At 42.0% G+C, this 57,671-nt stretch carries 56 protein-coding genes, 1 other RNA gene and 1 pseudogene (1 of these 58 running past the window's edge); 33 read left to right on the top strand and 25 right to left on the bottom strand.

Going from position 1 to position 57,671, the window contains the following annotated elements:
- Window positions 1-168: 168 nt before the first annotated feature.
- The 3 genes from gmhB to syd form a co-directional block, all read right to left on the bottom strand.
- Window positions 169-717, bottom strand: coding sequence for a D-glycero-beta-D-manno-heptose 1,7-bisphosphate 7-phosphatase (gmhB, locus tag ACXJY6_RS18450; protein ID WP_458769220.1), 549 nt, complete (start codon window positions 715-717; stop codon window positions 169-171).
- 86 nt (window positions 718-803) lie between these two features.
- A complete protein-coding gene (locus tag ACXJY6_RS18455; RefSeq protein ID WP_456052362.1) occupies window positions 804-1,580 on the bottom strand; it encodes a Zn-ribbon-containing protein in 777 nt (258 codons plus the stop codon).
- 4 nt (window positions 1,581-1,584) lie between these two features.
- The gene (gene syd, locus ACXJY6_RS18460) at window positions 1,585-2,130 is read right to left on the bottom strand and encodes a SecY-interacting protein (protein WP_458769221.1); all 546 of its coding nucleotides are present in this window, start codon (window positions 2,128-2,130) and stop codon (window positions 1,585-1,587) included.
- 92 nt (window positions 2,131-2,222) lie between these two features.
- Here syd and queF point away from each other — a divergent pair, with 92 nt between their 5' ends.
- The 5 genes from queF (at window position 2,223) to xni (ending at window position 9,600) form a co-directional block, all read left to right on the top strand.
- Entirely contained in the window at window positions 2,223-3,068 is an 846-nt protein-coding gene (gene queF / locus ACXJY6_RS18465; protein ID WP_456052364.1) for an NADPH-dependent 7-cyano-7-deazaguanine reductase QueF, read from the top strand.
- Window positions 3,065-5,392, top strand: coding sequence for a tetratricopeptide repeat protein (locus ACXJY6_RS18470; protein WP_456052365.1), 2,328 nt, complete (start codon window positions 3,065-3,067; stop codon window positions 5,390-5,392). Before queF ends, ACXJY6_RS18470 begins: the two co-directional genes overlap by 4 nt.
- A gap of 114 nt (window positions 5,393-5,506) precedes the next feature.
- Window positions 5,507-7,087, top strand: a complete 1,581-nt coding sequence (locus ACXJY6_RS18475; protein WP_458769222.1) for a GGDEF domain-containing protein — start codon at window positions 5,507-5,509, stop codon at window positions 7,085-7,087.
- Window positions 7,088-7,378: 291 nt separating this feature from the next.
- Entirely contained in the window at window positions 7,379-8,746 is a 1,368-nt protein-coding gene (gene ppnN / locus ACXJY6_RS18480) for a nucleotide 5'-monophosphate nucleosidase PpnN (RefSeq protein ID WP_458769223.1), read from the top strand.
- Window positions 8,747-8,817: 71 nt separating this feature from the next.
- On the top strand, window positions 8,818-9,600 hold the full coding sequence (gene xni, locus ACXJY6_RS18485) for a flap endonuclease Xni (RefSeq protein WP_456052368.1): 783 nt from the start codon (window positions 8,818-8,820) through the stop codon (window positions 9,598-9,600).
- A gap of 29 nt (window positions 9,601-9,629) precedes the next feature.
- Here the strand turns inward: xni and rlmM are convergent, their stop codons facing one another.
- From rlmM to pomA, 6 genes are all read right to left on the bottom strand, one after another.
- A complete protein-coding gene (gene rlmM / locus ACXJY6_RS18490) occupies window positions 9,630-10,721 on the bottom strand; it encodes a 23S rRNA (cytidine(2498)-2'-O)-methyltransferase RlmM (protein WP_456052369.1) in 1,092 nt (363 codons plus the stop codon).
- Window positions 10,718-11,116 (bottom strand): DUF423 domain-containing protein, encoded by a 399-nt coding sequence (locus tag ACXJY6_RS18495; RefSeq protein WP_458769224.1) that lies wholly within the window; start codon window positions 11,114-11,116, stop codon window positions 10,718-10,720. Before ACXJY6_RS18495 ends, rlmM begins: the two co-directional genes overlap by 4 nt.
- On the bottom strand, window positions 11,106-11,732 hold the full coding sequence (locus ACXJY6_RS18500; protein WP_458769225.1) for an alpha/beta family hydrolase: 627 nt from the start codon (window positions 11,730-11,732) through the stop codon (window positions 11,106-11,108). The genes ACXJY6_RS18495 and ACXJY6_RS18500 overlap by 11 nt, the downstream gene beginning before the upstream one ends.
- A gap of 171 nt (window positions 11,733-11,903) precedes the next feature.
- Window positions 11,904-13,352, bottom strand: a complete 1,449-nt coding sequence (gene thiI / locus ACXJY6_RS18505; protein ID WP_458769226.1) for a tRNA uracil 4-sulfurtransferase ThiI — start codon at window positions 13,350-13,352, stop codon at window positions 11,904-11,906.
- A 160-nt stretch (window positions 13,353-13,512) separates the two neighbouring features.
- Window positions 13,513-14,466, bottom strand: coding sequence for a flagellar motor protein MotB (locus ACXJY6_RS18510; RefSeq protein ID WP_456052373.1), 954 nt, complete (start codon window positions 14,464-14,466; stop codon window positions 13,513-13,515).
- A 41-nt stretch (window positions 14,467-14,507) separates the two neighbouring features.
- Window positions 14,508-15,272: a flagellar motor protein PomA gene (gene pomA / locus ACXJY6_RS18515; RefSeq protein ID WP_456052374.1), complete on the bottom strand. Its 765-nt coding sequence runs from the start codon at window positions 15,270-15,272 to the stop codon at window positions 14,508-14,510.
- Between the two features lie 313 nt (window positions 15,273-15,585).
- On the opposite strand from pomA, the gene xseB reads away from it, so the two are divergent.
- From xseB to dxs, 3 genes are read left to right on the top strand one after another with little or no spacing between them, the layout of a single operon-like run.
- Complete coding sequence (gene xseB, locus ACXJY6_RS18520) at window positions 15,586-15,840, top strand: exodeoxyribonuclease VII small subunit (RefSeq protein WP_456052375.1); 255 nt, start codon at window positions 15,586-15,588, stop codon at window positions 15,838-15,840.
- A gap of 7 nt (window positions 15,841-15,847) precedes the next feature.
- The gene (ispA, locus tag ACXJY6_RS18525) at window positions 15,848-16,732 is read left to right on the top strand and encodes a (2E,6E)-farnesyl diphosphate synthase (protein ID WP_458769227.1); all 885 of its coding nucleotides are present in this window, start codon (window positions 15,848-15,850) and stop codon (window positions 16,730-16,732) included.
- Between the two features lie 23 nt (window positions 16,733-16,755).
- Window positions 16,756-18,621, top strand: a complete 1,866-nt coding sequence (dxs, locus tag ACXJY6_RS18530; protein WP_456052377.1) for a 1-deoxy-D-xylulose-5-phosphate synthase — start codon at window positions 16,756-16,758, stop codon at window positions 18,619-18,621.
- A 106-nt stretch (window positions 18,622-18,727) separates the two neighbouring features.
- On the opposite strand, the gene truC is transcribed toward dxs, so the two are convergent.
- Complete coding sequence (gene truC, locus ACXJY6_RS18535; RefSeq protein WP_458769228.1) at window positions 18,728-19,456, bottom strand: tRNA pseudouridine(65) synthase TruC; 729 nt, start codon at window positions 19,454-19,456, stop codon at window positions 18,728-18,730.
- Window positions 19,456-19,767, bottom strand: a complete 312-nt coding sequence (locus tag ACXJY6_RS18540) for a YqcC family protein (RefSeq protein ID WP_458769229.1) — start codon at window positions 19,765-19,767, stop codon at window positions 19,456-19,458. The genes truC and ACXJY6_RS18540 overlap by 1 nt, the downstream gene beginning before the upstream one ends.
- Before the next feature lie 168 nt (window positions 19,768-19,935).
- Here ACXJY6_RS18540 and ACXJY6_RS18545 point away from each other — a divergent pair, with 168 nt between their 5' ends.
- The 8 genes from ACXJY6_RS18545 to ACXJY6_RS18580 all read left to right on the top strand — a co-directional run bounded on the left by ACXJY6_RS18545 (window position 19,936) and on the right by ACXJY6_RS18580 (window position 26,441).
- On the top strand, window positions 19,936-20,982 hold the full coding sequence (locus tag ACXJY6_RS18545) for a DUF3549 family protein (protein WP_456052380.1): 1,047 nt from the start codon (window positions 19,936-19,938) through the stop codon (window positions 20,980-20,982).
- Complete coding sequence (locus tag ACXJY6_RS18550) at window positions 20,979-21,290, top strand: DUF3301 domain-containing protein (RefSeq protein ID WP_456052381.1); 312 nt, start codon at window positions 20,979-20,981, stop codon at window positions 21,288-21,290. Before ACXJY6_RS18545 ends, ACXJY6_RS18550 begins: the two co-directional genes overlap by 4 nt.
- A 95-nt stretch (window positions 21,291-21,385) precedes the next feature.
- On the top strand, window positions 21,386-21,679 hold the full coding sequence (locus ACXJY6_RS18555; RefSeq protein WP_456052382.1) for a hypothetical protein: 294 nt from the start codon (window positions 21,386-21,388) through the stop codon (window positions 21,677-21,679).
- Window positions 21,679-22,128, top strand: coding sequence for a YaiI/YqxD family protein (locus ACXJY6_RS18560; protein ID WP_458769230.1), 450 nt, complete (start codon window positions 21,679-21,681; stop codon window positions 22,126-22,128). The genes ACXJY6_RS18555 and ACXJY6_RS18560 overlap by 1 nt, the downstream gene beginning before the upstream one ends.
- A gap of 3 nt (window positions 22,129-22,131) precedes the next feature.
- Window positions 22,132-22,830, top strand: coding sequence for a tRNA (N6-threonylcarbamoyladenosine(37)-N6)-methyltransferase TrmO (tsaA, locus tag ACXJY6_RS18565; RefSeq protein WP_456052384.1), 699 nt, complete (start codon window positions 22,132-22,134; stop codon window positions 22,828-22,830).
- A gap of 109 nt (window positions 22,831-22,939) precedes the next feature.
- Entirely contained in the window at window positions 22,940-24,655 is a 1,716-nt protein-coding gene (locus ACXJY6_RS18570; RefSeq protein ID WP_456052385.1) for a proline--tRNA ligase, read from the top strand.
- A 97-nt stretch (window positions 24,656-24,752) separates the two neighbouring features.
- Window positions 24,753-25,694, top strand: coding sequence for a glycosyltransferase family 2 protein (locus ACXJY6_RS18575; protein ID WP_458769231.1), 942 nt, complete (start codon window positions 24,753-24,755; stop codon window positions 25,692-25,694).
- Window positions 25,695-26,441, top strand: coding sequence for a class I SAM-dependent methyltransferase (locus tag ACXJY6_RS18580; protein ID WP_458769232.1), 747 nt, complete (start codon window positions 25,695-25,697; stop codon window positions 26,439-26,441). It abuts the gene before it with no gap.
- Here the strand turns inward: ACXJY6_RS18580 and ACXJY6_RS18585 are convergent.
- Together ACXJY6_RS18585 and ACXJY6_RS18590 are read right to left on the bottom strand one after the other, a co-directional pair.
- The gene (locus tag ACXJY6_RS18585) at window positions 26,428-27,894 is read right to left on the bottom strand and encodes a glucosyltransferase domain-containing protein (RefSeq protein WP_458769233.1); all 1,467 of its coding nucleotides are present in this window, start codon (window positions 27,892-27,894) and stop codon (window positions 26,428-26,430) included. The genes ACXJY6_RS18580 and ACXJY6_RS18585 overlap by 14 nt on opposite strands.
- The gene (locus ACXJY6_RS18590) at window positions 27,866-28,240 is read right to left on the bottom strand and encodes a GtrA family protein (RefSeq protein WP_458769234.1); all 375 of its coding nucleotides are present in this window, start codon (window positions 28,238-28,240) and stop codon (window positions 27,866-27,868) included. The genes ACXJY6_RS18585 and ACXJY6_RS18590 overlap by 29 nt, the downstream gene beginning before the upstream one ends.
- Window positions 28,241-28,356: 116 nt before the next feature.
- On the opposite strand from ACXJY6_RS18590, the gene ACXJY6_RS18595 reads away from it, so the two are divergent.
- Both ACXJY6_RS18595 and ACXJY6_RS18600 read left to right on the top strand, forming a co-directional pair.
- Window positions 28,357-28,560: a YaeP family protein gene (locus ACXJY6_RS18595; protein ID WP_458769235.1), complete on the top strand. Its 204-nt coding sequence runs from the start codon at window positions 28,357-28,359 to the stop codon at window positions 28,558-28,560.
- Window positions 28,561-28,562: 2 nt separating this feature from the next.
- The gene (locus ACXJY6_RS18600; protein ID WP_458769265.1) at window positions 28,563-28,754 is read left to right on the top strand and encodes a DUF4250 domain-containing protein; all 192 of its coding nucleotides are present in this window, start codon (window positions 28,563-28,565) and stop codon (window positions 28,752-28,754) included.
- Between the two features lie 122 nt (window positions 28,755-28,876).
- Here the strand turns inward: ACXJY6_RS18600 and purL are convergent, their stop codons facing one another.
- A complete protein-coding gene (purL, locus tag ACXJY6_RS18605; protein WP_458769236.1) occupies window positions 28,877-32,770 on the bottom strand; it encodes a phosphoribosylformylglycinamidine synthase in 3,894 nt (1,297 codons plus the stop codon).
- Between the two features lie 285 nt (window positions 32,771-33,055).
- Between purL and mltF the strand changes: the two are divergent.
- Window positions 33,056-34,457, top strand: a pseudogene (mltF, locus tag ACXJY6_RS18610) (membrane-bound lytic murein transglycosylase MltF); the annotation flags it as partial.
- 471 nt (window positions 34,458-34,928) lie between these two features.
- Here the strand turns inward: mltF and tadA are convergent.
- The 7 genes from tadA to dnaK all read right to left on the bottom strand — a co-directional run bounded on the left by tadA (window position 34,929) and on the right by dnaK (window position 41,951).
- Window positions 34,929-35,465, bottom strand: coding sequence for a tRNA adenosine(34) deaminase TadA (gene tadA, locus ACXJY6_RS18615; RefSeq protein ID WP_456052393.1), 537 nt, complete (start codon window positions 35,463-35,465; stop codon window positions 34,929-34,931).
- A gap of 102 nt (window positions 35,466-35,567) precedes the next feature.
- Entirely contained in the window at window positions 35,568-36,002 is a 435-nt protein-coding gene (locus ACXJY6_RS18620; protein ID WP_458769237.1) for a hypothetical protein, read from the bottom strand.
- A complete protein-coding gene (locus ACXJY6_RS18625; RefSeq protein WP_458769238.1) occupies window positions 35,986-37,287 on the bottom strand; it encodes a hypothetical protein in 1,302 nt (433 codons plus the stop codon). Before ACXJY6_RS18625 ends, ACXJY6_RS18620 begins: the two co-directional genes overlap by 17 nt.
- The gene (locus ACXJY6_RS18630; RefSeq protein WP_458769239.1) at window positions 37,284-37,913 is read right to left on the bottom strand and encodes a PilW family protein; all 630 of its coding nucleotides are present in this window, start codon (window positions 37,911-37,913) and stop codon (window positions 37,284-37,286) included. Before ACXJY6_RS18630 ends, ACXJY6_RS18625 begins: the two co-directional genes overlap by 4 nt.
- Complete coding sequence (locus ACXJY6_RS18635; RefSeq protein ID WP_458769266.1) at window positions 37,894-38,433, bottom strand: prepilin-type N-terminal cleavage/methylation domain-containing protein; 540 nt, start codon at window positions 38,431-38,433, stop codon at window positions 37,894-37,896. The genes ACXJY6_RS18630 and ACXJY6_RS18635 overlap by 20 nt, the downstream gene beginning before the upstream one ends.
- 254 nt (window positions 38,434-38,687) lie before the next feature.
- Window positions 38,688-39,827 carry a molecular chaperone DnaJ gene (gene dnaJ, locus ACXJY6_RS18640; protein WP_456052397.1) on the bottom strand — a complete coding sequence of 380 codons (1,140 nt, stop codon included), beginning with the start codon at window positions 39,825-39,827 and terminating at the stop codon, window positions 38,688-38,690.
- 207 nt (window positions 39,828-40,034) lie between these two features.
- On the bottom strand, window positions 40,035-41,951 hold the full coding sequence (gene dnaK / locus ACXJY6_RS18645) for a molecular chaperone DnaK (RefSeq protein ID WP_458769240.1): 1,917 nt from the start codon (window positions 41,949-41,951) through the stop codon (window positions 40,035-40,037).
- 643 nt (window positions 41,952-42,594) lie between these two features.
- Here dnaK and ACXJY6_RS18650 point away from each other — a divergent pair.
- The gene (locus ACXJY6_RS18650) at window positions 42,595-43,530 is read left to right on the top strand and encodes a TAXI family TRAP transporter solute-binding subunit (protein WP_458769241.1); all 936 of its coding nucleotides are present in this window, start codon (window positions 42,595-42,597) and stop codon (window positions 43,528-43,530) included.
- A 164-nt stretch (window positions 43,531-43,694) separates the two neighbouring features.
- A complete protein-coding gene (locus tag ACXJY6_RS18655; RefSeq protein ID WP_458769242.1) occupies window positions 43,695-45,593 on the top strand; it encodes a TRAP transporter permease in 1,899 nt (632 codons plus the stop codon).
- 60 nt (window positions 45,594-45,653) lie between these two features.
- Here the strand turns inward: ACXJY6_RS18655 and ACXJY6_RS18660 are convergent, their stop codons facing one another.
- A complete protein-coding gene (locus ACXJY6_RS18660) occupies window positions 45,654-46,859 on the bottom strand; it encodes an amidohydrolase family protein (RefSeq protein ID WP_458769243.1) in 1,206 nt (401 codons plus the stop codon).
- Window positions 46,860-47,256: 397 nt separating this feature from the next.
- Between ACXJY6_RS18660 and ACXJY6_RS18665 the strand changes: the two genes are divergently transcribed.
- The gene (locus ACXJY6_RS18665) at window positions 47,257-47,757 is read left to right on the top strand and encodes a MarR family winged helix-turn-helix transcriptional regulator (protein WP_456052402.1); all 501 of its coding nucleotides are present in this window, start codon (window positions 47,257-47,259) and stop codon (window positions 47,755-47,757) included.
- A gap of 112 nt (window positions 47,758-47,869) precedes the next feature.
- On the opposite strand, the gene grpE is transcribed toward ACXJY6_RS18665, so the two are convergent.
- Complete coding sequence (gene grpE / locus ACXJY6_RS18670) at window positions 47,870-48,484, bottom strand: nucleotide exchange factor GrpE (protein WP_456052403.1); 615 nt, start codon at window positions 48,482-48,484, stop codon at window positions 47,870-47,872.
- 147 nt (window positions 48,485-48,631) lie between these two features.
- Here grpE and nadK point away from each other — a divergent pair, with 147 nt between their 5' ends.
- The 3 genes from nadK to bamE all read left to right on the top strand — a co-directional run bounded on the left by nadK (window position 48,632) and on the right by bamE (window position 51,805).
- A complete protein-coding gene (gene nadK / locus ACXJY6_RS18675) occupies window positions 48,632-49,516 on the top strand; it encodes an NAD(+) kinase (protein ID WP_458769244.1) in 885 nt (294 codons plus the stop codon).
- Window positions 49,517-49,636: 120 nt separating this feature from the next.
- Window positions 49,637-51,304 carry a DNA repair protein RecN gene (gene recN / locus ACXJY6_RS18680; RefSeq protein ID WP_458769245.1) on the top strand — a complete coding sequence of 556 codons (1,668 nt, stop codon included), beginning with the start codon at window positions 49,637-49,639 and terminating at the stop codon, window positions 51,302-51,304.
- A gap of 141 nt (window positions 51,305-51,445) precedes the next feature.
- On the top strand, window positions 51,446-51,805 hold the full coding sequence (gene bamE / locus ACXJY6_RS18685; RefSeq protein ID WP_458769246.1) for an outer membrane protein assembly factor BamE: 360 nt from the start codon (window positions 51,446-51,448) through the stop codon (window positions 51,803-51,805).
- A 94-nt stretch (window positions 51,806-51,899) separates the two neighbouring features.
- Here the strand turns inward: bamE and ACXJY6_RS18690 are convergent, their stop codons facing one another.
- Window positions 51,900-52,211, bottom strand: coding sequence for an RnfH family protein (locus ACXJY6_RS18690; RefSeq protein ID WP_458769247.1), 312 nt, complete (start codon window positions 52,209-52,211; stop codon window positions 51,900-51,902).
- 4 nt (window positions 52,212-52,215) lie between these two features.
- Window positions 52,216-52,644 (bottom strand): SRPBCC family protein, encoded by a 429-nt coding sequence (locus ACXJY6_RS18695; RefSeq protein ID WP_458769248.1) that lies wholly within the window; start codon window positions 52,642-52,644, stop codon window positions 52,216-52,218.
- 173 nt (window positions 52,645-52,817) lie between these two features.
- Between ACXJY6_RS18695 and smpB the strand changes: the two genes are divergently transcribed.
- From smpB to ACXJY6_RS18735, 8 genes are all read left to right on the top strand, one after another.
- Entirely contained in the window at window positions 52,818-53,303 is a 486-nt protein-coding gene (smpB, locus tag ACXJY6_RS18700) for an SsrA-binding protein SmpB (protein ID WP_456052409.1), read from the top strand.
- A gap of 67 nt (window positions 53,304-53,370) precedes the next feature.
- Window positions 53,371-53,738, top strand: a transfer-messenger RNA (tmRNA) gene (ssrA, locus tag ACXJY6_RS18705).
- A gap of 185 nt (window positions 53,739-53,923) precedes the next feature.
- A complete protein-coding gene (locus tag ACXJY6_RS18710) occupies window positions 53,924-55,168 on the top strand; it encodes an integrase domain-containing protein (protein WP_458769249.1) in 1,245 nt (414 codons plus the stop codon).
- 137 nt (window positions 55,169-55,305) lie between these two features.
- Window positions 55,306-55,620 (top strand): helix-turn-helix transcriptional regulator, encoded by a 315-nt coding sequence (locus ACXJY6_RS18715; protein ID WP_458769250.1) that lies wholly within the window; start codon window positions 55,306-55,308, stop codon window positions 55,618-55,620.
- A 23-nt stretch (window positions 55,621-55,643) separates the two neighbouring features.
- A complete protein-coding gene (locus tag ACXJY6_RS18720) occupies window positions 55,644-56,450 on the top strand; it encodes a phage antirepressor KilAC domain-containing protein (protein ID WP_458769251.1) in 807 nt (268 codons plus the stop codon).
- A 201-nt stretch (window positions 56,451-56,651) separates the two neighbouring features.
- The gene (locus ACXJY6_RS18725; protein ID WP_458769252.1) at window positions 56,652-57,044 is read left to right on the top strand and encodes a hypothetical protein; all 393 of its coding nucleotides are present in this window, start codon (window positions 56,652-56,654) and stop codon (window positions 57,042-57,044) included.
- Window positions 57,041-57,337 carry a hypothetical protein gene (locus ACXJY6_RS18730; protein WP_458769253.1) on the top strand — a complete coding sequence of 99 codons (297 nt, stop codon included), beginning with the start codon at window positions 57,041-57,043 and terminating at the stop codon, window positions 57,335-57,337. Before ACXJY6_RS18725 ends, ACXJY6_RS18730 begins: the two co-directional genes overlap by 4 nt.
- A 69-nt stretch (window positions 57,338-57,406) precedes the next feature.
- Window positions 57,407-57,671, top strand: the 5' portion of a protein-coding gene (locus tag ACXJY6_RS18735) for a hypothetical protein (RefSeq protein ID WP_458769254.1). It continues 170 nt past the right edge of the window; only the first 265 of its 435 coding nucleotides appear in the window; it begins with the start codon at window positions 57,407-57,409; its stop codon lies off the right edge, out of view.

A 57,671-nucleotide genomic window follows, 5' to 3' on the forward strand; every position in this document is an offset into this window, starting at 1 on the left:
GAGTGGCCAAAGGGAGCAGACTGTAAATCTGCCGGCTCCGCCTTCGATGGTTCGAATCCGTCCCCCTCCACCATCTTATTTAAATAAAAAAATCCTGCTCAATGAGCAGGATTTTTTTATTGTCTGAATATTTATTGGTTAACTTAACCGAAATTCATTTCACTCGAATTACGCTAACAAATACTTCGGTACATCTGCAATGCTGTCTAACACGGCATCTGCCAGCTCCGTCCCGCGTTCAGTGATTGGTTTTCCGGTACGAACCAAGATTTTCGTTCCGACTCCAGCAGCCTGTGCAGCCATCATATCTTCCGCTTTATCTCCAACCATGACGGATTTCGCCATATCGATTTTCAAAAAGTCTCGAGCAGATAAGAACATCCCTGGTTTCGGTTTGCGACAATCACAATCTTGCTTATATTCACCAATGCCTGCTTCACTATGATGCGGACAGTAATAAATACCATCGAACTCCACACCATTATCTTCGAAGTTCCAATCCATCCATTGAGTTAAACTCATAAAGCGATCTTCGCTAAACTTGCCTCGAGCAATACCAGACTGATTGGTCACTAAGACCAAAAGATAACCGCGACTTTGTAGCTCTTGAGTAGCTTCAAATACACCCTCGACAAACTCAAAGTCATCCTCATTATGTACATAACCATGATCAATGTTTATTACACCATCACGATCTAAAAATACGGCAGGTTTCATGGTTAAAAATTCTCTTAAGTTTAATTAAAATGACCTATCCATTTACTGAGATTACATATTCAAAAGTTTCACCCCTTTGAACATAGCTACTTTAAGTGATCCCAAGACAGGTTTGAAACAATACGACACGAATCGCACTTAAAATGAAAAATGTCGTGAATTGGTTCTTCTAACCGCCATTCACCATGACATTTCGGACAACATCTCGCTTGCTCACTCGTCAAGCTTTGACCACCAACACGATATTGATAGTAATAGGTTGGAATCTTAGTGATATATTCAATTCGTCCTCGTAAGTCCCACCCTCGACGAAACAAGTCACTGTTCGCATCAGTGATTTCATCTAGCGCGGCATGCTCAGCACGACACCCTCCTGCCATTTGCAATTCATCACAAGCTTGCCATTCAGTTTGCCATTTAATGACGGCTTTATGATCACCATTTAACGTTGGTTGATTACGGTAGAGAGGGATTGGCTGAAAAGTGTCACCACTTCGAAGCGGAGAACAATTGTGCACATACGTAGTATATAGAATTTGCCATGAAGGCGTTAAATCGGATGCGGTTTCTTCAGAACTCAAGTCTCGTCCCAGCATTTTCACCTTAGGGCCAATCAATGAAGCCTCGTTCACCCGGCTCAAACAGACTTTGACATAATCAGAATGGTATCTAGGGTGTAAGCTGTCTTTCTCAGGGCAGATAACTCGAGCAAAGAACTCAGCATCTCCCATAATGATAGGAAATTCTCGACCTAGAATCTGGCCATTGTAGCGCAACGCCTCGAGTAATCCATTGATCGCCTTATCGACGGCTGTCAATGTGGTGTTATCAAAACACTCAAACTGAAGCTCCATTAAATACATCTAATTAGACTCTCGGTTCAAGTTGGTTAAGGAAATGAACAACATCTGGCGCTAATACATCTCGTTTATCGGTACCTAAACGTTCTAAAATCACTTCGCCGCTGAGATTGCAAATCGAAATAACATCAAGCTCTGCATCGGTTACCGCGATAAAGACCGTAGGCTTCAGTTTTAGTCGGCGTTGAGTTAAAAGATGACCCAGAATATTCTCTTGCAACATTGGGAAATCATCTTCACTCCAAACTTGGAGCAGGGATAACTCATTTTCATCCCAACTGCATTCCAGATCCGCACTAAAGACCGATCCGTAAAATGCTTTAATATCATCATGTAAAGTCAATTCAATTGCCTGTTCGACATTAGCGAAATTGGCTTGAACCTCTCGGCTAACACATTGCCATTCAACACCATCATCGTGCTGTTTAACAATACATGGAGATGGCATATCACTAAGTTCAGGATTGATTGGATTTGAGTTATGGCTCGCTTGATAAGCAATTCGATACCGTTCACTTAATGCTTCTAATGCTTGCTTAACCACGTGATTCATCTCTTCTCCGAAAATAGTCATCGAGTCTTTAATGACACGATGGATAGGATTGCGTAAAATTCACTGCATTCTAAACGAAAACTGTCACGATTATGAGCAAATATTCCAAATCACAACAACTCGACGGTCTAACACTCGGAAAAAATGTTAGCTACGTGAATAAATACGACGCAAGTCTTTTACAGTCGGTTCCACGTAGCCTCAATAGAGATGATTTGAACCTTGGCGAAGTGTTGCCATTCAAAGGGTGTGATATTTGGACACTGTATGAGATCTCTTGGCTAAATTCCAAAGGTTTGCCTCAAGTTGCTGTGGGGCACGTTACATTACCCGCTACGAGTCCAAACTTAATTGAATCCAAATCGTTCAAGCTTTACCTAAACAGCTTCAACCAAACAACGTTTGATTCATGGATCGACGTGACAGATCGCCTGATCAGTGATCTATCGAATTGCGCAGGTGAAAAAGTCGACGTTGAGCTCAAAGCAATCGAAGATTTTGCTCATCAACGTATTGGAACTATGGAAGGCGATTGCATCGACTACCAAGATATCGACATCAAAAATTACCAATTCGATGCTTCGTTGCTAGAAAATGCCATCAGTGGCGAAATTGTCGAAGAGACCTTACACAGCCATTTACTCAAATCAAATTGCTTAATTACCAATCAACCCGATTGGGGCAGTGTCGAAATTCAATATCGCGGTCATAAAATCAATCGAGAATCATTGTTACGCTATATCATCTCGTTTCGTGAACACAATGAATTTCATGAGCAATGTGTTGAACGAATATTTACTGATATCCAACGTTACTGCCAACCTGAATTCCTCGTCGTCTATGCACGGTATACACGCCGTGGAGGCCTGGATATTAACCCATATCGTTCGTCTGAAAATACGCATCCAGCTAACTTAGCAAGAATGGCACGCCAGTGAAGCAAAGCGCCTTATCCACCGCTCCAACAATCAACTTGAGTGCCGTGTTGCGAACACTTAGTCGAAATTTAGCACTCATATTAGTACTAAATTTACTGTTGATGTCTTTCTTACCGAAAGTATTCGCCGTTGAGTTTGCTTCGCCGAGTATAGAAGAAGCGCGTTTGATGCTTGATATTTCGCCCAAGCAAGCACAAAGGTTAAGTCAAGATTTTCTCGACAATAGAAGAATTTCAGGTCGGATCAAACAAAACGCTTCTGATGGCGTAAATAGCTCATCGACGAACCCAATTCGCACGCCAAACAACAGCATTGAAGCACTTGAGATATTGACGCAAGCTTGGTGGCAGCTTGGTGACAAAAACAAATCTCAACGTTATTTAGAGCAAGCAAAAGAAGTGGCTCAACGTTTTTCCCTTCCATTTAAAAAGCTTGAATTGGACCTTCTAGACGCACGTTTTCAATGGTTGAACTCTTATAATTCTGAACGCGCACTTGAACGATTAAGTCAATTAGCAGCACAGCTAAACAACTTTGATAACTCTAAAACGTTCACTCGCCGACTGCATTACCAAGCAGCAATGATACAAGCAGAAGTAGCCTCTCACGATGGTGATATGACACTGGCGCATGCATATTTCGTGATTGCAAAAGAATATACTGAAGATCAACTAGAGAAACAAAGGTTTATCAATTATCACCTCGCTGTAGGTCAACACTACCTAAATAATAAGCGTTACAATAAAGCACTGCCTGATCTGCTCATCGCCTATTGGAGCGCGGTAGACTCAAACTCTAGTGTTCAGCTTGCGAAAGCGAACACCTTGCTAGCAAAAGTATTTTATCAACGCAAAGTTTACGATCAGGCTCTGATTTATCTTCGCCAAGCTGCTGATTTTTACAATGGTTATCAGGATACCCCAGCTCTAGCGGAGATACTGAAACTAATGGGAGACAGCTACTATGAGCAGAAACGATTCAACCTTGCACTCGTTCACTACCTTAATGTGCTCGATCAAGATGAGTTAAGTTCCCATATTAACCAATATATAGAAATGCAAATCAAACTAGCGGGTACCTATTATCAGTTAGAAAATTATGAGCTTGCAAAGCAGTATTTAGATAATTCATTTTTGTTACTTGATAAACATAACGATACTTCGCTTAGAGCACGAGCTACGTTACTGCAAAGTGGGTTAGCTTTTTATCAGGGAAAACTTAAACAAGCGGCAACCTATGGCACAAGAGCACTCTCGCTTGTAAAAACAACCAAACAGATTGACCTTGAGTTAGAAACCTATGTTCTCTTAACCGACGTTAATGAACAGATGGGTGAGAACGAACAAGCCCTTAGTTTTGCCAAACGTTACAATGAACTAAACCAGCTTAATCAGGTAAAGTTAAATCAAATTGGCGAAGATACATTCCGCCAGCAAAAAGAGTTTGTCGAACAAACATTACACTTCACTGAGCAAGAGAAAAAGCTTAACTCTATCACTCAACGTACTAACACCTTACAGCACGTAACCGTTGCTTTAACTATTGCTGCTGTTGCTTTCCTGATAATTATATTTCGACGCGGTCACATTATTAGGCTTCAAGAAAGCGAAATCGATGGGATCAATAATCGACTCTTTGCTCACTCTCGTTCCAATTTAAGTAATTTAAGAATGCTCAATGCAAACTTACCGTCCTCGCTTCATAAAACCAGTCGAACCTACGAGCAGTGGCACATCGGAGAACTTATCCATGAGCCTCTTTCTGATCGACTGCGCTTTGCCATCATTGATGTGCCCTTTCTTCGAGATATGTATTTACAATATGGCTACACCGCTGGGCTTGAGTTAGAACAAAGCTTTGGTCAGTTTCTAACTGACAAACTGAATGACGATATGCGCTTATTTCACTTTACCGACGCGAACTTACTCTATATTGAAAAAAATCGAGATACCAATACCCCACCACACCAGCTGTTCGAACAAATAAAGATGTGGATAGACGAATTTCAACCGTCGCGAGATATCAATCGAGTAATTCGAATGGGGATTGCTGATTACCCCTTCCTTCCAAGAGCGTACATGATGATAAATGAAAGGGAGCTGTTAGATATTCTCTTAATGGCAACAAGTACATCATGTCACCTTAGCGACAATGAAGAAGCAAGTCATTGGGTTTACTTTAAAGCGATCGATAATGCGCCCGCTGCAAGCTTTGCTTCGGACAATATTCGAACCGCCTGCCAACAAGCGATTGATCAAGGAATAATAAAAGTTCACTCTTCTTGCAAGATTGAGGAGAACATCAAACATTCATTAAAAATGTAGAGAAATTAGTCGAAATTAAACGTGACCGCGTGACGTAGAGTGTTTATTTGCTATTATCGATAGATTCATTAATAGGAATTCCTGTTTTCTGCTAATCCATTCATTTGGTTCATTATGATCGCCTCCGACAATACGACTCAGGACGAATTACTTACGCTAAGACGTCAATTGGCGAAAGTGCGTTTGACACATCGCGATTCATCGCTCAAATTTACTAGAGAGCGCAATATCTTAAAACGCCTTTTAAGCTCGTTTACTACCGTTTATCAAAGTAATAACAAAGATCTGAACCTCCAACTAAGTGAGCTGCGAAAATCTCTCGAAAATAATTCTCTAGAAAAAAATGGCGAATTAGGTTCAGCTATTTCGCAAATGGCCGTTATAGAACGAGGATTAAAAAAGCAGGCGTTAACAATGGAGAAGCAGACTATCAACTTAGACAATCAGATCCGTCACAGTGGCGAAGCGTTGCTTCGCATACCCGGTTTGCCTATAAAGGTAAAACGGGATGTGCGCGATCTCCTAAGTCTTTCTGATTCAACACGCTTGCCACAAGGTGATCAAGCCTACCGCTTACTAGGATTGTTTGAACGTTCAGTTAAAATCATTTCAACCAATCCAGATCTCGCCTGTTCAGAAATCGAACAAGCGGCTGAGAAAGAGTTAATTCTTCGCCTTTGTGAAGAGTTGCAGAGTTTAATCACCGAACTTGATTTCGATGGTGACGCAGGCGATCAATTACTGGATATTCGCGCTAAGTTATTGATTGGAGTAGAGGCAAACCACCTCATAGAAATAACCTTGGATGTACTACGTTTAGTCATTGAAGGAACCAAGCATGAGCGAAAATCATCAGAAAAGCTTTTAGAACAAATTAATACATCACTCAAAACAAACCTTAAAAGTACAGCAGATAGTGTCGAGCAAAGCCAAAGTTATTCGATTCACCGCCAGGAAATGAATTTAGAACTCAGCCAACTCGTCACCAAAAGCCAATCAGTACTCAATCAGGGAACGGACCTTACTCAGATCAAACAAACGATTGATCCCATGTTCAATGAGCTTCAATCGCTAACTGAACGGTTAATGCACGCAGAAACAAGAGAACAAGCGTTAATCGAGCGCATGATATATACCCAAAACCAAATGGAAGCACTGCAAGAAACCACGTTAGATTATCGTCGTCGTCTTAATGATCAAGCCGAGCGCATGCTCCAAGACCCTTTAACCAAGGTATACAACCGAACGGCTTTCCATGAGCGTTTGGAAGTTGAATATCATCGTTGGATAAAGTCTCAGCATGATCTCAGAATCATCTTGTTCGATATCGATAATTTCCGAGAAGTTAACGAAAAGTTTGGTTTTACTGCCGGAGATAAAGCGTTAAAAATAATCGCTCGAACTCTAAGCAAAGAAATGTCGGGTAACGACACCATCGCTCGCTTCTCTGGTGAAGAATTTATTGTCATCATGCCCGAGCATGGCCATGATGAAACCTATCGACAAATTGAGCGAGTACAGTCGACCATTGCTAAATTACCCTTTAAATTTAAACAGCAAAGTCTCTCGATTACTCTTAGTGCTTCTAGCGTTGGGTTTAAGGAAAATGATACTCCTGAAGATGTGTTAGAGCGCGTATTTAGAGCGATGTCGGAAACAAAAAAACAAGGTCACAACACTATCAATTGGAAATAGAGGCAGTATATTATTTCGATAAAACTTGCCTCTGAACACCTGCCCTATATTAAATTACCCCCTGATTGATACTGAAAAATCAAAGTGTTAATTTAATCTTGCTATAATAATAATCGTGGACACTGATTTAATCGTAAATCAGGTTATATTCACTATAACAATCAATACTTGTTTATCTCTCATTTGATCAATTTGTTGTACTGCCTATTGCTTATGCAGTTCGAGAAGCAATCGGGTAACCAATAAGCTCGGAATTAACCGATAAAATGAGACATAAGTGGGGAGGAATGTATGAATACTATAATAAGCCCAATGGGCAGTATGGACCTGCTCTCTCAAATTGAAGTTGAGCGCCTTAAAAAAACAGCATCGAGTGATACCTTATATCAACTCTATCGCAACTGCACTCTCGCCGTCCTAAATTCGGGTGCTCATACCGACAATTCAAAAGAACTCCTCGATAAGTACAAAGATTTTGATGTGGATGTATTACGCAAAGAGCGAGGAATTAAGATTGAACTGATTAACCCACCGAGCCATGCCTTCGTCGATGGGAATATCATTAAAGGAATTCAAGAACTGCTTTTTTCGGTGTTGCGTGACATTGTCTACGTCAACATGCAAATTGCCGAAAACCAAAGACTGAATTTAACCAATCCTGCACATATTACCAATCTGGTTTTTTCCATATTACGCAACTCCGGTGCATTAATTCCAGGGGTGACACCTAATTTGGTCGTGTGTTGGGGTGGCCACTCAATCAACGAAATCGAGTATCAATATACGCGTTCTGTTGGTCACGAACTTGGGTTACGTGAGCTCAACGTTTGTACGGGAAGTGGCCCTGGAGCAATGGAAGGTCCAATGAAAGGTGCCGCAATTGGTCACGCTAAGCAACGTTCTAAAAGTGCTCGTTACATTGGATTGACAGAGCCTTCTATTATCGCCGCTGAGCCACCAAACCCGATCGTTAACGAACTGATTATCATGCCAGATATAGAAAAAAGGCTCGAAGCATTTGTTCGTTTAGGTCATGGTATTATTATCTTCCCAGGGGGCCCAGGTACCGCAGAAGAGTTGTTGTATATTCTTGGCATCATGATGCATCCAGACAATGCTGATCAACCTCTTCCAATTGTGCTTACAGGTCCTAAAGAGAGCGAAGCCTATTTCCACTCTATCGATCAGTTTATTCTCGATACGCTGGGAGAAGATGCTCGTAAACATTATCAAATCATTATCGATGATCCTGAAGCGGCTGCGAAAGCAATGGCCGAAGCGATGCCTAAAGTGCGCGCCTACCGTAAAGCCGATGGCGATGCATACAGCTTTAACTGGTCATTAAAAATCGATAAGCCGTTCCAATTACCCTTTGACCCAAGCCATCAAAATATGGCAGAACTCGATCTCCACTATGATCAACAACCGGAACAATTGGCAGCAAACTTACGTCAGGCGTTCTCAGGAATTGTTGCTGGTAATGTGAAAGCAGAAGGTATACTGGAAATTGAACGTCATGGCCCCTTTATGATTGATGGAGATAAGTCATTAATGGCCAAAATGGATAAGTTACTGCAGGACTTTGTTGATCAAGATCGAATGAAGCTACCAGGTGGGCAAGCCTATCAGCCCTGTTACCGGATAATGAATCAAGATTAGCCAAAGCTTAGGCTGTCAAAAACAATCGATTTGATTACAATAAGGGGCTCAGCCCCTTTTTTGTGATTACTATGTCTAACATTCATCTCGTGATTATCGATGCATTGAATTTGATCCGTCGGGTTCATTCCGCTCAGCCAGATCCCAATGATATCGCACGTACCACGACAACCACCATTCGAACCCTCACGCGTGTTATCAATGAAGCCCAACCGACTCATATTGTTGCTGTATTTGACCATAACCACGAAGACAGAGGATGGCGTGCTGAGCTACTACCAAGCTATAAAGAAGGACGTAAACCTATGCCTTCTGCTCTACAAGAAGGTCTTGAAAGCATTCAAGACGCATGGTGGGAGTTGGGGATAGATTCTCTGCTTTCCGAAGGAGACGAAGCGGACGATTTGGTCGCAACCCTAGCGGTAAAAGTTGCCTCTCATAATGAGAAAGTGACCATTATATCGACCGATAAAGGATACTGTCAGATCCTATCACCGACACTGCAAATCCGGGACTACTTTCAACATCGTTGGTTAGATGCTCCATTCATAGAAAAGGAGTTCGGCGTTAAGCCAGAGCAACTTGCCGATTACTGGGGACTAACTGGAATTAGCTCTAGCCAAATGAGTGGAATTCCGGGCGTTGGCCCAAAAGCCGCAAAAGAGATTTTAACTCAATTTCCGACTATTGAAGCGGCGTATGCCAGTGATGAAATTGCCGCTAAATATCGTAAAAAACTTGATGAACACATTGAAATTGCAAGAATATGTCGTCAGGTAGCGTCATTAAAAACAGACATTGAACTTGGCTTCAATTTACAAGATTTGCGCTTGAAACCAAGTTCAACAACATAAAACTATCACTAGAAAATAGCAATGAGATGTTAGTGAGGAGAGATGTTCGACAGTGACTGAATATGAACTGTGATCTCTTCTCTATCGTGATATAAGTGTTTCGCCTGCAGCTTGAATTTAACGTTATGCTCATTCAAGAAGGTTTTTAAGTTCTCAATATCTTGCCACACTTCATCAAAGCGCCCTTTCATCGGTAACTTCAAATTAAAGATCGCTTCTTGAGCCCAGCCTGCAATTAACCATTCCCCCATCAATTGAGCAACACGTGCCGGCTTTTCTATCATGTCGCACACAATCCAAGTAACATTTTTTCGAGGTGGTTCAAATTTAAAACCATCCACTTGATGATGCTTAACTTGCCCAGTATCCATCAGACTATCTGCCATCATGCCGTTATCAACCGCATGGACGAACATAGAGCGCTGCACGAGCTGATAAGTCCATCCACCTGGGCAAGCGCCTAGATCAACGGCCCACATTCCCGATGCCAACCGCTCATCCCACTCTTCTTTAGGAATAAAAACATGAAAAGCCTCTTCCAATTTGAGTGTTGAGCGACTTGGTGCATCCGCTGGGAACTTCAATCGTGGGATACCCATATAAAACGGGGAATTATTATTCGCGTAAGAAACCCCTGCATAACAATGGCCTGGTTTAATAAAGCACAAATGTAATACCGGTTTCTTTAGGTTTTCTTTTTTATACAAAATCCCCTTGCCACGTAACGCTTGGCGAAGTGGAACGGTAAATTTACGGCAAAATTTAAGCAGCTCTTTTGCTTCTTCATTATCAGGTGTCTCAATACGAAGGTCACCACAATTCGGCAGTCCTTCTACTTCGCTTAGATCATCAAGAATAGGAGAAATGCGATCGTCCTTAGGTAAATCTTCAAATTCAGCGCATATCGCAAACATTTGGCGTGCGAAAATCAATGATGAAAAATCCACTTCTTTAACAAGCTTCTCTGCATCACCATCTTGATAGCACTCAAAGATAACGTAACCACTTTTTTTAACCACACGAGGAAAACCAAACACCTCTAACCGAGTGGCTTTTTCTTGGATTTCGCTAGCACAATCATTTTCAAATCCAGTACGACAGTAGAGCATTAATTGCTTCACTCGTTCACCTCATCAAGTTTTGTTACGCCAAGTGCCATAAACACCCAACCTATAATAAATAACAGACCACCAAAAGGCGTGATCGGACCAAACCATTTGATTCCTGTTAGCGCCAGTGCATACAAACTGCCACTAAAACAAAAGACGCCGATAATAAAGCAAATGCCTGCACGATAAAAACAATTTTGCGCTTTTTCGCTTTTGGTCAACCGCATTAAAATAGCACAAGCCAAAAGCGCTAATGTATGAATAAACTGATAGTCAACGCCAGTATTAAAGACATCAAGATGATAAGCCGAAAGAGACGATTTCAAACCATGTGCTGCAAAAGCCCCTAAAGCGACCGCGACTCCGCCATAGAGTGTTGCGACGCTAAGCAATTTTCTACTTTTCATCCAACACCTCAAGAATAAAATGACTCAGCTTTTTTGCAGCATGGCTGAGGTTTTCTTCTTCGGTTAAACCCGATTTTTTTCTCGGCTTAAAACTGTGGTCGCCATCGGAGATATACTCGACAGTGATTGAAGAGCTCAGATTCATCTCTTCAACTTCAACACGGGGGCCAAACGTATCTCTCTCACCTTGCAAAATTAAGCACGGCTTGGTTAATTGGGATAAATGCTCGCCTTTGAATCGCTCGGGCTTTCCCGGGGGATGAAATGGAAACCCAAGACAGGCGATACCGGCGACGCGGTTATGTTCTTCCAACAACGAGGCCATACGACCTCCCATCGACTTGCCACCAATCACAACCGGCCCATCAACTGCAAACTCGTTTATCACACTTTCAAAGGCTTCAAGCAGTTTGGGGGCGCGATCGGGTGGTCGCCTTTTATTTTCTTCTTTTTGCCTAACCATATAGGGGAAATTAAACCGAATAACCAGAATATTGCTCTGCGCTAACTGTGATGCGATCGCCTCCATAAATGGGTGATCCAGACCTGCGCCAGCACCATGAGCAAAAATAAACGTTGCTCGATTCTGCTCTCCATTAATCTCGGTTGTTGTCATATCTCACCTTCTATTAACGCCATAGACTTCCGACCCTTTCCATCTCGCACCAGATAAATACTAATGCATTAACGCCAAGACTGTCGCCTATCAAGTATATAAACAATAAAGCCGCCTAATTTAAGGCGGCTTCGACAATGATTACGTTCTAACCATCAACACTATTGATGACTAAGGACGATAAACTTTTACGTTATTAAAACCCTGCTCTTTAAGATACAGAGCTTGCAAACGACTCATCACACCACGCGCACAATAGAGAAGATAGGTTCTTGATTGGTCCAAATCACCGAACTTCGTTGCCAATTTATAGAAAGGTAGATGTTGAACTTCAACACCATCAATCACAAGAGAGTTATCGTCTTCTTCATCTGGGCTACGGATATCCAATACGACCGCATTCGCTTCCACTTGATCGACCGATTCGACATCAGGAACTTGCTCCTGACTTTCTTCAGCAATCTTACGAATATCCATCTGACGAGCACTAAATACGACGTTCTCAAGAATGGAGAAATCGAAGTTATTTTCTTCTTTCTCTAGTTTTGCTTTAACTGCTTTCACGGTTGGATTTTTTGAAATCACACCACAGTATTCTGGCATGGTTTTAGCGAAATCTTCAGTGCCGATTTGTCTCGCAACATTAATGATATCTTCTTTATCCCAGTTAATCAGAGGACGTAAAATCAATGTATCAGTGACATTATCGATCATGCGCAAGTTCGTTAAGGTTTGGCTAGAAACTTGCCCCAGTGCTTCACCAGTGACTAAAGCTTGTACGCCAAGCTTTTCAGCAATCATACCCGCAGCACGCATAAACATCCGTTTGAGCACAACACCCATTTGGCCGTCATCGACTTTCTCTAAGATTTCTGCAACAACCGGTTCAAAATCGACAGAAATAAAACGCACCTTTGCCGATGACCCATATTTATTCCATAAATAATGCGCTACTTGCTTAACACCAATCTCGTGCGCAGGCCCACCAAGATTAAAGAAACAGTAGTGAACTTTCGAACCACGCTTGATATGTAGATAGCTCGACACACCGGAATCAAAGCCACCGGAAATCAAACTCAATACATCTTCTTGTGTGCCCAATGGGAAGCCACCTAACCCTTTGTAGCGCGCAATCACTTGATTAAGCTTGCCTTCTGCTATTTCAACATTGATGGTCACATCGGGGTTTTTTAGCTTAACTTTGGCACTTTCTACCGCTTGGTTAAGCCCACCACCAACATAACGCTCAAGTTCAATCGACGTAAAATCATGTTTACCACGGCGCTTTGCCCGAACCACAAACGTTTTATCTACGATTTTATCTTGGCTATGCGCTAGGACTTGTTCGTATATATTGTGAAGGTCGGTAAATTCAGACTGCAGAACTTCAAGTACCTGAGCGATACCCGGCGTATGCGTCAATATCTCTAACGTTTCTTGAAAAAACTCATCACTTTCAGAGGTAACTTCAATGTGGTCGCGACGATTAAATACCGACACCGATTGAGTACGACGTTTGACGATATTACGAATATTACCTTCAAGAATCTTGGTAAAACGTTTGCGAACAGATTCGCTTTTAACAAAAATCTCTGGATGGGGCTTAACAATAAACTTCATAGGAGTATTCGCAATGTTCCGGTTAATCAAATTAACAATAGTAGACACGATCTAATAGCGACCAGCGTGGAGGCGCAAGATTATACACGAGATTGAAACACTAAGGAAAGGACAAAAAAGGCAAGCCGAAGCTTACCTTTTTATTTCATTTTCTGCCTATTTATTGAGGTGATGCAATCGAGACTTCATCACTAAGAAGCGGTTCACCCTGGAGAATATTAATTTCAACTCGACGGTTTTGTGCTCGGCCAAGCGGCGTCTCATTGGTCGATACTGGCTCGGTATCTGCGACACCTCTCACTCGTAATCTTGCATGATTAAACCCGGGAACTCGTTCCATTTCCTGAGCAACAGATACCGCTCTTTGCGCAGATAGATCCCAATTCGAGCGGTAAAGCTCTGATTCCGTTGGCTGATTATCAGTATGACCTGAAACCATAACAACTCCTGGTACGTCTTTAACTAAATCGGCAATTTGACGAACTAAAGGACGAAATTTAGGTTGTAAGAATGCTGAACCTTGAGGGAACGCTCCCTTCTCTCGCAATCGAATAATGATTTGCTGACCTAAGTTATCAACTTCAATCGCTCCTTGTGCTATTTCTCTGTCTAGCGCTTTTCTGATACTTTCGAGCACCGTCTCCATCTCTTCGGTCATCGCTTCGGCCATTTGTTGAGCCTGTTGCTGCGTTTCCGATTCTGCCATTTGCTCAGTGGAATCCTGAGGCGATTGACCACCGTTTGCATCACCATCTTCTTTTTGATTCCCACCAGCACGATCAGAATCGCCTTCTTGAAACTCCAGAGTCTGCTGAGTGATATCAATTGTTTGCTGCATGATCACGTCGATCGGCGTCGGCTCTGGTCGCCCTGGTCTAAATTCTTGCGCAATAACACTGGTCCCTTTTGGGATATCTTTTACATCGAGTCTATTTTGCACACCAAATGCAAACTTCATCGAGCCTGCAATTTGTTTAAATTTCAACACGTCCATTTCAGAGAATGAAAGCAGTAACACGAAGAAGCACATGAGTAGTGACATCAGGTCAGCGAACGTACCCATCCATAGAGGTAAACCGGGAGGAGGACAGGTACAGTTTTCTTCATCAGACATGACTTGGCTCCTTTAGGTTAGGAGTGCTGGCTGAGGTTAGATTATTCACCATCAACACCTGCAGCTCTTTTGCCTTCATTGATGTAGTTTTGTAAGAATCCATCAATAACACGTGGGTTTTGACCATCTTGAATCGCTAAAACACCATCCATTATCAAACGACGATTCAATGTTTCTTCTCCACGACGTAAGGATAATTTATCGGCAAGTGGGAAAAAGACCATATTTGACAATATTGCACCATAAAGTGTGGTTAAGAGTGCCACCGCCATTGCAGGACCAATTGATTTTGGATCATCCATATTTGATAGCATCGCAACCAAACCAACCAGTGTCCCAATCATCCCCATCGCGGGTGCAACGTCACCAAATGCACGAAAAACTTCAATACTTGAATTGTGACGCTCATCAGTCAGTACAATATCTTTTTGCATCGCGGCACGAACCACATCACTGTCGTGCCCATCAACCAGCATATCGATACCTTTCTGCATAAAGCTATTGGTAATTTCCATCTCTTCCAATGCAAGAAAGCCCCCTTTACGCGCAGCATCTGCCATTTCAACCACTTTTGCGATTAAATCTTCTGGGCTGTCCGATTTAAACATAAACGCCTTGGCCGCGACTTTTGCCGATCCTAAGAATCCGCCGAGCGTAAATTTCATCATTACGACAAAGATAGAACCACCTACCACAATCAAAATTGAGGTGACGTCGAAGAACATCATTAAGCTTCCGCCTAAGATCATCGCCATAATTACGAAGGCAAAGCCGCCTAAAAGACCGACTAGTGTTGCTAGATCCACAAAGCACTCCTCATGCTATTCATTATTCTTCGAGATTAACCTAACCATAATTTGTATCGGCTGAGCCGAAAAAGCTTTAGTTAAATTATTGGTTCACATCGTAAATAAATTCAATATAACTCTATTGTAGGTCAAAAATTCCTACTTCACCGTGAACCCTTCTCATCAATGTTAGAATATTGGCAACAATTTTTTTATACGTTTAATAGCTTAGTCATAAAAATGGCTATTTGAATGAAATTATCCTCGTTAAATTTGACCAAGATAGCGCCCTAGGGTAACTTCCCACCATTATCTTAATGATGAAATGATTATGGCCAGTAAAAAACCAGAAAATATGTCCTATGAAGCGACAATTGAAGAACTCGATAGTTTGGTTAATCAGCTAGAGCAAGGAGAGCTTGCGCTTGAAGATGCACTAAAAACGTTTGAGCGTGGCATCGCCCTAGCCCGAGCAGGACAAGTGAAATTAAGCAATGCTGAACAACGAGTCCAAATATTGCTGAGTGAAAGTGATGAAGCTCCACTCGATGATTTTACACCTTCACTATCTGAGCCAAATAAATAAGATTGCCATGATTTCAGATTTAGCACTCTATCAGGAAAGAAACAGTCAGCAATTAAATAGCTGGTTAGATGAGCTGCCAATGCAGCAAGACTCGCTAACTCAAGCAATGCGCTACGGGCTATTGTTGGGTGGTAAACGAGCACGACCTTATCTGGTATATATTACCGGAGAAATGCTTGGGTGCAGTTTAGAACAACTGGATACCCCTGCAAGTGCCATCGAATGTATTCATGCCTATTCACTGATCCATGATGATCTTCCTGCTATGGATAATGATGAACTACGTCGAGGTCATGCAACTTGTCATATTAAGTTTGATGATGCTACCGCCATCTTAGCGGGCGACTCTCTGCAAACCCTAGCGTTCACGATCTTATCTGAGGGTATGTTAAGCGCAGATGCTGAACCTCAACGTATCAAAATGATTCAAACGCTTGCCAATGCTTCAGGTGCAAATGGCATGTGTTTAGGACAATCCCTCGATCTAAAAGCAGAGAATCGACTCGTCGAACTCAATGAACTTGAAACTATTCACCGCAATAAAACAGGTGCACTGATAGGATGTGCCATTCGCTTAGGCGCACTTTCAGCGGGTGAAAAAGGTATTAAGTTATTACCTTATTTAGATCGCTATGCCGCCGCCGTCGGGTTGGCGTTTCAAGTTCAAGATGATATTTTGGACATAACAAGTGATACAAAAACGCTAGGTAAACCACAAGGTTCCGATACTAAACTCAACAAAAGCACCTATCCTGCTATTCTAGGACTAGCCGGTGCTCAACAAAAAGCGAATTTGCTTCTCGAAGATGCTCTCGAAGCTCTTGATGCCATTCCTTTTGATACCAGTAAACTTGAACAATTCGCCCGATATGTCATCGAGCGCAAGAATTAAAAAGAATTTATAAGCGCGTAACTATGACTCTGAATATTTCTAAATATCCAACATTAGCTTTGGCCAATACCCCAGATGAGCTTCGCTCTCTGCCAAAGGAGATGTTGCCTAAACTATGCGATGAACTGAGAACGTATTTACTCAATAGTGTCAGTCAATCAAGCGGACATCTGGCCTCTGGACTCGGTACTGTCGAACTGACGGTGGCTTTACACTACGTCTATCATACCCCTCATGATCGCTTGATTTGGGATGTAGGTCATCAAGCATACCCTCATAAAATTTTAACTGGCCGACGCGATAAGCTGCCGACGATAAGGCAAAAAGGGGGACTTCACCCTTTCCCTTGGCGTGAAGAGAGCGAGTATGACACGCTGTCTGTCGGACACTCTTCAACATCGATTAGTGCCGCATTAGGTATTGCAATCAGTGCTGCCAAAGAAGAAAAATCTCGCCGTGTTGTGAGTGTTATTGGTGATGGAGCCATCACCGCAGGCATGGCATTTGAAGCCCTAAACCACGCTGGAGACATCCACAACGATATGCTTGTCGTGCTCAACGATAATGAAATGTCGATCTCTGAAAACGTGGGCGCATTAAATAATCACCTAGCACAACTGCTTTCAGGAAATCTCTACACCACAATTCGGGAAGGTGGCAAGAAAGTACTTTCTGGTATTCCACCAATTAAAGAATTGGTTAAGAAAACAGAAGAGCACATAAAAGGCATGGTGGTACCCGGCACTCTTTTTGAAGAGCTGGGATTCAATTATATCGGTCCAATCGATGGTCACGATGTTCTTGAGCTAGAAAAAACGCTCCGTAACATGAGAGACCTCAAAGGGCCTCAATTTCTGCATATTATGACCAAAAAAGGCAAAGGTTATGAGCCAGCAGAGAAAGATCCAATTGGCTACCATGGCGTACCTAAATTCGATCCGAGCCATTCGTCATTACCGAAAAGTAACAATAATCCCCCAACTTTTTCTAACATTTTTGGGGATTTCTTATGTGACATGGCCGCACAAGATCCTAAGCTAATGGCAATTACTCCAGCCATGCGCGAAGGCTCTGGAATGGTGCGTTTTTCCAAAGAATACCCAAGCCAATATTTTGATGTTGCGATTGCTGAACAGCATGCAGTGACTTTGGCAACAGGCATGGCGATAGCGGGCGATCATCCGATCGTGGCTATCTATTCTACCTTCCTCCAACGAGGCTATGATCAGCTTATTCACGATGTTGCGATCATGAACCTACCGGTAATGTTTGCCATCGACCGTGCTGGATTAGTAGGAGCTGATGGACAAACACACCAAGGTGCATTCGACCTTAGCTTTATGCGTTGCATCCCTAACTTGGTGATTATGGCTCCAAGCGATGAAAATGAGTGTCGTCAAATGCTTTATACCGGCCATCAACATCAAGGGCCAAGTGCGGTTCGTTACCCTCGTGGTTCAGGTAATGGCACCGTCGCGACTAACGAATTTACTGCTGTTGAAATTGGTAAAGGCCGCGTCATTCGCGAAGGAAAACAATGTGCCATTCTCAGCTTCGGTCCGTTACTGCACAATGCGGTTGTCGCAGCGGAACAACTGGACGCGACCGTTATCGATATGCGTTTTGTTAAGCCACTAGATAAAGAACTTATCAAAGAGATGTGCCAAACGCACGATGTGATTGTCACACTCGAAGAAAACGCGATTGCTGGAGGAGCTGGCTCGGCGGTGATCGAGTTTATGATGCAAGAAAAGTGCATTAAGCCAACCCTGACACTGGGTTTACCAGATGAGTTTATTCATCAGGGAACACAAGATGAATTGTACGAAGAATTGGGATTAGATGCAGATGGCATTATCAACGCCATCAACAGCTACCTCAACAGATAGTGACCATCGAACCCCGACATAACTTGTCGTATTAACCCTACAAAAAAGCGCCGTGTCTGGCGCTTTTTTATTGAGTCCCTTTTCAAATATTATCCAGCTCAAAAATCTATGAGCATTTATCTAACGGCCATTTAAATTGTTCAAATAAATGCAACCATACCTCATCATAGTTCGCTTTTAACACCAATTCTTGTTCGGTATAGGGATGTATAAAGCTTAGTTCAGCCGCATGCAGCAGTAATCGGTGAGCATCAAAATGCTCTCTAAACAATCGATTATGCTTTCCATCGCCATGATTGGTATCACCAATAATCGGATGGCTAATATGATGCATATGACGTCGCAATTGATGCTTTCGCCCAGTCTCTGGTTTCATCTCGACTAGCGAATATCGGCTGGTTGGAAAACGTCCAGTTGAAAACGGCACTTCAATATGGGCTATTGGTCGATAATAGGTCACAGCCTCTTGAGCAGGTTTATCTTGTTTGGCAAATTTGTCCGCGATTTTATCGAGCTTTTGGGTAAGCGGATAATCCAACCTTGCTTCTTCTTCAATCCAACCTCGGACCACAGCATAATAGGTTTTCTCCATTTGATGCTCTGCAAACATCGGCATCACCTTAGCAGCCACTTCGCTCGACAAAGCAAACACTAACACACCAGACGTAGGCCTATCTAAGCGATGTAACGGGAACACATGCTGGCCAATTTGGTCCCGCAAGGTTTGCATTACAAATTGGGTTTCATGTTTATCCAGCCAAGAGCGGTGTACCAACATTCCTGCTGGCTTATTCACCGCGACCAAGTAGTCATCTTGATAGAGTATTTCTAACATTATTGGCACACCTTATCGATCTGCTGAATGATATTGAGTAAAGACGAATAAGCCGGCTTTCCTTGCCAAACTTGTGCGAAATAAGGTTCTATCGAAAAACCTCGAGGAAGGTTATTCTCATTCAAAGCGTGACGCATTTTGGGAATAAAAATCCACTGCAGCCATTGTTCGGGGGCTAGTGTATCCATGGCGAAAGGAACCAAACTGCTTAATGCTTCTTCATTAGGAGGGGTCGTTTGCCATAAATTTAGGCCATTCAATTTCATTTCGAGTTGGTCTAAAAGCGAGATAAGGGGAACAATTCTGGTCATCGAGCGTGCTTAATTTTTTTGTCGGACTTGAAAACGTGCTATAGAGTACCATCTATTGAAGAATAACTGATAGAGTCAAACTCCCTAAAGTGTGTGCAAACCCAATCATAGACGCACATGGCCTTAGGAACTAACTGATTCAAATTACCCCTTTTCATCGGATGATATATGCAAACCATAGATACTCTTAGCCAACTCGTTAGCGAAAGTGAATGCGACTACATGGTGTTCGACTTAGGCCGCCGTATTCAGCTTATCGACAACCAGCAATTCGCCAGCGTTGAACAAGGGCAGCAACCCTATCCTTATCCGCTTCAACGCCATGCTAAGTTTGCTATCGTCTATTGGAATGAATCTAAGCAGCCTTGGTTCTGGTTTCTTAACTTCGAACTGGATGAACGTGGATTACTGATGCCTGCCAACGTGGGACAATTCATTCGCTATGTGTTAGAAGCGATGGGCACACGTTTAACCAATAATTTAAGCGAAGAACAACAAAACAAACTGGCAAACAACCCTTTCACGTTTAAGCCAAACGAAGAAAAAATGGCGGTACTCCACAGCCTAGTGCGTGCGAAGCTATCACATCCAGCAAGCCAATATTACGAGCACGCCCAACACTACTTTAAAGGCGAACTCGGATGGGACAAATGGCAAAGTGTCGGCTTACAAGGTATTACTGATATGGCGGCTCGATTATCTGATGAACAAAATCATCGCCATTTCATACGCTCACTCAAGCACCTACCAAGCCAGCCTCTATACGGTTTACTTGGCGCATTGGAACATGTCTCTCTAACCAGTGATCTCAGCAATAAACTGGCTGAATTTACCTTAGATGAGATGCAAGGTGATGAACCCGATTTGTTTTTACTCTCAGCATTGATCAGAGCATTATCAGGTGGCGATAACCAGCATTTAACCGATGTTGTTCAACAGCTATTGTCTCAAGCTCAGTTATGTCATCCAGAAATATTGGTCGCGCTGGCAGGCCGAAGCTGGCAAGCCCTTGCAGAAACCGCTAAGGCGGAGTTATTTCTAGTTCGACTTGCTCAAACCCAAGATCAAAACTTGTTTAATCAATTGTTTGCCGATCTGGTGATGATTCCACAGCTACGGATGATTATGTTACCGCTGTTACATTCAACACCATCGCCACAATTGGTCGACGCACTCACTAATTTGCAGAAAAGTACTTTAGGGCAAACTCAATGATTACCGATTTGTATGCCATTATATTTGCAGCATTGGTCTGTTTTCTATTTTGGCAACAGCGCAAGCAATCTGAATTAGCGAAACAAGCGATCCAACGTAAATGCAAACAGATGAACTTGCAATTGGTCAGTGTTGCCTTTTCGACCCATAAGTTTCGCACCAAGGAAAAAACGTGGCGCTGGCACACCATCTACCATTTTGAGTTTTCTTCATTAGGAGACGATTGCTACCAAGGTGAATTAATTATGCGAGGGTTCTACATCAGTAAATTTAACCTCCCTCCTCATCGATATGTTGAACAGGAATAACATTCATACCGCATGATCGTTAACGTAGCACGAGGACGCTTTCGTTCTAACACCGTTCAGCGTAGAATTCCCGAATAATGAAGTAAGGACACCATATGATTACCAAAGACGTAACTGAAGAGTTAGAAGCGGTACTAACCCAGTTAACCAACGAAGGGAAAGAGCCTTCTGTTGCACTGGTTAAAGCTCGGTTATCTCAATCAATTCCAATGCCTGCGATCATTTCCACGATCAAAAGCTGGAAAGCATCGAAGCGCGTGCCAAAAATTGAAGTTGCAGCCGAAGTAACAACCTCTTTAGATACTCGCGTTGAACAGTTAGAAACTCAGGTTGAACAGTTATTAGCGCGGATCACACAACTTGAAACGCAATTAAGTGAGAAATCATAATGAAGCTTTGGGTTGACGCCGATGCCTGTCCTAAGGTCATCAGAGAAGTGATTGTACGTGCGGCTGAACGCACGGGAATAGAGTGTATTTTTATCGCCAATCATACAATTCCTTTGCCACGACGAAATAATATCCACTTTCAGCAGGTCCAAAGCGGATTTGATATTGCAGATAACGAAATTGTCCGCCGTACTGAAGCGGGTGATCTTGTTATCACTTCCGATATTCCTTTGGCAGATGAACTGATCACCAAAAACGTCATGGCATTAAGCTCTCGAGGTGAACTGTTTACCAAAGAAACCATAAAATCTCGATTGAATATTCGTGACTTTATGGAAACAATGCGCTCCAGTGGTGTGCAAACGGGCGGTCCAGCCAGTTTATCTCAAACTGACCGACGCGAGTTTGCCAATCACCTTGACCGACTTCTTGCGAAACACCACCGTTAATTCATGTCTTCATTCTCTATCACACCGATTGCAGAAATTGAATCGCCTTATAAAGAGAAGTTTGCGGTACCACGCCAGCCAGGGTTAGTTGCCGCTAAATCTCGTCTCAAATTATTAGGCGAATCGAATTGTGCTGAAGCTATTCGAGGTATCGAGCAATTTAGTCATCTTTGGTTACTATTTCTGTTCGACCAAAATCTCGCGGCTGGATGGAAACCAACAGTGCGCCCTCCTCGTCTCGGCGGCAATGAACGCATTGGTGTGTTTGCTTCTCGCGCGACATTTCGACCGAACGGGATTGGTATGTCAGCCGTCGAACTAAAAGGTGTCAGCAAAGAAGGCAATCACTTTTATCTCGAGCTCGGTGGCGTTGATTTGGTGAATGGCACTCCCATCATTGATATCAAACCTTATATTCCCTACAGTGATGCGATTCCTGATGCGCTCGCGGGCTACGCCCAGAATGTTCCCGAGTTATTAGAAGTCATCTTTTCTGATTCCGCTAAGCACTCTTTAAGCAACCACCCTGAACACGATTATCTTTACCGCGTGATTGAACAAGTACTGGCTCAAGACCCGCGACCCGCGTATAAAAAATCACAGCATGATAACCGAGAATATGCGGTAAATTTGTTCGACTTCAATATCAAATTTCGTGTCGAAGGCAGAAAGGTTCTCATCACAACAATAGAGGACTTTTGACAAAGCCAAATGGCTGATATGATTAGCGGCTAAACTCCCTAGTCACGCTTTCTCACCAGAGATGCTCACCTACGGGATTACTCAATAACTTAATCAACGGATAGAACCCATGCGTACCAGTAAATATCTTCTTTCTACGCTAAAAGAAACACCAAACGATGCCGAAATCGTAAGCCATCAGCTCATGTTGCGTGCCGGAATGGTCCGAAAACTTGCATCTGGTTTGTATACTTGGCTGCCTACTGGCCTGCGTGTTTTGCGTAAAGTAGAAAATATCGTTCGAGAAGAAATCGACAATGCAGGGGCCGTTGAAACCTTAATGCCAGTGGTTCAACCGTTTGAGCTATGGGAAGAAACAGGCCGCTCTGAAAAAATGGGACCTGAGTTATTACGTCTTACTGATCGCCATTCGCGCCCGTTTGTTCTTAGCCCAACGGCGGAAGAAGTGATCACAAGTCTTGTACGCAACGAAGTCAGTTCTTACAAACAACTTCCGCTCAACCTTTATCAAATCCAAACTAAATTTCGTGACGAACGACGCCCACGTTTTGGCGTAATGCGTGCACGTGAGTTCTCGATGATGGATGCCTACAGTTTCGACATCGACAAAGATGGATTGCAAAAATCCTACGACATCATGCACGACGCGTACTGTAAAGCATTCGACCGTATGGGTTTAGATTACCGTCCAGTGCTTGCCGATAGCGGCGCAATCGGCGGCAGCGGTTCACAAGAGTTCCATGTATTAGCCGAAAGCGGTGAAGATCTTATCGCCTTCTCGACCGAATCTGACTACGCTGCCAACATCGAAAAAGCCGAAGCAACGGCTCCGACTGATGAATGCGCAGCACCAACTCAAACAATGGAAATGGTCGATACACCAAACGCCAAAACCATTGCAGAACTGGTTGAGCAATTCGATCTTCCAATTGAAAAAACCGTTAAAACACTGTTTGTTAAAGCGTCTGATGACGTCGATGCCGACATCATTGCGCTTATTATCCGTGGTGATCACGAGTTAAATGAAGTGAAGGCGGAAAACTTAGCGCAAGTTGCTGCACCTCTCGAAATGGCAACAGAAGAAGAAATTCGTGCTCTAATTGGCGCAGGCCCAGGCTCACTTGGTCCCGTTGGTCTAACCCTACCGTTTATCGTCGACCGCACTGTTGCTGTAATGAGTGACTTCGGCGCAGGCGCAAACGTTGACGATAAGCACTACTTCGGCATTAACTGGGGTCGTGACGTCGAGCTAGGCCAAGTTGAAGATCTTCGCAATGTCGTTGAAGGTGACCCAAGTCCATGTGGAAAAGGCACTTTAATGCTGAAACGTGGCATCGAAGTCGGTCACATCTTCCAGCTTGGTAAAAACTACTCAGAGAAAATGAACTGTGGTGTCCTTGGGCCTGATGGCAAAAATACCATCCTAGAAATGGGTTGTTATGGTATTGGTGTTTCTCGTGTTGTAGCGGCTGCTATCGAGCAGAACAACGACAAATACGGTATTATCTGGCCAGATGCAATCGCGCCATTCCAGGTGGCTATTGTGCCAATGAACATGCATAAATCTGAACGCGTTCAACAAGCCGCTAACGACCTTTATGCAGAATTAAAAGCTCTTGGCATTGATGTTCTGTTTGATGACCGTAAAGAGCGCCCAGGTGTTATGTTCTCGAATATGGAATTGATCGGCGTTCCACACACCATCATCATTGGCGACCGCAGTATGGACGAAGGAAACTTCGAATATAAAAACCGTCGTAGCGGCGAAAAATCGGTAGTTAAGATGGATGAGGTTGTTGAGTTTGTTAAGGGCGCTTTAGCGTAAGTTATAGCAAATAACTCAACTACTTAAAAAAGAGCAGCAAACACGCTGCTCTTTTTTGTTATATAATTACAGCAGTTAAAATAACAAGGCTTTGGATATGAAGTTAATATCGATCATCGTTCCTTTTTATAATGAAGGAAAAGACAGCGTAAACAAATTTCAATTTGAAATAATATCCAAAGTTATAAATAAATCGTCAATGAACTTCGAGTTAATCTATATCAATGATGGCAGTGAAGATGACACACTTGAAGCACTACTCAACGTAAAGGAATCATGCAAGATTCCAGTTAAAGTTCTAGATTTTAGCCGTAACTTTGGTAAAGAAGCTGCATTAACAGCAGGTTTAGAATACTGCAAAGGAGATGCAGCAATTCCTATTGATGCCGATCTACAAGATCCCCCAGTCTTAATTCTCGATATGATACAAAAATGGAAAAATGGGGCATATGTGGTGGCGGCTAAGCGCACTAAAAGAAACACAGATACATTTTTTAAAAAGCATTCTGCGAATATGTTTTATAAAGTACACAATAAAATTTCGCAAATTAAGGTAGAACCTAATGTTGGTGATTTCCGGCTCATTGATAGAAAAGTCATTGATTGTATCAATCAACTACCTGAATCCCAGCGATTTATGAAAGGGTTATTCGCTTGGGTCGGGTTTCCAGTAGAGTTCATCGAGTACGAGAGACCCTGTCGATATACAGGCAATACAAAATTTTCTCGATGGCGACTGTGGAACTTTGCTCTTGATGGACTTACTAGTTTTTCAACTTCGCCCTTGAAATTATCAACTTATGTTGGACTAACTGGCGCTATCTTTTCGCTATCTTATGCAATGTACATTATATTCATTACTTTATTTAACAACGATAGCGCATCAGTTCCTGGTTATGCTTCCATAGTCGTACTTATTATATTTTTTGGAAGCTTACAATTAATCAGCATTGGTATATTGGGAGAATATTTAGGACGAACCTATTTAGAGAGTAAAAATAGACCCAAATATATAATAAAAGAATTTCATGGTGATTAAATGGAAAAACAAGCCTATACAGAAATGGATGAAGTAGAAAGCAACCATTGGTGGTTCAAAGCAAGAAGAGATATATTGAGTAGAACTATCAGTCATTATTCCTATAAAAAGCTAGATAATATACTTGAGATAGGTTGTGGTACTGGTGGAAATATAGCTATGCTACAGTCTCTAGGTAAAACAGATGCAATAGAAATGGACTCTTATGCCATAGAACTCTTAGAAAAAAAACATAAAATAGATATTATCAATGGTGCAGTTCCTAAAGCTATAGACCATTGTACTAAAAAATATGATTTAGTATGCCTTTTTGATGTATTAGAGCATATAGAAGATGACATAGAGACATTAAATAAAATTAGAGAAGTTTTAACACCAGATGGCATGATAGTTTTTACAGTCCCAGCATATCAGTTTTTGTTTGGACCTCACGACAAGTTTCTTCATCATAAAAAAAGATACAGAAGAAGTGAACTTTATAGCATTATAAGTAATTTAAATCACCATTATTCCATAGTAAAACTATCCTATTTTAACTTTATTTTACTTCCTTTAGCTATCGTTGAGAGAATTTTAACGAAATTTTTAAATCTTAATAAAAAAGAAGTAAAAACACCAAATAAGTTCATCAATAATATATTCTATAATATATTTTCATTTGAGAAAAAAATTATTAATAATTTTAACATACCTTTTGGACTCTCCATTATTTGTATTGTTAAAAACAATACTATCATTGAAAAATAATAACAGCACTATCAGAACTGATACTATACATCTGATAGTTGTTATTTTTACTAAGAAGATTTTCTTCACCATTAAATTGATAATCTTTTAGATACTCTATATTAAGATTCTCTGTTAAAGGATCTAATTTAAATAGATATGTACTTGGGTATACTTTCTGCTTTATTAGATATCCATATTTAAAATACTCCCTAATTTGGATATCAAAATATGGATGATTTTTTATTGCTGACCTTATAACTGGAGTACGCTTTAAATCTCCAACAATATATAGTAAAGATATATTATTCTCTATATCACTCAAGTCACGTCCAATATCATGAACTGTATCAATATAAAAGTCATATTGCCTTGAAATGGCATTTGTATATGCAGATGCGGTGAAATAGTTTGACAATAATACAAATATAAAAGCAAAGGTTACTAATTTTTTATTAAATGCTTCCCATGAAAGAAAAAACAAATAGGCCAAAACACCTGAAATTCCTACTAACACTCTTGGTTTAAATGTAGGATGCTCTAATGGTAAGTAGAGTATAAAGCTTAAAATAATGACTATAAAAGGCGAAAATAATAACCCATACCCTAATAAACGATTATAGTTTGACTGATGTCTCATCCTATTATCAATCACAAATGCGGCTATCCCACCCATGATTGCAACAAAAATATACGAAATACAAGTTGGCGAGGTCAATACACTAATTATCAAAGTAGTAAAATAATCTATATTTCTGACTATTGTATTGAATCCATTTTGATCAAGTTCAATTAATTTTATATGATACAAAGCATAATCATTTGTTATACTTGTTTTATAAATTATAAGATATAAGATATAAGATATTAAAAATGATATAATATTTACAATGATTATTTTTGAAAACTTTTTATTATTAATATAACGACTAATAACATTAATTGACAGAAAACAAAGGTATAGGTGTATTGATGGTTGATACATAGACCAAATAGAGAAAAGAATAGCAATAGAAAAAATGAAGTAATAACTATTAATTTTATTTAAATTAAAACTTGAAGCAATAATAGCGAGCGACATCGATATTAACATTGTAAGAATGTCAAAATGAAATGATACATTTTCTAATAAAAATGGTGAAGTCAACATTAATAGTGGAAGTAATATTATTTGATATTTATTTTTATTAAATAAAATATCAAATCTATACAGAACATAAATAAATAAACCTATACCCAAAAATAAAGTTACAGGAAATATATCATATACATTTTCACCATAAATAAATCTATATATATATTCAGAAAATGGCCTTGCATGAGAAGACCATTCAAAGTAATTTCCATCTACAGATCTAATTAAATCATCAACATAATAAAAATCTTTAGTAATAAATCCCCAAAAGTACAAAATCAAAAAAATAGAAACAATTACTAAATAATCTTTAATTGAAATGTAATTTTCTTTTTTCAAAACCAACCAACCATCGAGTTAAAGAAAAACCAATAAATGAATTAAATATAAGTATACTAAATATAGATAGATAATGGCCTGATAACAATTCGCAAATATATGATGTCACTGTATATAAAACCAACATAAATAAAAAATAAATTAAAAATAATGAAGCTCTAATTGTAGAGGAAAATGTATAAATAGAATTTAATATATATGATATGGAAACAGAAATCGCAAAAGAACATACATTTGAAACTACTAGGTTAAATCCAACATATTTAAATAACATAAAAAAACACAACATATGAATTAACGTATTTAAGGCACCAATTAAACAATATTTAAAGTATGTATTTTTCATTCTATCATTAACATTATGTATCTCCCCATAATCATAGCACAACTTTCGTCAATACTAAGAGACATGCTCAAATACTAGATATATACTTTAGGCATTTATAAAATTGAGAGAGATAAATGAAAGTATACGATTGCTGTCCACTAATAAAAGAGCTCTACTCACAAATTGGGAGTGGTGACCAAGGGTACATCCCGCAAGCGATAACCTGTGTCGTAAAGACCTTAAACGATATCGCCGCTGATGAAGGCTTACCAAAAGATACGCGTGATCGTGCTGCGTTTGCTGCTGCCAACCTATTAATATCTGACTTTGAGGATTAATGATGGATTTAGCCAACTATTTGAAAATGGATCCCATCATGTTGTTTAGCCTAGTGAATACTAAACTACGTGATGACTTTGATGGTGACTTAGATCGCCTCGTATCCTCATTCGATTTAGACAAGGCGAAACTGATTGAGTGCCTCGCTGGAGCTGGGTTTGAATTTCTCTCTGAAGTTGGCCAGTTTCGTTAATCAAGATTGGACATTACATTCGTTGTAAAATCATCTTCAGTACAAATAGTAAGAAGGCCTAACATTTCTGTCAGGCCTTCTTTTTTACGCTATACCATCTTCCAAAATACGCTGATTAGCGATTAACCCACATTTTTGCGTGCGTTTTGGAACATACGCATCCAAGCGCCGTTTTCACCCCATGAATCTGGGTGCCACGAGTTTGCAACCGTGCGGAATACACGCTCAGGGTGCGGCATCATAATCGTCACACGACCATCAGCTGTAGTTAAGCCAGTGATTGCATTTGGTGAACCATTCGGGTTGTTTGGATATTGCTGAGTCGCGTTACCAAGGTTATCGACATAACGAAGTGCAACCGTACCTGATTGTTCGATAGACGATAGATGAGCATCATCACGAACCTCAACGCGGCCTTCACCGTGGGAGACAGCGATTGGCATGCGAGAACCCGCCATTTCATTGAAGAAGATAGAATCTGACTTCTGTACTTCAACAAGGCTGAAGCGTGCTTCAAAACGCTCTGATTCATTGCGTACGAAACGAGGCCATAGGTCAGCTCCTGGAATCAGCTCTTTTAGGTTTGATAACATCTGACAACCGTTACACACACCCAAAGAGAACGTATCTTGGCGGTTGAAGAATGCTTCGAACTGATCGCGAGCTTGAGCATTAAACAATACTGATTTCGCCCAACCTTCACCTGCACCCAATACATCACCATACGAGAAGCCACCACAAGCCACTAAGCCTTGGTACTCATCTAATGCCGCTTGGCCAGTAAGAATATCACTCATGTGAATATCAACGGCTTCAAAGCCAGAGCGATCAAATGCCGCTGCCATTTCAACGTGAGAGTTAACACCTTGCTCACGTAATATCGCCATTTTCGGCTTCGCGCCTTTGGCAATATATGGCGCCGCAATATCTTCATTGACATCAAAGCTCAAACTGACGTTCAAACCTGGGTCTGAGTTATCTTTCTTCGCTTCAAACTCTTGGTCTGCACACGCTGGATTATCACGTAAACCTTGCATCTTGTGCGTTGTTTCTGCCCAGATAGTACGAAGCTCAGTACGATTACGCTCAAGAATCGTTACACCATTTTGCGTAATCACGATCGAATCGCTTGCTGCAACCGAACCGATAACATGTGAACATGCCGCTAAGCCGTTATCCGCCAATACGGAAAGAACCGTATCCACATCGCTGTTAGCAACTTGAACAACCGCGCCCAATTCTTCATTGAACAGAGCCGCTAATGCATCATCACCGAATGCATCAATCGCTACATTAACACCACAGTGACCGGCAAAAGCCATTTCAGCCAATGTTACGAACAAACCACCGTCGCCTTTATCGTGATAAGCAACAAGTTTGTCTTGAGTCACCAATGCTTGAATTGCATCGTAGAAGCCTTTTAACTGTTCAGCACTATCGACATCAGCGGGTTTATCACCAAGCTGTTTGTATACTTGAGCAAGTGCTGTCGCACCTAAACGATTTTTGCCGTTACCAAGATCAATGGCTATTAAGCTCGAATCACCTTTATCGGTGCGAAGCTGTGGCGTGACCGTTTTACGAACATCTTCCACGCGCGCAAATGCCGTAATAACCAAAGAAAGCGGAGACGTAACTTCTTTTTGTTCACCGTTCTCTTCCCACTTGGTCTTCATCGACATCGAGTCTTTACCTACCGGGATGGAAAGCCCAAGTGCAGGACATAGCTCTTCACCAACGGCTTTTACCGCTTCGTACAAACCCGCATCTTCACCTGGGTGACCCGCTGGAGACATCCAGTTTGCAGAGAGTTTGATATGTTTAATATCACCAATTTCGGTCGCCGCAATATTGGTTAATGACTCTGCAACCGCCAAACGAGCTGACGCACCAAAGTCTAATAATGCAACAGGTGTACGTTCACCCATCGACATCGCTTCACCATGGTAAGTATCAAAACTCGCCGCGGTCACAGCACAGTTCGCCACAGGCACTTGCCAAGGGCCTACCATTTGGTCACGAGCGACAAGCCCGGTTACCGAGCGGTCACCGATGGTAATCAAGAAGGTTTTTTCAGCAACAGCTGGTAAACGAAGAACACGATCAACCGCATCATTCAACTCAATTCCTGAACGCTCTAGCTCACTACCTTGCACTTTTAATGTCGTCGCATCACGATGCATTTTCGGCGGCTTGCCTAACAGAATATCTAACGGCATATCGATAGGACGATTATCGAAGTGCGAATCATCTAACGATAAATGACGCTCTTCTGTGGCCGTACCTACCACGGCATAAGGTGTGCGCTCGCGCTGGCAAATAGCATCAAACACTGGCATATTTTCTGGTGCGACAGCCATAACATAACGCTCTTGCGACTCGTTACACCAAATTTCAAGAGGGCTCATACCCGGCTCATCATTAGGTACATCGCGTAATTGGAATTTACCACCACGCTCACCATCGTTCACCAATTCAGGTAATGCGTTAGAAATACCACCAGCACCGACATCGTGAATAAAGGCGATTGGGTTATCGTCGCCAAGCTGCCAACAACGGTCGATCACTTCCTGACAACGACGTTCCATTTCTGGGTTTTCACGCTGTACTGAAGCAAAATCTAGGTTTTCTGCAGATTGACCAGAAGCCATTGAAGAGGCTGCACCGCCACCAAGGCCGATGTTCATCGCTGGACCGCCCAATACAATCAGGCTAGCACCAACTGGGATTTCTTTTTTCTCTACGTGCTCTTCACGAATGTTACCTAAACCACCGGCAATCATGATTGGCTTATGGTAGCCACGAACTTCTTCACCTGCATGTGAGGTGACTTTTTCTTCGTAAGTACGGAAATAACCAAGCAAGTTAGGACGACCAAATTCGTTGTTAAATGCAGCGCCACCTAATGGCCCTTCCAGCATAATGTCTAACGCATTGACGATTCGACCGGGTTTACCAAAATCAGTTTCCCATGGTTGTTCAAATCCAGGAATACGCAAGTTCGATACAGAGAATCCAACCAAACCTGCTTTCGGTTTACCACCAATTCCGGTTGCGCCTTCGTCACGAATTTCACCACCACTACCGGTCGCAGCACCTGGCCATGGAGAGATCGCTGTTGGGTGGTTATGTGTTTCCACCTTCATCAAGATATGGGCTGGCTCTTGATGATAAGTATATTGACGAGAATCAGGGTCAGCAAAGAAGCGCCCAACTTTCGAACCAGTCATAACAGCTGCATTATCTTTATACGCAGACAACACATAATCTGGCGTATTTTCGAACGTATTCTTAATCATCTTAAATAGCGATTTTGGCTGGTCGACACCGTCTATCGTCCAATCTGCATTAAAGATTTTATGTCGACAGTGCTCTGAGTTCGCTTGAGCAAACATCATCAACTCAATATCGGTAGGGTTACGACCTAAAGTTGTAAAGCTGGTCACAAGATAATCAATTTCATCTTCAGCAAGCGCCAAACCCAAAGCGACGTTCGCTTCTTCAAGTGCTTCACGGCCACCGGCAAGAATATCCACTGGTGTAAACGGCGCAGGCTCTGCAACGGTAAACAGTGCCGATGCTGCTTCCATATCCGTAAACACGGTTTCCATCATACGGTCATGAATTAAGGCTTTTACCGCTTCAACTTGCGCTTGAGTTAACTCAGAAGCACTTTCTATATAGTAAGCAGTACCACGTTCTAGACGCTTTACACTAGCCAAGCCACAATTGTGAGCGATATCAGATGATTTAGAAGACCAAGGGGAAATAGTCCCAGGACGCGGTGTCGCAAGAAGCAGTAAACCTTCTGGTTGATGGCTTTCAATCTTCGGTCCATAAGTCAGTAACTTTTCAAGCTTGTCTAACTCTTGACTAGTAAGCTCAGCCGTAAGATCGGCAAAATGCATAAATTCTGCATAGATACCAGTAACGGGTAAGCTTTGTTCACGACAAAGTTCAAGAAGTTTGTTAATACGAAACTCTGAAAGAGCTGGGGAACCGCGCAAAATTCTCATGTGCTTAGGTCTCTATTTAATGTTGATTAAGGTGACATTGGAATGACTTTAACGGCAGCCAAGGCTTCATTCCAATCTCATCTCGGATTTGGGGCGCATTATAAAGGAATTGCGAGTGTGATGTAACACCCAACGCAACCGTTTGCGTCATTTTTTTTGAAAACAGTGGCAACAGAATATCAGTACGTAAATCGAGTTTTTCAGCTTTATTTGCTCGAAGATATAGTTGTCAGTAGAATGACTCTATACTGAAAAATAATAATCTAACCTCGAGATGACTAATTGATGACAAAAATAGTTCGAAACTATGCGAGAAAATTCGTTGTACTCGCAGGGATTGTCACGCTTCTAGCAGGGTGTCAAATTGACTCAAAGCCCAAAAGTGAACTCGATAAAATACGAGATCGTGGCGTATTACGAGTCGGGACTCTGAACAATCAACTCTCTTATTTTATCAGTCCCGATGGTCCTTCGGGTTTAGATTACGAATTAGCGCGTGAGTTTGCTAATCAACTAGGCGTTAAACTTGAAATCACGCCAATCTATCGAGTCTCTTCGCTCTTTCCTGCATTAAAAAATGATGAAATTGATCTCGTTGCCGCTGGACAAATTCAAACACCGGAGCGAATCAAGGAATTTAGACCCGGCCCTGCTTATTACTATGTCAGTCAGCAATTGGTGTATAAAAAAGGCACATTAAGACCACGGAATATGGCCGACCTTATAAAAATCCAGAAAGAGTCATTAGCTGAATCTCATAAATTGAAAGACATCTTTCGCATCGTAGAAAATAGCCATTTTCAACAGACCTTAGAGCCATTACATCAAAGCAACCCAGAACTGAGTTATGCCCTAGATCGTAACGCCGATGTTAACGATCTTTTAAAGCAAGTCTCATTGGGAACATTGCGTTATACCATGGCAGACTCTGTTGAAATTTCTCTGGCTCAACGCGTACACCCTGACATCGCGCCTGCATTTGAATTAACCGAAGATCAGTCAGTTTCTTGGTTTATCCGTCGGTCAGATGATGAAAGCCTTTATGCAATGATGGTTGAGTTTTTTGGGCAGCTAAAGCAATCAGGTTCTCTCGCTTCTCTTGAGGAAAAATACATTGGGCATATTGGGACATTTGATTATGTTGATACCAGAGCCTTTATTCGGGCACTCGATTCAACACTTGAAGAATGGCAAGATTTATTCCAAAAGTATTCAGATGAATTTGATTGGCGCCTTATTGCAGCAATTGGGTATCAAGAATCTCATTGGGATCCCAAAGCAAAATCGCCCACCGGTGTTCGAGGCCTTATGATGTTGACACTTCCTACAGCGAAAAGTGTCGGTGTTGACGATAGACTCGACCCAGAGCAATCAATACGTGGTGGTGTTGCTTATTTCCGCCGTATGTTTAAAGCGATTCCTGACTCAGTTCCTCATCACGAAAAAACGTGGTTTGCTCTCGCGTCATATAATATGGGACTCGGACATGTGATTGACGCACGTAAATTAACTAAGGAACTGGGTGGCGATCCGAATGCATGGAACGATGTAAAAGAACGTTTACCACTTTTGCGAAAAAAGAAATATTACAGCACAACGAAATATGGGTTTGCTCGGGGTGATGAAGCACTCTCTTATGTCGAAAACATTCGTCGCTATTACCAAAGTATTATTGGTCATATTGATGAGAAGCAAAAAAGTAACAGTGACAATAACACCGACGATATCGCCGTTATTCCTGTCGTAGCGCCATTTTATGCAACGAGTGTCCCGAAAGATGCTTCTGTTACATTAGTCACAAATGAAACAGAGAGCACATCTACAGCCCCAGATGATTCGGCTGCATCTGAGTCACAAGAAAAAGAAGAGAAAGCTAAAGAGAGCAAAGCATCAACCGATGCTAGTAAGCCCAAATCAGAAGCAACTCAAAAAACAAAGAAAAAAGAGATAACAGATAAAACAGCTAAGGCAACTAAGGACAGTGCAACTAAAAAAGCGGCAGCACAAACAGACTCGAAGAAAGCTGAAAAAAAAGAAGCCGTAGAAAAAGTACAAGACAAAGTTGAAGAAACAAAAGAAGAAGCTAAAAGCACCGCTTCAGAAAACTCAAAATAAGAGACGAGAATTGAACTTATGATCCTAGCCAAAGTTAAAATGGCTAGGATTCATTACTACTTTCATCGCTGTTGGTTGTCGCTCTGACCTGACGTTTTTGTTCTTTTTTCTCTTTACGCCGGCGCTTAAAAAACGCCTGCAGTTGCGCTCGGCATTCTTGCTCTAGAACTCCTCCCACAATATCAGCATGGTGGTAACTAGCCTCACTACCAAACAAGTTAATCACGGTTCCTGCCGCGCCTGCTTTTAGGTCTGGAGCACCATACACAATGCGTTTAACCCGCCCATGAAGCAAGGCTCCAGCGCACATTGGACAAGGCTCCAAGGTAACATAGAGAGTGGTATCTGTTAGACGATAATTTTCCAGAACACGTCCAGCTTTGCGCAACACATCAATTTCAGCGTGCGCTGTCGCATCATGCTTTGAGATCGACTGATTCCACCCTTCGGCAATCACCTTGCCATCTTTCACTAGCAAGGCGCCAACTGGAACTTCACCTTCCAATTCAGCTTGGTGTGCTAGCTCTAATGCGCGCTGCATAAAACGGATATCTTCTGTCGCTTTACACTCTGTAGACACTATGTTCTCTCTCAATTTGTTGGGTCACTATTTAAAACACAACCACTATAATAATGGTCAAGGTACTCATCGGCTATTCATTTTATCGTATGTTGAATAGTGTTAATCAAACTCACTGTATTTCGCGATCATGGTTGTCGCGGATATTGAGCCAGTTTCACCGCTGCTTAATTGCCAGCGTCCTGTCGCCTCAACTTTCTTGACGTTACCTGCAACCAATAGCTCAATCACTTTGCTTTCGAGCTCAATACCATCAGGATAGGATATTGTTTTTGAACCAATACCGGTGTCAAAATCGATAACCGCGGCTTCTGATATTTCTGAATTGGCGCCACGTGTTCGCAGAGATTCAAAATAATTATCGATATGGTTAGCGGCTTTCATTTTATACTGGCCGTGTTCAAATTTAACCAATAAACCCTGTTCAACTTGAATTAGCCCTACCACAACAAGACTCAATAACATCAGTGAAACAACAACTTCAAGTAAGGCAACACCGTAACTGGAGCGAGGTCTATATCTATTCACTGGTGGCATATTCATCTCCCCATGAACCAAATACCCAACCAACAGGGCGGATATGAGCTAAAGGCCTTGCAATCAGATCTCGCTGATATTGAAAATGCAGTTGGCCTTTAATAACCGCATAAGTATTGTTGGAACTTAGGACTAAACCACCCACAGGATTGAACCGCCCCACTTGAAAATAACTAATCTGATCCGGCCCGATTAAGTCAGGATTGGAGGAGTGTGCCATAAAATCGATAATATCTTGATTTACTTGAGTCGATGCCCAATCCAAAGCGGTTGAAAATGTACTACCTGGTGACGTGAATTGCATAACCAGTCCAGGAAAAGTTTGCTGACTTTCGACCGCTAAGATCCCGTTATGAACCACTAAGATAATTCCAGAGTCAGTAAATTGATTTTCAATGGCGTCGCTGATTTGAGAGACATCACTTTCGTTTAGTTCACAGCCGCCATAGACCCAGATAAGGTCTTTTCCTTGGTTGATACGAGCTTCAATATCACTGGCACAATGGGTATTCATTTGAGCGATTGGTAGCTTTTCGGCAGATGAAACCGATAGAACATTGTGACTGTCTAGCGAGTGAGGAACTCGACCGACGGCTGTATTAGAAAATACATTAAACCAATTTGATTCTGATACACCAAATAAGTCCTCAAATGGGTTGAGTTCGCTATCATGATAGAAATCACTCTTTGCATTGCTTATAGTACGGTCAACGCTATGATGACTATCGGTGCAGCGCTGCTGTCGAACACTGCTCTCAGGGAAGCCTTGATAAGGTAAAAGCCCTAATTCATAAGGGTGTAACGTCGTGATAGAAGAGGCCGAAAAGTCATGCCGATACCGAACTGAAATACACTCCCAATCTAGATCTTCATTTAGCTCGCCGGGATCGGGAGCAAAAGTCGATTTATCGGTTAGCACCAAATTTGCGCTGGTTTTGATTGCGCCAAAACTATCTGCAGAAGGTAAACTAAAATGTCGAGTTAGCGTCGAAAAACCATTCGTTGCCTTAATTTTTCTGACGACTTGCCCTGTTACATCAAGAGTATCCACGCCATCGGTGCACTCTTTTACATCCAGTGGAAATAAGTGGCCAATTCGAGACTTAGCAAACACACACTCAATCGCCCCTTCCACTTCCCAGTCTTGCTGCATTGTCGTAATTCTATGCTCGACGATGCGCAGATACTGATACATGCTTCGAGAAGTACTCATGGTGACAACCAAAATAATCAGCAAAACAACGGTAGTTAACAGCAGAGTCGTGTAACCGCGAACGCTTTTCACATCCAACTCCTAATCGTCACTTGAAACGATAAACTCTGACTCACCGTATTATCCATCACCGATGATAGAGTGAGTTCAACACTAACAACTTGGCTCCGTGTACCATCACTATTCAACGTTAATATATCAGCTTTAAAGCTATCGGCTTTAATCTGTTTACGATCAAAAAGCGTAAAACACGGCGCTGAACGTGTTGATTCTACTGCACTCTCGGTACTAAGGGGCGCACTGGTAAACTTATCACACAGCTTTATATTCTTATTGGATGAATCATAAAGGAAAACCAAGTTTCGAAACGCTTCATCACCAGATGGTTCTACTTGGTAAACCATACCAAGTTGCGCTCCACTCTCTCTAACATCGATGACGTTATCGCTATCACTAAAATGAATAGCCAATGGCTGGTTAATTTGATGCCCGGCACGCCGTAATTCTTGATACATAAGTTGATGAGTGTCATTCAATTTTCGTGCTACTAATGTTACTTGATCTAGTTGCCTTGAAGTATGTAAGCTATTCATTAATATATAAAATCCGCATAGAATCACGATACTACCCAAAGATAAACCAATGAGTAGTTCGATTAATGTCAACCCTCGCTGTCGTCTAACATAATGGAATGCCATCCAGCTTCTCCTCTAGCGAACACAATCGGATTCTCCCAGCACCATACGACGTAATCACTTTTAAAACAGGGCTGTTAGATGAGGCACTGCTGAACTTTAAGGAACCATTACTGACCTTTCCTTTCAGCCCATCAATCAAGATCTTATCGTTGAGGTACCCTGAATCAAGTTTTAAAGAATGCTCTCCTACTAGTTGCTGAAGAACGTTACCCATCGTTGTCGTATCAGTTGACGTTCGCAAGCGTAAATACCAGCGTGAGCTTGAGTCTGCACTACCTTCATAAACTTCTATCCATAACGCTTGATTGCGCATCCGTGCCAATGACTTAGCATCATCAATAAACTGCATCACATCTCGCGCCGTCGATGCGACCTTTTCAACTTCAAGACTTGGTGCCATCTGCGGAATTGCGGCGTACAAAGAAGTCATGATGACCGCCATAACGGTCAACACTTCAATCAAAGTAAAGCCATTCTTTTTATGACCTTTTTTATGGCTCGTTATTAGATAATGACTGATAACACTCCCCCCATAAAAAACAGAAAACTAAATCCAGAGTAGCAAGCTAATAAAGAACAAATAGAGGGAATTAGGGTGAAAAGATGTCTCTAAAACAAATGTAAAACATCACGACTGTACATTTCATGACTGGGTGATTGCTCTCGCATTTGGTGGTCGATTAGGTGGATACTGATTTAGTTGAAAAAAGCATTTAAAAACAAAAAGGCCTGCATAATGCAGACCTTAAAATTTGAATGACAGTTCAATTCAAATTAGCTAGTTAAGTCATCAAAAAACTTCTTAACACCGCTAAAAAACCCTTCTGATTTAGGGCTATGCTTACCTGCCGCTTCGCCACCACATGACTCTTCAAATTCACGCAATAGTTCTTTTTGACGAGAGCTTAATTTCACAGGTGTCTCAACCAATAGCTTAACAATGAGATCGCCCATTGCACCACCGCGTACCCCTTTCACACCCTTACCACGCATGCGGAACATGCGGCCAGTTTGGGTTTCTTCTGGAACTTTTAAGTTAACACGGCCATCCAATGTCGGAACTTCAACATTGCCACCAAGAGCGGCGAGTGCAAAGCTCACTGGAACTTCACAGTACAAGTTGTTGCCATCTCGTTCGAAAATATGGTGCTCTTTCACATGAACTTGAACATATAGGTCACCCGCTGGTGCTCCCATATCCCCTGCTTCACCTTCACCAGACAAACGAATACGGTCGCCAGTATCAACGCCAGCCGGAATCTTAACGTTAAGAGTTTTACTCTTCTTCTTACGCCCTTGACCATGACACTCATTACAAGGGTTCTTGATGATCTTACCTTTGCCATTACAAGTTGGACAAGTTTGCTGAACAGCAAAGAAGCCCTGACGCATCTGTACTTGGCCGTGCCCATGACAGGTTCCACAGGTATCTGCAGATGTACCTTTCTTCGCACCTGTTCCATTACAGCTATCACAATGAACTAAGGTTGGAATTTCAATTTCTTTTGAACAACCACGAACCGCATCTTCAAGACTCAGTTCCATGTTATATCGAAGGTCGGCACCACGTTGAGCTCGAGCTTGGCCACCACCTCGTCGGCCACCACCAAAGATATCGCCGAATACGTCACCAAAAATATCGCCAAAATCAGCGCCACCGCCACCGCCGTAACCACCGCCGCCATTTTGAGAGAATGCCGCATGACCATACTGATCGTATGCCGCTTTCTTTTGCGGATCGAGTAAGATCTCATAGGCTTCTTTTACTTCTTTGAATTTCGCTTCTGCTGAATCATCATCAGGGTTACGGTCTGGGTGATACTTCATCGCCAGGCGCTTATACGCCTTCTTAACATCACGCTCAGAAGCGTCTTTAGCTACACCTAATACTTCGTAATAATCACGTTTTGACATAGTCGTCGTCACCACTTTTATCTACTGCTAAACGACCTAGCGTCGCTTACAAAATGTATCGATTTAGAAAATCCGTCTATCTCTTAATCAAAAAACGATTTATCTAAATCGAAACGTTTGGACAAATGAACGGGCGTTAGAGTTTCCTCAAACGCCCGCAAACACCTAAAAAGGTTAACAAGTTAATCGATGAAAAGTATTCAACGATTATTTCTTGTCTTCTTTAACCTCTTCAAATTCAGCATCAACGACGTCCTCATCAGCTGATGTTGGTTGCTCTTCAGCACCCTCTTCAGCTTGAGCCGCTTGAGCTTTTTGCTGTGCGATTTCCATCAACACTTTAGACGCTTCCATAAGAGACTGAGTCTTAGCATCGATTTCTGCTTTGTCGTCACCTTTACGTGCCGTTTCTAGCTCAGTAACTGCAGCTTCAATTTTCTCTTTCTCGTCGGCAGGAAGTGCGTCACCCGCTTCTTCAATTTGCTTACGAGTAGAGTGAACGATTTGGTCTGCTTGGTTACGTGCAGAAGCAAGTTCTTCAAACATTTTGTCTGCTTCTTTGTTCGCTTCCGCTTCTTGAACCATTTTCTCGATATCTTCGTCGCTTAGACCACCAGACGCTTGGATAGTGATTTTTTGCTCTTTACCAGTTTGCTTATCTTTCGCGCCAACATGCAAGATACCATCGGCATCAAGGTCAAACGTTACTTCAATCTGTGGCATTCCACGAGGAGCCGCTTGAATGCCTTCTAAGTTGAACTGACCAAGAGACTTGTTATATGTCGCTTGCTTACGCTCACCTTGAAGTACGTGAATCGTTACTGCATTTTGATTATCTTCAGCGGTAGAGAACACTTGGTTCGCTTTCGTTGGGATAGTCGTGTTTTTCTCGATAAGCTTAGTCATTACGCCACCCATCGTCTCGATACCAAGAGATAGAGGAGTAACATCAAGAAGTAGTACATCAGTAACGTCACCCGCAAGAACACCACCTTGAACTGCAGCACCAACAGCTACCGCTTCATCAGGGTTTACATCTTTACGTGCTTCTTTACCGAAGAACTCAGCCACTTTAGATTGAACCATAGGCATACGAGTCTGACCACCAACAAGGATTACATCAGTAATTTCGCTTACCGCTAGGCCTGAATCAGCAAGTGCCACTTTCATAGGCTCAAGAGAACGTTGAACCAAATCTTCAACAAGTGATTCTAGTTTCGCACGAGATACTTTGATGTTTAGGTGTTTAGGACCTGTTGCATCTGCAGTGATGTACGGTAGATTCACATCAGTAGATTGAGTTGAAGAAAGTTCAATTTTCGCTTTCTCAGCACCTTCTTTTAGGCGTTGCATTGCCAAAGGATCTGTTTTTAGGTTGATACCTTGGTCTTTCTTAAATTCGTCTACTAAGTAGTTGATTAAACGAGTATCAAAGTCTTCACCACCTAGGTGAGTATCACCGTTAGTTGCAAGTACTTCGAAAGTCTTCTCGCCATCTACTTCGTCAATTTCAATGATTGAGATATCAAATGTACCACCACCAAGGTCATAAACTGCGATAGTGCGATCGCCACCTTTCTTGTCTAGGCCATATGCTAGAGCAGCAGCGGTTGGTTCATTGATAATACGTTTAACTTCTAAACCAGCAATACGACCAGCATCTTTGGTTGCTTGACGTTGAGCATCGTTAAAGTAAGCAGGAACAGTGATAACAGCACCTGTTACTTCTTCACCAAGAAAGTCTTCAGCTGTTTTTTTCATCTTTTTCAAGATTTCAGCAGAAATTTGTGGCGCTGCTAATTTTTGGTCTTTTACTTCAACCCATGCATCGCCATTGTCTGCTTTTACAATTTTGTAAGGCATGATTGAGATATCACGCTGTACTTCTTCGTCTTCAAAGCGACGCCCGATTAAACGCTTAATCGCAAAAAGCGTATTTTCTGGGTTAGTTACAGCTTGACGTTTTGCTGGTTGACCCACCAAGATCTCACCATCGGTATAACCGATGATAGAAGGAGTGGTACGTTCCCCTTCTGCATTTTCAATTACGCGAGGTTTGTCACCGTCTAATACAGCAACACATGAGTTTGTAGTACCTAAGTCAATACCAATGATCTTACCCATCAGGCTATCTCCGAATTAATTCTATGTTCGTTTTGCATATCCCCGATTTGGGGGCTGGAGAACAAGGTATCAACCCTTATTCTCTTTGATTAACAAACGATGTTTGCTTCTCTATGCCCCATAGATAAGGGCATAAAAACCCTTTTCAAGGGTAAAACGAAAAAAAATCCATTTTATTTTCCCAAAAATTAAGCAAATAAACGCCTACGAGAGGAAAAGCCTAAACAGGCAATAACCTCACGCCAGTAAGGCTTTAAGTAATAATTTGAATGTCGACAAAGGTATTTAAATTCAAAAAGTTAAAGTCAAATCAACTTTTATACTTAACAGGACATCTCTTTTCATTAGTAATGAACACAGCCTTCAACCACACTATTTTTGCAACCAATTAAAGACTATTTTGTAAAAGTGCGAACAACACATTTCTTACTTTACGCCAAGTTGTGGTACAAAAAGCGAGTGCCTTAACTATTAATTTCAATATTATCAATAACAAAGCCAATCAATAACCTTCTTTAACATCACTATTTTCCATCTTTGTTATATCAAGGGTGGTTAACTAAAAATTGGGCGTAAATGGAATTTGGTATTCGGCACTCTGTCACTCATCAATCGGAACAATAAACACTAATGGAGTTCTACTATGTACAAGGTTGTAAAACATGCACTTATCGTGCTTAGCCTAGGCTTGACCCTTCCAGCGACAGCCATCGCTGATAACTACACCATAGGAACTGGAAGTCAAAGCGGCACTTACTATCCATTTGGCGGAACACTAGCCAAAATTTGGAATGAGAATATCCCTGGTTTTACTATGCGCGCCGAAGTTACCGCAGCATCGGTAGAGAACATCATCAAAGTTTCTTCCGAAAAACAGCTGGTTGGAATTGCAATGGGTAACGTAGTACAAAAAGCCCACAATGGTATTAAACCTTTCCCACGCCAAATGCCAGCAAATGTTCTATTTGCTCTTTACCCGAATGTGGTTCAATTCATTGTTCCGGCAGATTCAGATGTTCAGTCTGTATCACAGCTAAAAGGTAAGAAAGTATCATTAGGCGCACCGGGGTCAGGTACTCGAGTAAGTGCACAGACCATTTTATCTGCTCTTGGAATTAATGAAGATGATATCGAAGCGCAGTCATTGAATTACACGGCAACAACCAGTGCGATTGCAAATGGTCAAATTGATGCAGGCGTTATCGTAGGTAGCTTAGGTGTTGGTGCTATCACTGAACTTGCATTAACAAGAGATATCCGCATTTTATCGTTTAGCGACGAAGAAATCGCCACAATCACTGAACAAACGCCAGCGTATCAAAAAATTGAAGCACCGGCAGATAGCTACAAAAACGTTCCTGCGTTTAATGCGCCTGCAGTTTGGAACGTCTTAGTTGCGAGTGAAAAAATGAGCGATGAAATGGCTTATAACCTCACGAAGACGGCATTCGAAAATATCGATCAAGTACGTCAAGCCGTTGGTGTCGCACGCTTTACTACTGTGGAAAACATGAACAAGCTGTCTGGTGTTCCACTTCACCCTGGCGCTCAAAAATATTTTGACGAACAAGCAAAGTAACCCATAAGTTGTATATTAAGTTAACTGGGAGGACATTCTCCTCCCATCTTATACAAGCTAACAACCCCCAGCGTTTACATTGATGTAAGCGCTGTTCTTCTCTTATGTACATCGGCGAATGAGTACATAGGCAAAATTAGTACGTAAGCAAAATGGAGTTTTGCATGACTCAAGTTTCATCCAGTCAAGAAAAACTGACGGATCTCATTACCTGGATCGTCAGTTTGGTTGCAGTGGCACTAACTGTATTTCAAATTTGGCAAGGCATCACGGCCGATCTCTCCGCAACGGTTTTTCGCCCCGCTCACTTAGGTTGGGTTTTGGTCCTTATTTTTCTCGCGTTTCCTCTCGTAGGGCCTAATCGCAATAGTTCATTCTTTTACTTTTTAGCTCGATCTGTTGATTTAATTTTAATCGTGGCAACATGCTGGGCAGCTTACCGCGTCGTTCAATTTGACTACGACGATATCAGTTTCCTCCTCGACGGATTGCAAGCCCAAGACCAACTAGCAGGTTTGATACTGATGGTTGTGTTGCTAGAAGCGACCCGACGCTCCGTTGGAATGATTATGGTAGGCGTTGCATTAATATTCCTTTGTTATGCACTGTTTGGTGATGTCTTACCTGCTTCCTTTGCCAGCAAAGGGTTTTCCATTGAAGAAATGGTCCGTTTCCATATTTTCTCGACCAATGGAGTGTTTGGTGCACCGCTTGCTATCGCCGCCGGTGTAGTCTTTATTTTTGTTCTATTTGGTGCATTTCTCCAAGTCACGGGCGCAGGTCAGTTCTTTATTGATAGTGCTTTTGCGATTGCAGGAAAGTCTCGTGGCGGCCCAGCAAAGGCAAGTGTTCTTGCGTCGGCAGCTTTAGGCTCTATTTCAGGTTCAGCCATTGCGAATACCGTAACGACAGGCTCACTCACCATTCCAATGATGAAAAAGCTGGGTTATAAACCAGAGCAAGCCGCTGGTATTGAAGCGGCAGCCTCAACAGGTGGTCAAATTATGCCTCCTGTTATGGGTGCCGGTGCTTTTGTTATGGCTCAGTTCACAGGTATTCCATATAGCGAGATTATTCTCGTTTCGATCGCTCCAGCGATTCTCTATTTTGGTTGTACTTTACTGTATGTCCATTTAATGGCTTGCAAACTTAACCTTCAAGGCATGAGCGAAACAGAAAAAATCAGCGTTATCTTGAAACAAGGTTGGCACTACTTACTGCCTCTCGTGATGATCACAATACTCCTTGTTATGGCCTACTCACCTATATTGGTCGGTATTGCTGGGTGTGCTGCTATATTGCTTGCCGCAGTTTCTCGAAAAGGCAGTAAAATGACTTTCGCTTTAGTGCTTCAAGGTATGAAAGAAGGAGCAATTCTTGCGTTACCCATTTCTATCGCATGTGCAACAGCAGGAATCGTGGTTGGTGTGGTTGGACAAACAGGAATTGGCTTACAGTTCACTCAGTTCCTTACCACGCTATCCGGTGGGCATTTATGGTCAGCAATGTTATTTATCGCCTTTGCAGCGGTAATCTTAGGTATGGGACTTCCCGTAACCGCGGCCTATATTGTTCTTTCCGTTATGGCGGTTCCGGCTTTGATGGATCTCAATGTACCGTTACTCACTGCACATATGATTGTATTTTGGCTATCGCAAACCTCAAACGTCACCCCTCCAATTGCTCTCGCAGCCTTTGCTGGAGCTGGGATAGCCAATGCCTCGCCGATGAAATCGTCGGTACAAGCGTTTAAACTGGCGCAAGGGTTCTTTTTGATTCCAGCGATGATGGCTTTCTCAGGCTTGATTTGGAGCCAAAATGAGTCATCGTTTGAGTTCATTGAATCGATTGTTGCTTGTGTGGCACTGATTGTTTCATTTGCCGGTGCAATTGAAGGCTATTTATTCAAAGCGCTATCGCAGCCAAAACGCATTGCTCTACTTGGGTTAGCATTAACGACATTATTGCTTCCGAATCCATTCCGCTTAATCACGATAGGACTTATCTTTGTCTTTGTGTTGCTGGAATATCGAAATAGCCGAACGTTAGCTAAGGCAGTTTAACAGCCAAAAAAAAGGTCTAGCATCACGCTAGACCTTTTTTAATTAGCTGTCCTGAAAAAATTAAATCTTCGCTTCTTTCTTCGTCATGTTAAACGATGAATTCGACATACGAACATCTTCAGGGTACTTGATCTGATCATCTGGTAAGAATGGAACACTCTCAGCACACTTATCACCAAAGATATCAGGACGACCTTCAGGGAACATGCGAGGGAATGGTACTGGTAGTTTGTAAAGCTTAGCGGCAGTACCACCCATAATCATGTTGATCTCATCTTGAGTGATGAAGTCACCAACACGGTCGATAGTGCGCATACCCCAACCATAGAAATCTGGCTGATAAGTAGGAACAGCTGGCCAACCTTCGTAGCCAAAACACATCATTGAGAAGGTATCACGATACTCTAGCTCTTTAACTTTAGGTCCATACTGTTCAATCTTCTTAGTAACAATATGTTGAGGAACGTTACCGTAATCGTGACCCCACATTAATTGGTTAGCAGTAACACCAGCTTCAAATGCGATGCGGAACTGTTCAACACCCCAACCACCGGTTTCCATGTAAATGTTCTTGATGCTACCAACAATTTCATACATTTCACGGATAGCTTCCATACCACGGACGTTTTCATCTTCAACACAACCGTGAGATTGAATCAATTTAAGAGTTGGGAAAGTCTCTGCAACTTTGCGCAACATATCAACGTTTTTCCAGTCTTTAAAATGAATAAACTGGTCATGGTTAATTACAGGTACATCGTATTTAATGGCGAGTTCTGCAATCGCACACCACTCTTCAAAGCGCTTTTCAAATGAAACGTTACCTTCAAAACCAGGTAGCTGACGGTGGTAAGCAGAAGAACCCGGTGCAAATTCACCGATACCAACAAACATGTTCGTTTTTAGAGCCGTTTCCACTTCAGTCATTGCATCTTTGAAGCTGTACTGTTTTTCGCCGCGAATTGCTTTCAATACTTCTTCTTGATCACAACAACACGCACGGAATTTATCAGGGAATCGCTTAACTAATTTTGCTTGAGAAGCGTTTGTCGTACCTGGAATACTTGGCAATAAAACCGCCATATCAACACCGTAGCGCTCCATATCGTACAAAGTTAACGGGCTGTTATCGAAACAAGCGATCTCTTGCGAAAGACCATTCCATTCGTGATTGTCGACACTGTCCCAACCTTCTTGAGTTGCAGGCTGATAGAGAGACGTAATATGACAATGGGTATCTACGACAAAGCGTGCGATATTTCTCATGATTTACTCCAATTTGATTTAATAATGACATTGTTCCCAGCAGGGAAAATCTTGCAGTTCTGCGCTCAATCGAGTTCATATCAAGTGGGCAATGAGGCATCACCATGGATAAACAAGATTAACAAACTATGTTCCAAGGATACTATATAGTTTCCATGGAACATATATATCTTTTGGTCAATTTGTTTTATATTTAGTCAAGTTGTGAGCCAAAACACAGGAGAGAACGCCGCTCTTTACCATGAATATTAAGGCATTGATCCTAATCAAAATGTGGGCTGATTTTTGTTATTAATTTTGGTCGTTCTTAGTGGTTAAATAGCCTTCGGATAAAAACTTCAACTTGAGATGACTTAAGAATAAAGGCTACTATTGCTGTTCGAAAATAAGGAAATGTATGAAGCCAAAGAAGAATAAAATTGAAACCCTTTTTGCTGAACGAAGTTGGTATAACAGTGACTCGTCGGCTCCTCCGGTCGATCTGCTGATTCGTTCGGTGCATGAAACTCTAAAAACCAGTTTTATTCAGGTTCTTAATCCTTATGGCGTGCAGTTTTCTGAGTGGTTGGTACTCACCGCCCTTCACTCAAATAAGCCTTCTTTTACTTTGACTGCAAAAGAGATCAATAGCGCCATGCTATTCACGGCAGGTGGAGTAAGTAAAGTAATCGATAGACTGGGTAAATTAGGACTGATTGATCGCATCGACAACCCTGAAGATGGTAGAAGTAAGCTGGTTCACCTTACTCAGAAAGGACTTGAGACAATCGAATCAATTCACAAACAAAAACTCGAGTGTGAGCAACGAGAGTTAAGTGGTCTCGATGAATCAGAGCTTGCCACGCTGGTAACGCTTCTCAGAAAATTGATTCAGCATTCAAATTCAAATAACGGCTAGCATTACCCCATAATCCAAATAAAAAATCCCCGAACCAATTAGGTTCGGGGATTTGTCTATATGAGCAAAATAGAGCCGTTATCACTCTCTATCTAGTTTGCTAGGCGAAAGATTATTTCGATACCATAACCATTGCAGGGCGAATCACTCGACCATTCAATTCATAACCTTTTTGCATCACAAACATAACCGTATTGGGTTCATGATCAGGGCTTTCTTGAATCGACATCGCTTGATGGTATTCAGGGTTGAACGCTTCGCCTTCTGGGTTAATCACGGCTAAACCGAATTTAGCAATCGTATCAACAAACGTTTTATGCGTTAGCTCAATACCTTCTAAAATAGGCTTAATCACCTCGTTTTCACCGTCTGCGGCTTGAATTGCGCGCTCTAGATTATCAATAACTGGCAACAACTCTTCTGCAAAGCGACCTAATGCGTATTTACGCGCTTTATCAATTTCTTGTTCGCTACGGCGGCGCATATTTTCGACTTCCGCTTTCGCACGCAACACGCCTTCTTGTTGATCTTTTACTTTTGCTTCACTAGACAGCAGGGCAGCTTCCAGTTGAGCAATCTTATTCGCTTGCTCGTCGAGCTCTAGTTCTTCGCTTTCATTCCAATCGATATCAGCGTCACTACCAACAACGTCGGCCTCTGCTTGCTCTTGCTCCACGGCGTCTTGCTGTAGTTCTTCATCTTTGATTTTGTTTTCTTCGTTGCTCATGATATCTCCAGAGTTGCATGTTCTTTTTTGTGTCTAGTATTTCAAAATTATTTTACACGAAACACATAAAAATTCGCTTTAAAGCATAACTTGCCTTTATTATGGGGGCGATGACTCTCGATTCAAGCCGACTTGATTGGAAAAACTATGAAAAAAGCCTTCAACGTTATCGCCATTATTGGCAAACCCCGTAATAAAGTCGCAATTCAAACTCATAATGAATTATATGACTATCTAACCGAACAAGGGTACGAGGTTATTATCGATGAACGATTACAAGGCTTACTCAACAATATTCCTCAAGATCATTTTACACCCTTACTCGAATTAGCAGAAAAAGCCGATCTTGCCATCGTGGTTGGCGGTGATGGTAACATGCTTGGCGCTGCTCGTGTGTTATCTCGTTTTAATGTGAAAGTTATTGGCGTTAACCGCGGTAACTTAGGCTTTCTTACCGATTTAAATCCTGAGGAATTTCATCACGAGCTCTCGTTGGTTCTCTCAGGGAAGTATACCGATGAGCAACGTTTTCTTCTCGAAGCCGAAGTTCATCGTCACGGCGAGGTGAAAAGTCATAATACAGCACTCAATGAAGCGGTATTGCACCCCGGCCAAATAGCTCGAATGATCGAATTCGAAGTCTATATTGATGATGTATTCGCATTCTCTCAACGCTCTGACGGCATCATTGTTTCCACACCAACCGGTTCAACGGCCTATTCGCTATCTGGTGGCGGCCCGATTCTTTCCCCTAGCTTAAACGCGCTGTCATTGGTTCCTATGTTTCCACACACCTTATCTTGTCGACCATTAGTGGTAGACGGAAACAAGCGAATCAAGTTAGTAGTTTCTCCTGATAACCCGGGTATTCAACAAGTGAGTTGTGATGGTCAAGTCTCTCTTCCTGTGACTCCGGGAGATGAAGTTCATGTATATCAAAGTCCAAATAGCCTGCATTTGGTTCACCCTGAAAACTACAGTTATTACCATGTTCTACGGAATAAACTCGGGTGGTCAAACAAACTCTTTTAGAGACAGCAATCCCATATTAATCGCAAAATAGAATAAATTTCACTCACCTTCTTTACTGTATAAGTAAACAGTATATACTGATTACTTATACAGTATTGTTATTATATACAGGGTGAGAACATGCTAGCACATCTAAGTGTCAATAATTTTGCTATCGTTAAGTCATTACAGTTAGAGTTATCTCAAGGGATGACCACCATTACTGGAGAAACCGGCGCAGGTAAATCCATTGCTATTGATGCTCTTGGGCTATGCCTTGGAGGCCGTGCTGAAGCAAGCATGGTACGTCAAGGTGAAGAAAGAACGGAAGTTTGCGCAGCATTTTTATTAGAAAATAATCTTCATGCTTCTCGCTGGTTAGAAGACAATGAATTACTCGATGGCAACGAATGTATATTACGCCGAGTGATCACCCGCGAAGGTCGCTCACGAGCTTTCATTAATGGCAGTCCTGTTCCACTTGCCCAACTAAAGGCCCTTGGTCAACTGCTGATTAATATTCATGGTCAACATGCGCATCAGCAATTATTAAAGCCAGAGCATCAAATGTCGATGCTTGATCAATATGCGGGTCATCACTCTCTTATTACGAAAACCCGCGATGCTTATCAGCAATGGCGCTTAGCTCGCAATGAACTCCAACAAGTCAAAGAGAATAGTGAAACCAACCAAGCTCAGTTACAACTGCTCGAATATCAAATCAAAGAACTCAATGAGCTCGCGATTGGCGAAGAAGAATTTACAGAGCTCGAGATAGAACATAAACGCCTGTCTAATAGCGGTGAATTAGCGCAAAACTGCCAGCAAGCGCTCGAACTCTTATCCGACAATAACGATGTGAACGCACTGAACTTACTGCAAAATATTAACCAATCGTTAGTGAACCTTGCCGAGCTTGATAATAGCTTAGATGCGCTGCCTTCCATGCTTAATGAAGCGATAATTCAACTTGAAGAGACCAACAGCGAATTACGCGGCTACTTTGATAATATCGAAGTCGATCCCGCTCAAATGGCCTACATTGAAGAACGCTACAGCAAAGTAATTTCACTGGCGAAGAAGCATCGAATTTTACCTGAAGAACTGTATAACCATCATCAATCACTATTGGCAGAAATTCAAAAGCTCGATTACTCCGATGAAAAAATTGATGATTTGAAGCGAGATGTCGACGCGAAACATGCCAGTTTTATTCAACAAGCCGAGAAACTGCATAAATCCCGTTTACGCTACGCCAAAGAGCTCGACAAGCTTATTTCTCAAAGTATGCATGAATTAAGTATGGAGAACGCAAAGTTCCATATTGACCTCACCTTTGATGCTCAACATATGTCACCTTTAGGTTGTAACTCTGCTGTTTTCACTGTTTCAACCAACCCGGGGCAACCATTAGAGTCGATCGCTAAAGTTGCATCGGGTGGCGAGTTATCACGGATTTCATTGGCGATACAAGTCATTACCGCGCAGAAAGTAGATACCCCGAGCCTAATGTTTGATGAAGTCGATGTCGGTATTAGCGGACCAACCGCCGCCATGGTCGGAAAATTATTGCGTCAATTGGGAGAATCAACACAAGTGATCTGTGTGACCCACCTTCCTCAAGTTGCCGGCTGTGGTCATCAGCAGCTCTTTGTTAGTAAACATATCAAGGCAGGAAAAACTGAAACACAAATGTCGACACTGGATACTCAAGAGCGCGTAGCAGAGTTAGCTCGTTTGCTTGGCGGCAGCGAAATTACCGAAACAACGCTCGCCAATGCCAAAGAACTTTTGCAAATCGCCGCTTAATTTATCAACAATTACGCGAAAGCTTGCAACAAACTGTGAAAATTGTGGTCTTAACTGGCTCAGATGATGAAGAGTGTTTTTACTTCTGGTCTGAGCTTGTTTATTATCAGTCCAGTTAATTTTTAAATTAGATGTCCAATTATGCAGTTAAAGAAATGGCTTATTGTTGTTCCCCTTTCGCTTACGATGCTAAGTGGTTGTTCACTTGTTGAACGTTTAGTCTATCGAATCGATATCAATCAGGGTAACTATGTAGAACAACCCGCTGTCGAGCGTCTGCGAGTGGGTATGACAAAAGAACAGGTGCGCTTTGTTCTCGGTTCACCCATGCTGGTAGAAACCGGTTATCCCAATACTTGGTATTATATCTACCACCATACTCCAGGGCATGAAGAGACCGATCAGAAAGATTTGATTGTTCACTTTGATAACTCAAGCCAGTTAACCAAAGTCGAGGGCGACTTCCCAGTGAGCAGTAACTTTAACGACAGCCTGCTATAACTCTACGGTGTTCCCAAGACAAAAAAAGCAACCTCTTCTAAAAGGTTGCTTTTTCGCTTTATGGTCGTTGGAAAAAACCAAATGATCGTCGCGATCAGTTTTGTTTTGCGGCTTGTTTGGCTTGCTCAGCGCGTTTACGGCGGATCTCTTTAGGGTCCGCTAATAATGGTCGGTATATCTCAATACGATCGCCATTATTAACTGTCGCATTAAGCTTCACATTACGGCTGAATACACCGACTTTATTTTTTGCCAAATCAATTTCAGGATACATCGCAAGTACACCTGACTGTTGAATAATATCTTCGACACTGGATTGGCTATCCACCATCAAAGCCAATACGCGCTGCTCGTCTGGCAATGCGTATATCACTTCGACCTGTATCATTTCTGCTTCAGTACTCATCGTTCTAGTACACCTGCTTTGCTCGTTGAGTAAACGCATTAACCATGTTGCTGGTTAACTCATTGAAAATTTTTCCAAATGCCAATTCAACCATTTTGCTAGAAAACTCAAATTCCAGTTTCAATTCGACTTTACAAGCCTGTTCATCAAGTGCGGTAAAGTACCACCCACCACCAAGTGATTTAAACGGGCCGTCTACAAGTTCCATCAAAATAGATTGGTTTGCGTTGAGCGTATTTGAAGTAGTAAACGTCTTACTGATTCCTGCTTTCGATACATCTACAGAGGCCACCATTTTGTTTAACGATGATTCCAATACTTTACTTCCCGAACACCCAGGAAGAAACTCGGGATAATTGGGGACATCATTCACTAAGTTAAACATTTGTTCAGCGCTAAATGGCACTAATGCTGAACGACTGACCTGCTTCATAATCACTCCTGTATCACGCCTAAAGTAAAAGGCTGCGCCAATTGTACTTTTATACCCAAGTAACCTCAATATGCAGCTATCAATCCTGCATCTTGAGATCACTTGGGTATATTCTTATCCGACGCAAATAAAAGGATTTCCTATCGAGAGTTCAAGTCGTATAATGCGCCACTATGGCTAAGAAAAAATCAAAATCAAAAGTAGGAAGTAATACCATTGCTTCCAATAAAAAGGCTCGTCACGAATACTTCATCGATGATGAAATTGAAGCGGGTCTTGAACTCCAAGGCTGGGAAGTAAAATCTCTTCGCCAAGGAAAAGCAAATATCGCAGAGAGTTACGTTTTCATGCGTGACGGAGAGGCGTTTGTCTCGGGTATGACAATTACCCCACTAACACAAGCGTCGACTCACGTGGTTGCCAACCCTACTCGTGTGCGCAAGCTTCTATTATCTCGCCGTGAACTCGACAACTTGTTTGGTCGTATCAACCGTGAAGGTATGACTCTGGCAGCTCTTTCTCTTTATTGGTCACGCTCTTGGGTGAAAATCAAGATTGGTGTGGCGAAAGGTAAGAAACTTCACGATAAACGTGACGATTCAAAAGAAAAAGACTGGCAACGTGAGAAAGCGCGTGTGATGAAAGGTTCACTGCGTTAAAACTAACCACTTGATTGTGCAAAGGTAGACAGGACGTTGTTTTCTGTTACTATGCACGCTCTACCTTGGGGCTGATCCAGGATTCGACGGGAATGCTGAAGTCTGAGGTGCATGCCGAGGTGCGGTAGGCCTCGTTAATAAACCGCAAAAAAATAGTCGCAAACGACGAAAACTACGCACTAGCAGCTTAATACCCTGCTCAGAGCTCTCTTGCCCTAGCTTCCGCTTGTAAGACGGGGAATAACAAGAGATCAAACCCAAACTAGCTAGCCCGGATTCTCCCGCCTGAGAGGTGAACGGCGAATTTTAATTCAGGATAGTCACTTACTAGCGTGTCGGTTCGCAGGTATTTGGTGAATGTAAAGATCGACTAAGCATGTAGTACCAATGATTAATGGTTTTCGGACGCGGGTTCAACTCCCGCCAGCTCCACCAATTATAAGTTTAAAGACGTCTCAGGACGTCTTTTTTCTTGTCTTCTAAAGCCAACAATCAACAACTTACATTCAAATAGCGTTTATTTAAGTCTAAATTAGAATTGTAAAATCCAGAGTTTTTGGTAACACTATTAGTAACACAGCTTCCAGTGTTCTATTTCAGTGTTACTAAAAGGTGATTCTATGGCCAGACAGGTAAAACCCTTAGCCGCTACACAAGTCAAAGAAGCAAAGCCTAAGGATAAGGAATACACTCTCTCTGATGGTGGTGGGCTACAATTTAGAATACGCCCAAATGGTTCAAAGGCTTGGCTTCTAAACTACTATCACCCTATAACCAAGAAGCGAGCGAACTATAGCTTAGGAGTGTATCCCGATGTCTCTTTAGCCAATGCTCGAAAACTAGCAATGAAAGCCCGAGAGTTAATAGCTCAAGGTATCGATCCCAAGGAGCATAGAGACACTAAGAGAATTAATGAAGCGGCAGAGATAGAACATACTTTAGAGAAAGTAACCAAAAAGTGGTTTGAAATAAAAAAAGACAATGTAAGCCACAATCATGGTATCGATATATGGCGCTCTCTAGAGATTCATGCTTTTCCAACTCTAGGTAATATTCCAGTTAGTAAAATCACTGCTCCAAAGGTTATCGAGGCTATAAAACCAATAGAAGTACAAGGCAAACTAGATACGGTAAAGCGCGTTAATCAACGATTGAATGAAGTTATGGATTATGCGGTAAACACCGGTCTTATTCACGCAAACCCAATATCTGGTATCAAGGCAGCTTTTAAGAAAGCAACCAAGCAAAACAATCCCGCTCTCAAACCTGGCCAATTGCCTGAACTTATGGCCACCTTATCTCACTCTAATACAAAGTTGGTGACGAAACTCCTTATTGAGTGGCAGCTGCATACTATGGTTCGCCCCACTGAAGCAGCCGGTACACGTTGGGAAGAAATCGATTTAGAAAATAAAATATGGGTGATACCACCTAGTAGGATGAAGAAGAAACGAGAGCACAGAGTACCATTAACGACACAAACCCTTGCCATATTAGAAGCCATCAAACCAATCAGTGGCCATCGAGAATTTGTTTTCCCCGCAGATAGAGACCCAAAGAAATGTGCAAATAGCCAGACGGCCAATGCTGCATTAAAAAGAATGGGGTTTAAGGATAGAACAACAGCACACGGTCTTAGATCGTTGGCCAGTACTACTCTAAATGATCAGGGTTTTGACTCCGATGTAATTGAAGCGGCCCTAGCCCATGTCGATACAGACACGGTGCGCGGTGCATACAACCGAACAGACTACCTAGAAAGACGCAAGAAAGTAATGAGTTGGTGGAGCGATCACATAGAACAAGCAAGTATAGGTAACCTTTCAGCCACAGGAATGAAAACTCTTAGCGTAGTTAGTATGTAGTCTTTATACGAAGCATACATACTCATGTGAGCTTCCTTGGGCAAATTTAAATAGACATTTGAAAAAAAGTGATCAATAATTTCCCAATCATGAACAGTTGCGTTCAAAAAAAGCCGCCTTTTTAGGTGGCTTTTTTTATGCCTGAAATTCATGGAATCGTGAACAGCCCACTCCTTAACCGGATTGGGCTTTTTTTATGCCCGAATACCGGAGAACTACCTATGAATGGCGAATTAATAGATAAAGTAACTAACGGACATGTAGAGCTTATTAAACTAGAAGAAGTTATGAGTAGTACAAAGTTATCAAAGGCTTCTATTTACGAACAAATACAAAGAAATACGTTCCCACGCCAAGTGTCCTTAGGCTCCAGATCTGTAGCTTGGGTAAAAAGTGAAGTAGAGCAATGGAAGTTAGAGCGAATAGCGTTGCGAGATAAAGAATCGGCGTAATAAGCACTATTGGAGAACTAATTATGAAAAATAGAAACGCCCCGGCAAGGGCGATATCGATCTTAGATAACGATTTAAATGTTAACACAAACCGGTACATTGAAGTAACCGCACTTAACCCCGAAGAACCAGTAATGAGTAGTCGAGAAATAGCGGAGGTCACCGAAAAAAGACATTCTGATGTAATGCGAGACATAAGAAATATGCTCGATGGCCTAAAGTTTGAACAAAACGCATTTTTGCGTTTTGATAATTCAGGCGCAAAAAACAGAAGAATTGAGTATTTTGATTTAAACAAAGAACTATCTATAACTCTGGTTTCAGGATATTGCGTCCAGATGCGTTACGCCATTACTAAACGTTGGAATGAATTAGAGCAACAGAGCGCAATTCGTACCCCAACCACAATGATAGAAGCTCTAGAGCTGGCATTAGCTCAAAGCAAGCAATTAGAAGCCCAACAAGCATATATATTTAAAACCCAAGACGATGTTGAGTTCGCTAAGGTTGTACATTCATCCAAGACCGGAATTAAAATAGGAACTTACGCAAAATCAGTAGAAATTGGACCGAACATCTTATTCCGCTGGTTGCGAAATAATAAGATTTTGATGGCCGATTCAAGTATTCCTTTTAGCAAAGATCACAATGTTCCATTTCAACGATACCGGAAAGCTGGCTACTTTATAGTTAAAGAAAAAATCGTTGAAACTAGACATGGCTCCGAAAGAACCTATACAACACTAATAACTGGTAAAGGAGAAAAGTGGCTTACTAAAAAGCTTATCGATGTTGGTCTTATCTCTCCCAAAGCTCCCCTAGCCCACTAGAAACTGGAATCAAACATGAACAAATCAATATATGCGGTATATCCGCAGGGCCTCGGCTTGCCCAAATTCAGAGAAATTCCGTTGACAGTGTTAAATGAATACGTTTATTCTGGCCTCGCTGTAGCAAAATCTATAGCCGGGATTGAGACCCCGTTTACCCCAAAGGCGCATAGACGCCAGCTTGTTATTGCTGGTTTTTTTATGCGAAAAATCTGTGTACACCTAAGCAAATCCCTCGGGTTTTTGCATCTAAATTATGGTGGGCTGGATGAGGCTGCTTCGGCAGGCCGTTTCTTTGGGGCGGTAGTCTCAACCTTGTTCAGTTCACCACCAGTTATGAGATTGAGACCTCTTGGTGGTGATTTAAAGTTACCCAAAGAGGCTGTCATCATGACTACTACCCATACCCAAGCTGCACCCGCAGCAATGATCTACACATTCCTAATAGCTGGTGGACGTAAGAAACTATCAGAACTCAAACGATCTCGTACCGTATCCACTCTTGCCGGTAATGAGTTAGAAGCCCGGATTCAACTATGTGGCTTGCCATTGGTGTTCATTAGCCGCTCTCCAATTACAGGAGGTGACCTATGAAACCAAGCCAAGGGCTAGAGTTTGTTCAATACATTAACTTCGTTGCTGAAGTGATGCCAGATAACAAGCATACACCGGAGAATACCAACAATCTAAAAGCCATTATCGCTAGTTTTTGTGAATCAACGAAAATTCCAAAGCCTCAAGCCTATTTGCAGGTGTGGTGTGCCTCAGATGATGGTGATGGTCAGTGTGAGAACATCGAAATCTTCTTTGGTGATCGGTCAATGGTGAAGTTTGAGGATGATACTGTTCAGTTGTTTGATACCCAAGTAACCAAACAGATAGCTTGAGAGCACCAGCAACGCGTACTGGGTACATTACCAGGTACTTGCTGATGTCCATAAAACACGGACTTAGCTATGACTAGAAAAAGCAAAAGACAAAATAATGGCCGCTTTGCTGGACTTCCTATTTGGCTATTGGAAAGCATGGCCTATGTATCTCTTCCCCCTTTATCAAAAGCCTTACTTTTTGAGTTAGCAGGCCAATACAACGGCCGTAATAACGGATATCTGAGTCTAACTAGGGAGGATTTAAAACGTAGAGGGTATACAACCCCTGCAAGTACCCAAAAGGCGATTCAGTGCTTGTTGAATTGTGGTTTTCTTTCTCGGACTATTGATG

The sequence above is a fragment of the Vibrio phycocola genome (assembly GCF_054404255.1).

Coding starts and splice junctions, on each gene's coding strand:
- gmhB (WP_458769220.1), bottom strand. CDS start 717: ATGAAACCTGCCGTATTTTTAGATCGTGATGGTGTAATAAACATTGAT.
- ACXJY6_RS18455 (WP_456052362.1), bottom strand. CDS start 1,580: ATGTATTTAATGGAGCTTCAGTTTGAGTGTTTTGATAACACCACATTG.
- syd (WP_458769221.1), bottom strand. CDS start 2,130: ATGAATCACGTGGTTAAGCAAGCATTAGAAGCATTAAGTGAACGGTAT.
- queF (WP_456052364.1), top strand. CDS start 2,223: ATGAGCAAATATTCCAAATCACAACAACTCGACGGTCTAACACTCGGA.
- ACXJY6_RS18475 (WP_458769222.1), top strand. CDS start 5,507: ATGATCGCCTCCGACAATACGACTCAGGACGAATTACTTACGCTAAGA.
- ppnN (WP_458769223.1), top strand. CDS start 7,379: ATGAATACTATAATAAGCCCAATGGGCAGTATGGACCTGCTCTCTCAA.
- xni (WP_456052368.1), top strand. CDS start 8,818: ATGTCTAACATTCATCTCGTGATTATCGATGCATTGAATTTGATCCGT.
- ACXJY6_RS18495 (WP_458769224.1), bottom strand. CDS start 11,116: ATGAAAAGTAGAAAATTGCTTAGCGTCGCAACACTCTATGGCGGAGTC.
- ACXJY6_RS18500 (WP_458769225.1), bottom strand. CDS start 11,732: ATGACAACAACCGAGATTAATGGAGAGCAGAATCGAGCAACGTTTATT.
- thiI (WP_458769226.1), bottom strand. CDS start 13,352: ATGAAGTTTATTGTTAAGCCCCATCCAGAGATTTTTGTTAAAAGCGAA.
- ACXJY6_RS18510 (WP_456052373.1), bottom strand. CDS start 14,466: ATGTCTGATGAAGAAAACTGTACCTGTCCTCCTCCCGGTTTACCTCTA.
- xseB (WP_456052375.1), top strand. CDS start 15,586: ATGGCCAGTAAAAAACCAGAAAATATGTCCTATGAAGCGACAATTGAA.
- ispA (WP_458769227.1), top strand. CDS start 15,848: ATGATTTCAGATTTAGCACTCTATCAGGAAAGAAACAGTCAGCAATTA.
- dxs (WP_456052377.1), top strand. CDS start 16,756: ATGACTCTGAATATTTCTAAATATCCAACATTAGCTTTGGCCAATACC.
- truC (WP_458769228.1), bottom strand. CDS start 19,456: ATGTTAGAAATACTCTATCAAGATGACTACTTGGTCGCGGTGAATAAG.
- ACXJY6_RS18540 (WP_458769229.1), bottom strand. CDS start 19,767: ATGACCAGAATTGTTCCCCTTATCTCGCTTTTAGACCAACTCGAAATG.
- ACXJY6_RS18545 (WP_456052380.1), top strand. CDS start 19,936: ATGCAAACCATAGATACTCTTAGCCAACTCGTTAGCGAAAGTGAATGC.
- ACXJY6_RS18550 (WP_456052381.1), top strand. CDS start 20,979: ATGATTACCGATTTGTATGCCATTATATTTGCAGCATTGGTCTGTTTT.
- ACXJY6_RS18555 (WP_456052382.1), top strand. CDS start 21,386: ATGATTACCAAAGACGTAACTGAAGAGTTAGAAGCGGTACTAACCCAG.
- ACXJY6_RS18560 (WP_458769230.1), top strand. CDS start 21,679: ATGAAGCTTTGGGTTGACGCCGATGCCTGTCCTAAGGTCATCAGAGAA.
- tsaA (WP_456052384.1), top strand. CDS start 22,132: ATGTCTTCATTCTCTATCACACCGATTGCAGAAATTGAATCGCCTTAT.
- ACXJY6_RS18570 (WP_456052385.1), top strand. CDS start 22,940: ATGCGTACCAGTAAATATCTTCTTTCTACGCTAAAAGAAACACCAAAC.
- ACXJY6_RS18575 (WP_458769231.1), top strand. CDS start 24,753: ATGAAGTTAATATCGATCATCGTTCCTTTTTATAATGAAGGAAAAGAC.
- ACXJY6_RS18580 (WP_458769232.1), top strand. CDS start 25,695: ATGGAAAAACAAGCCTATACAGAAATGGATGAAGTAGAAAGCAACCAT.
- ACXJY6_RS18590 (WP_458769234.1), bottom strand. CDS start 28,240: ATGAAAAATACATACTTTAAATATTGTTTAATTGGTGCCTTAAATACG.
- ACXJY6_RS18595 (WP_458769235.1), top strand. CDS start 28,357: ATGAAAGTATACGATTGCTGTCCACTAATAAAAGAGCTCTACTCACAA.
- ACXJY6_RS18600 (WP_458769265.1), top strand. CDS start 28,563: ATGGATTTAGCCAACTATTTGAAAATGGATCCCATCATGTTGTTTAGC.
- purL (WP_458769236.1), bottom strand. CDS start 32,770: ATGAGAATTTTGCGCGGTTCCCCAGCTCTTTCAGAGTTTCGTATTAAC.
- ACXJY6_RS18620 (WP_458769237.1), bottom strand. CDS start 36,002: ATGCCACCAGTGAATAGATATAGACCTCGCTCCAGTTACGGTGTTGCC.
- ACXJY6_RS18630 (WP_458769239.1), bottom strand. CDS start 37,913: ATGGCATTCCATTATGTTAGACGACAGCGAGGGTTGACATTAATCGAA.
- dnaJ (WP_456052397.1), bottom strand. CDS start 39,827: ATGTCAAAACGTGATTATTACGAAGTATTAGGTGTAGCTAAAGACGCT.
- dnaK (WP_458769240.1), bottom strand. CDS start 41,951: ATGGGTAAGATCATTGGTATTGACTTAGGTACTACAAACTCATGTGTT.
- ACXJY6_RS18650 (WP_458769241.1), top strand. CDS start 42,595: ATGTACAAGGTTGTAAAACATGCACTTATCGTGCTTAGCCTAGGCTTG.
- ACXJY6_RS18655 (WP_458769242.1), top strand. CDS start 43,695: ATGACTCAAGTTTCATCCAGTCAAGAAAAACTGACGGATCTCATTACC.
- ACXJY6_RS18660 (WP_458769243.1), bottom strand. CDS start 46,859: ATGAGAAATATCGCACGCTTTGTCGTAGATACCCATTGTCATATTACG.
- ACXJY6_RS18665 (WP_456052402.1), top strand. CDS start 47,257: ATGAAGCCAAAGAAGAATAAAATTGAAACCCTTTTTGCTGAACGAAGT.
- grpE (WP_456052403.1), bottom strand. CDS start 48,484: ATGAGCAACGAAGAAAACAAAATCAAAGATGAAGAACTACAGCAAGAC.
- nadK (WP_458769244.1), top strand. CDS start 48,632: ATGAAAAAAGCCTTCAACGTTATCGCCATTATTGGCAAACCCCGTAAT.
- recN (WP_458769245.1), top strand. CDS start 49,637: ATGCTAGCACATCTAAGTGTCAATAATTTTGCTATCGTTAAGTCATTA.
- bamE (WP_458769246.1), top strand. CDS start 51,446: ATGCAGTTAAAGAAATGGCTTATTGTTGTTCCCCTTTCGCTTACGATG.
- ACXJY6_RS18690 (WP_458769247.1), bottom strand. CDS start 52,211: ATGAGTACTGAAGCAGAAATGATACAGGTCGAAGTGATATACGCATTG.
- ACXJY6_RS18695 (WP_458769248.1), bottom strand. CDS start 52,644: ATGAAGCAGGTCAGTCGTTCAGCATTAGTGCCATTTAGCGCTGAACAA.
- smpB (WP_456052409.1), top strand. CDS start 52,818: ATGGCTAAGAAAAAATCAAAATCAAAAGTAGGAAGTAATACCATTGCT.
- ACXJY6_RS18710 (WP_458769249.1), top strand. CDS start 53,924: ATGGCCAGACAGGTAAAACCCTTAGCCGCTACACAAGTCAAAGAAGCA.
- ACXJY6_RS18715 (WP_458769250.1), top strand. CDS start 55,306: ATGCCTGAAATTCATGGAATCGTGAACAGCCCACTCCTTAACCGGATT.
- ACXJY6_RS18720 (WP_458769251.1), top strand. CDS start 55,644: ATGAAAAATAGAAACGCCCCGGCAAGGGCGATATCGATCTTAGATAAC.
- ACXJY6_RS18725 (WP_458769252.1), top strand. CDS start 56,652: ATGCGAAAAATCTGTGTACACCTAAGCAAATCCCTCGGGTTTTTGCAT.
- ACXJY6_RS18730 (WP_458769253.1), top strand. CDS start 57,041: ATGAAACCAAGCCAAGGGCTAGAGTTTGTTCAATACATTAACTTCGTT.